Annotated in this window: 49 protein-coding genes, 1 tRNA gene, 1 rRNA gene, 1 pseudogene and 1 riboswitch; of the genes and pseudogenes, 10 read left to right on the top strand and 42 right to left on the bottom strand. The window is 69.9% G+C overall.

Annotated features, from left to right (window positions below; genetic code table 11):
• Nucleotides 1-50: 50 nt before the first annotated feature.
• The 4 genes from ABZ948_RS32465 to ABZ948_RS32480 all read right to left on the bottom strand — a co-directional run bounded on the left by ABZ948_RS32465 (nt 51) and on the right by ABZ948_RS32480 (nt 3,905).
• Entirely contained in the window at nt 51-782 is a 732-nt protein-coding gene (locus ABZ948_RS32465) for a nucleotidyltransferase family protein (protein WP_359765597.1), read from the bottom strand.
• A gap of 109 nt (nt 783-891) precedes the next feature.
• A complete protein-coding gene (locus ABZ948_RS32470; protein WP_359765599.1) occupies nt 892-1,341 on the bottom strand; it encodes a hypothetical protein in 450 nt (149 codons plus the stop codon).
• Between the two features lie 218 nt (nt 1,342-1,559).
• On the bottom strand, nt 1,560-2,651 hold the full coding sequence (locus tag ABZ948_RS32475) for an ABC transporter ATP-binding protein (protein WP_359765601.1): 1,092 nt from the start codon (nt 2,649-2,651) through the stop codon (nt 1,560-1,562).
• A gap of 285 nt (nt 2,652-2,936) precedes the next feature.
• Nucleotides 2,937-3,905 carry a helix-turn-helix transcriptional regulator gene (locus tag ABZ948_RS32480; protein ID WP_359765603.1) on the bottom strand — a complete coding sequence of 323 codons (969 nt, stop codon included), beginning with the start codon at nt 3,903-3,905 and terminating at the stop codon, nt 2,937-2,939.
• A 117-nt stretch (nt 3,906-4,022) separates the two neighbouring features.
• Here ABZ948_RS32480 and ABZ948_RS32485 point away from each other — a divergent pair, with 117 nt between their 5' ends.
• Together ABZ948_RS32485 and ABZ948_RS32490 are read left to right on the top strand one after the other, a co-directional pair.
• Entirely contained in the window at nt 4,023-4,457 is a 435-nt protein-coding gene (locus tag ABZ948_RS32485) for a DUF3224 domain-containing protein (RefSeq protein WP_359765604.1), read from the top strand.
• An 86-nt stretch (nt 4,458-4,543) separates the two neighbouring features.
• Nucleotides 4,544-4,617, top strand: a tRNA-Thr gene (locus tag ABZ948_RS32490).
• Between the two features lie 45 nt (nt 4,618-4,662).
• Here the strand turns inward: ABZ948_RS32490 and ABZ948_RS32495 are convergent.
• The 13 genes and pseudogenes from ABZ948_RS32495 to ABZ948_RS32555 form a co-directional block, all read right to left on the bottom strand.
• Nucleotides 4,663-6,069: a tyrosine-type recombinase/integrase gene (locus ABZ948_RS32495; RefSeq protein WP_359765606.1), complete on the bottom strand. Its 1,407-nt coding sequence runs from the start codon at nt 6,067-6,069 to the stop codon at nt 4,663-4,665.
• A gap of 63 nt (nt 6,070-6,132) precedes the next feature.
• Nucleotides 6,133-6,336 carry a helix-turn-helix domain-containing protein gene (locus ABZ948_RS32500; RefSeq protein WP_355860130.1) on the bottom strand — a complete coding sequence of 68 codons (204 nt, stop codon included), beginning with the start codon at nt 6,334-6,336 and terminating at the stop codon, nt 6,133-6,135.
• A gap of 177 nt (nt 6,337-6,513) precedes the next feature.
• Complete coding sequence (locus ABZ948_RS32505) at nt 6,514-7,659, bottom strand: DUF3631 domain-containing protein (RefSeq protein WP_359765608.1); 1,146 nt, start codon at nt 7,657-7,659, stop codon at nt 6,514-6,516.
• Nucleotides 7,660-8,002: 343 nt separating this feature from the next.
• Nucleotides 8,003-8,902: a bifunctional DNA primase/polymerase gene (locus ABZ948_RS32510; RefSeq protein ID WP_359765610.1), complete on the bottom strand. Its 900-nt coding sequence runs from the start codon at nt 8,900-8,902 to the stop codon at nt 8,003-8,005.
• Nucleotides 8,899-9,246, bottom strand: a pseudogene (locus ABZ948_RS32515) (DNA methylase); the annotation flags it as partial. The pseudogene ABZ948_RS32515 and the gene ABZ948_RS32510, both read right to left, overlap by 4 nt.
• 659 nt (nt 9,247-9,905) lie before the next feature.
• Nucleotides 9,906-10,355: a hypothetical protein gene (locus ABZ948_RS32520; RefSeq protein ID WP_359765615.1), complete on the bottom strand. Its 450-nt coding sequence runs from the start codon at nt 10,353-10,355 to the stop codon at nt 9,906-9,908.
• Nucleotides 10,356-10,533: 178 nt separating this feature from the next.
• Complete coding sequence (gene traB, locus ABZ948_RS32525) at nt 10,534-12,552, bottom strand: plasmid transfer protein TraB (RefSeq protein ID WP_359765680.1); 2,019 nt, start codon at nt 12,550-12,552, stop codon at nt 10,534-10,536.
• A 72-nt stretch (nt 12,553-12,624) separates the two neighbouring features.
• Nucleotides 12,625-13,218, bottom strand: coding sequence for a plasmid transfer protein TraA (gene traA, locus ABZ948_RS32530; RefSeq protein ID WP_359765617.1), 594 nt, complete (start codon nt 13,216-13,218; stop codon nt 12,625-12,627).
• 17 nt (nt 13,219-13,235) lie between these two features.
• On the bottom strand, nt 13,236-13,736 hold the full coding sequence (locus ABZ948_RS32535) for a hypothetical protein (protein ID WP_359765620.1): 501 nt from the start codon (nt 13,734-13,736) through the stop codon (nt 13,236-13,238).
• A 25-nt stretch (nt 13,737-13,761) separates the two neighbouring features.
• On the bottom strand, nt 13,762-14,100 hold the full coding sequence (locus tag ABZ948_RS32540; protein ID WP_359765622.1) for an RRQRL motif-containing zinc-binding protein: 339 nt from the start codon (nt 14,098-14,100) through the stop codon (nt 13,762-13,764).
• On the bottom strand, nt 14,100-15,110 hold the full coding sequence (locus tag ABZ948_RS32545; RefSeq protein ID WP_359765624.1) for a DUF2637 domain-containing protein: 1,011 nt from the start codon (nt 15,108-15,110) through the stop codon (nt 14,100-14,102). Before ABZ948_RS32545 ends, ABZ948_RS32540 begins: the two co-directional genes overlap by 1 nt.
• Entirely contained in the window at nt 15,107-15,640 is a 534-nt protein-coding gene (locus tag ABZ948_RS32550; protein WP_359765626.1) for a hypothetical protein, read from the bottom strand. Before ABZ948_RS32550 ends, ABZ948_RS32545 begins: the two co-directional genes overlap by 4 nt.
• Nucleotides 15,637-15,900 (bottom strand): DUF6284 family protein, encoded by a 264-nt coding sequence (locus tag ABZ948_RS32555; protein WP_359765628.1) that lies wholly within the window; start codon nt 15,898-15,900, stop codon nt 15,637-15,639. The genes ABZ948_RS32550 and ABZ948_RS32555 overlap by 4 nt, the downstream gene beginning before the upstream one ends.
• 702 nt (nt 15,901-16,602) lie before the next feature.
• Between ABZ948_RS32555 and ABZ948_RS32560 the strand changes: the two genes are divergently transcribed.
• Both ABZ948_RS32560 and ABZ948_RS32565 read left to right on the top strand, forming a co-directional pair.
• The gene (locus ABZ948_RS32560) at nt 16,603-17,361 is read left to right on the top strand and encodes an XRE family transcriptional regulator (RefSeq protein ID WP_359765630.1); all 759 of its coding nucleotides are present in this window, start codon (nt 16,603-16,605) and stop codon (nt 17,359-17,361) included.
• A gap of 2 nt (nt 17,362-17,363) precedes the next feature.
• Entirely contained in the window at nt 17,364-17,837 is a 474-nt protein-coding gene (locus ABZ948_RS32565) for an NUDIX domain-containing protein (RefSeq protein ID WP_359765632.1), read from the top strand.
• Here ABZ948_RS32565 and ABZ948_RS32570 read toward each other — a convergent pair.
• The 8 genes from ABZ948_RS32570 to ABZ948_RS32605 form a co-directional block, all read right to left on the bottom strand.
• Nucleotides 17,825-18,391 carry an HD domain-containing protein gene (locus ABZ948_RS32570; protein WP_359765634.1) on the bottom strand — a complete coding sequence of 189 codons (567 nt, stop codon included), beginning with the start codon at nt 18,389-18,391 and terminating at the stop codon, nt 17,825-17,827. The two genes, ABZ948_RS32565 and ABZ948_RS32570, sit on opposite strands and share 13 nt — an antisense overlap.
• 1 nt (nt 18,392) lies before the next feature.
• Entirely contained in the window at nt 18,393-18,773 is a 381-nt protein-coding gene (locus tag ABZ948_RS32575) for a GntR family transcriptional regulator (RefSeq protein ID WP_359765682.1), read from the bottom strand.
• Between the two features lie 195 nt (nt 18,774-18,968).
• Nucleotides 18,969-21,461: a tetratricopeptide repeat protein gene (locus tag ABZ948_RS32580; RefSeq protein WP_359765637.1), complete on the bottom strand. Its 2,493-nt coding sequence runs from the start codon at nt 21,459-21,461 to the stop codon at nt 18,969-18,971.
• Between the two features lie 13 nt (nt 21,462-21,474).
• The gene (locus ABZ948_RS32585) at nt 21,475-21,897 is read right to left on the bottom strand and encodes a hypothetical protein (protein WP_359765639.1); all 423 of its coding nucleotides are present in this window, start codon (nt 21,895-21,897) and stop codon (nt 21,475-21,477) included.
• A 452-nt stretch (nt 21,898-22,349) separates the two neighbouring features.
• Complete coding sequence (locus ABZ948_RS32590) at nt 22,350-22,586, bottom strand: hypothetical protein (protein ID WP_359765641.1); 237 nt, start codon at nt 22,584-22,586, stop codon at nt 22,350-22,352.
• Between the two features lie 5 nt (nt 22,587-22,591).
• Nucleotides 22,592-22,770, bottom strand: a riboswitch (cyclic di-AMP (ydaO/yuaA leader).
• A gap of 433 nt (nt 22,771-23,203) precedes the next feature.
• On the bottom strand, nt 23,204-24,136 hold the full coding sequence (locus ABZ948_RS32595) for an aminoglycoside phosphotransferase family protein (RefSeq protein ID WP_435857686.1): 933 nt from the start codon (nt 24,134-24,136) through the stop codon (nt 23,204-23,206).
• Nucleotides 24,137-24,170: 34 nt separating this feature from the next.
• The gene (locus ABZ948_RS32600) at nt 24,171-25,151 is read right to left on the bottom strand and encodes a zinc-binding dehydrogenase (RefSeq protein ID WP_359765645.1); all 981 of its coding nucleotides are present in this window, start codon (nt 25,149-25,151) and stop codon (nt 24,171-24,173) included.
• 46 nt (nt 25,152-25,197) lie between these two features.
• Nucleotides 25,198-26,358 (bottom strand): FAD-dependent oxidoreductase, encoded by a 1,161-nt coding sequence (locus ABZ948_RS32605; RefSeq protein WP_359765647.1) that lies wholly within the window; start codon nt 26,356-26,358, stop codon nt 25,198-25,200.
• A 131-nt stretch (nt 26,359-26,489) separates the two neighbouring features.
• Here ABZ948_RS32605 and ABZ948_RS32610 point away from each other — a divergent pair, with 131 nt between their 5' ends.
• Complete coding sequence (locus ABZ948_RS32610; protein ID WP_359765649.1) at nt 26,490-27,167, top strand: pentapeptide repeat-containing protein; 678 nt, start codon at nt 26,490-26,492, stop codon at nt 27,165-27,167.
• A gap of 12 nt (nt 27,168-27,179) precedes the next feature.
• On the opposite strand, the gene ABZ948_RS32615 is transcribed toward ABZ948_RS32610, so the two are convergent.
• Nucleotides 27,180-27,680: a hypothetical protein gene (locus ABZ948_RS32615; RefSeq protein WP_031113712.1), complete on the bottom strand. Its 501-nt coding sequence runs from the start codon at nt 27,678-27,680 to the stop codon at nt 27,180-27,182.
• Between ABZ948_RS32615 and ABZ948_RS32620 the strand changes: the two genes are divergently transcribed.
• Nucleotides 27,670-29,157 carry a M1 family metallopeptidase gene (locus ABZ948_RS32620; RefSeq protein WP_435857687.1) on the top strand — a complete coding sequence of 496 codons (1,488 nt, stop codon included), beginning with the start codon at nt 27,670-27,672 and terminating at the stop codon, nt 29,155-29,157. The two genes, ABZ948_RS32615 and ABZ948_RS32620, sit on opposite strands and share 11 nt — an antisense overlap.
• Before the next feature lie 4 nt (nt 29,158-29,161).
• Here the strand turns inward: ABZ948_RS32620 and ABZ948_RS32625 are convergent, their stop codons facing one another.
• Both ABZ948_RS32625 and ABZ948_RS32630 read right to left on the bottom strand, forming a co-directional pair.
• Nucleotides 29,162-29,674, bottom strand: a complete 513-nt coding sequence (locus ABZ948_RS32625; RefSeq protein ID WP_359765652.1) for a GNAT family N-acetyltransferase — start codon at nt 29,672-29,674, stop codon at nt 29,162-29,164.
• 194 nt (nt 29,675-29,868) lie between these two features.
• A complete protein-coding gene (locus tag ABZ948_RS32630) occupies nt 29,869-30,444 on the bottom strand; it encodes a TerD family protein (protein WP_234846570.1) in 576 nt (191 codons plus the stop codon).
• A 159-nt stretch (nt 30,445-30,603) separates the two neighbouring features.
• Between ABZ948_RS32630 and arfB the strand changes: the two genes are divergently transcribed.
• The gene (arfB, locus tag ABZ948_RS32635) at nt 30,604-31,041 is read left to right on the top strand and encodes an alternative ribosome rescue aminoacyl-tRNA hydrolase ArfB (RefSeq protein WP_359765654.1); all 438 of its coding nucleotides are present in this window, start codon (nt 30,604-30,606) and stop codon (nt 31,039-31,041) included.
• A 242-nt stretch (nt 31,042-31,283) separates the two neighbouring features.
• Here the strand turns inward: arfB and ABZ948_RS32640 are convergent, their stop codons facing one another.
• The 5 genes from ABZ948_RS32640 to ABZ948_RS32660 form a co-directional block, all read right to left on the bottom strand.
• Complete coding sequence (locus ABZ948_RS32640) at nt 31,284-32,990, bottom strand: bifunctional uroporphyrinogen-III C-methyltransferase/uroporphyrinogen-III synthase (RefSeq protein WP_359765655.1); 1,707 nt, start codon at nt 32,988-32,990, stop codon at nt 31,284-31,286.
• Nucleotides 32,987-33,946 carry a hydroxymethylbilane synthase gene (hemC, locus tag ABZ948_RS32645; protein ID WP_359765657.1) on the bottom strand — a complete coding sequence of 320 codons (960 nt, stop codon included), beginning with the start codon at nt 33,944-33,946 and terminating at the stop codon, nt 32,987-32,989. The genes ABZ948_RS32640 and hemC overlap by 4 nt, the downstream gene beginning before the upstream one ends.
• Nucleotides 33,943-35,703: a glutamyl-tRNA reductase gene (locus ABZ948_RS32650; RefSeq protein ID WP_359765659.1), complete on the bottom strand. Its 1,761-nt coding sequence runs from the start codon at nt 35,701-35,703 to the stop codon at nt 33,943-33,945. Before ABZ948_RS32650 ends, hemC begins: the two co-directional genes overlap by 4 nt.
• Complete coding sequence (locus tag ABZ948_RS32655; protein WP_359765661.1) at nt 35,700-36,464, bottom strand: redox-sensing transcriptional repressor Rex; 765 nt, start codon at nt 36,462-36,464, stop codon at nt 35,700-35,702. The genes ABZ948_RS32650 and ABZ948_RS32655 overlap by 4 nt, the downstream gene beginning before the upstream one ends.
• A gap of 315 nt (nt 36,465-36,779) precedes the next feature.
• On the bottom strand, nt 36,780-37,058 hold the full coding sequence (locus ABZ948_RS32660; RefSeq protein ID WP_359765663.1) for a glutaredoxin family protein: 279 nt from the start codon (nt 37,056-37,058) through the stop codon (nt 36,780-36,782).
• Nucleotides 37,059-37,218: 160 nt separating this feature from the next.
• Here ABZ948_RS32660 and ABZ948_RS32665 point away from each other — a divergent pair, with 160 nt between their 5' ends.
• The 3 genes from ABZ948_RS32665 to ABZ948_RS32675 all read left to right on the top strand — a co-directional run bounded on the left by ABZ948_RS32665 (nt 37,219) and on the right by ABZ948_RS32675 (nt 40,740).
• A complete protein-coding gene (locus ABZ948_RS32665) occupies nt 37,219-38,136 on the top strand; it encodes an HAD family hydrolase (protein ID WP_078650873.1) in 918 nt (305 codons plus the stop codon).
• A 349-nt stretch (nt 38,137-38,485) separates the two neighbouring features.
• Complete coding sequence (locus ABZ948_RS32670) at nt 38,486-39,256, top strand: ECF subfamily RNA polymerase sigma factor, BldN family (protein WP_031117141.1); 771 nt, start codon at nt 38,486-38,488, stop codon at nt 39,254-39,256.
• A 236-nt stretch (nt 39,257-39,492) separates the two neighbouring features.
• Entirely contained in the window at nt 39,493-40,740 is a 1,248-nt protein-coding gene (locus tag ABZ948_RS32675; protein WP_359765666.1) for a DUF5667 domain-containing protein, read from the top strand.
• 89 nt (nt 40,741-40,829) lie between these two features.
• On the opposite strand, the gene ABZ948_RS32680 is transcribed toward ABZ948_RS32675, so the two are convergent.
• The 9 genes from ABZ948_RS32680 to rrf form a co-directional block, all read right to left on the bottom strand.
• Nucleotides 40,830-41,885 (bottom strand): lysophospholipid acyltransferase family protein, encoded by a 1,056-nt coding sequence (locus tag ABZ948_RS32680; protein ID WP_359765668.1) that lies wholly within the window; start codon nt 41,883-41,885, stop codon nt 40,830-40,832.
• A gap of 14 nt (nt 41,886-41,899) precedes the next feature.
• The gene (locus ABZ948_RS32685) at nt 41,900-42,961 is read right to left on the bottom strand and encodes an NAD-dependent epimerase/dehydratase family protein (RefSeq protein ID WP_359765670.1); all 1,062 of its coding nucleotides are present in this window, start codon (nt 42,959-42,961) and stop codon (nt 41,900-41,902) included.
• 202 nt (nt 42,962-43,163) lie between these two features.
• Nucleotides 43,164-43,262 (bottom strand): 30S ribosomal protein bS22, encoded by a 99-nt coding sequence (locus ABZ948_RS32690; RefSeq protein ID WP_003948845.1) that lies wholly within the window; start codon nt 43,260-43,262, stop codon nt 43,164-43,166.
• A 156-nt stretch (nt 43,263-43,418) separates the two neighbouring features.
• Nucleotides 43,419-43,631 carry a helix-turn-helix domain-containing protein gene (locus tag ABZ948_RS32695; protein WP_004984898.1) on the bottom strand — a complete coding sequence of 71 codons (213 nt, stop codon included), beginning with the start codon at nt 43,629-43,631 and terminating at the stop codon, nt 43,419-43,421.
• A gap of 129 nt (nt 43,632-43,760) precedes the next feature.
• Nucleotides 43,761-44,576: a phosphatase gene (locus ABZ948_RS32700; protein WP_359765672.1), complete on the bottom strand. Its 816-nt coding sequence runs from the start codon at nt 44,574-44,576 to the stop codon at nt 43,761-43,763.
• A 285-nt stretch (nt 44,577-44,861) separates the two neighbouring features.
• The gene (locus ABZ948_RS32705; RefSeq protein WP_359765674.1) at nt 44,862-46,034 is read right to left on the bottom strand and encodes an acetoin utilization protein AcuC; all 1,173 of its coding nucleotides are present in this window, start codon (nt 46,032-46,034) and stop codon (nt 44,862-44,864) included.
• On the bottom strand, nt 45,985-47,205 hold the full coding sequence (locus tag ABZ948_RS32710; RefSeq protein WP_359765676.1) for an MFS transporter: 1,221 nt from the start codon (nt 47,203-47,205) through the stop codon (nt 45,985-45,987). Before ABZ948_RS32710 ends, ABZ948_RS32705 begins: the two co-directional genes overlap by 50 nt.
• Nucleotides 47,206-47,293: 88 nt before the next feature.
• Entirely contained in the window at nt 47,294-47,938 is a 645-nt protein-coding gene (locus ABZ948_RS32715; RefSeq protein ID WP_359765678.1) for an HAD family hydrolase, read from the bottom strand.
• Between the two features lie 62 nt (nt 47,939-48,000).
• Nucleotides 48,001-48,092, bottom strand: a 5S ribosomal RNA gene (gene rrf, locus ABZ948_RS32720); the annotation flags it as partial.

Below are 48,092 nucleotides of genomic sequence, written 5' to 3' on the forward strand. Positions count from 1 at the left end.
GGCCCCGCACCACACGGTGCGGGGCCCCTCTCACGTGCCGGTCCGAGTGCTCAGCGGCCCAGTGCCGCCAGCTCCTTCGCGGCCTCCGTCAGGTCCTTCGCCGTGTCGATGGCCCGCCAGTAGGACCCCTGGGGGATCGTGAACCCGGCGAGCCGCCGCTCCCGGGCCAGATGCGGGAACGTCGTCCGCTCGTGGTCCCCGCGGTGCGGCAGCAGCCCCGCGAACTCGGGCGAGAAGACGTAGACACCCGCGTTGATCTCGAACGTCGACGGCGGTGCCTCGATGAAGTCGGTGATCCGCCCGAAGCCGTCCGTCCGCACGGCGCCCCACGGCAGCCGGGGCCGGGCCAGCGCCAGCGTCGCGACCGCGTCCCGCTCCGTGTGGAAGTCCGCCATGTCACGCAGCGAGAACCGCGTCCAGATGTCCCCGTTCGTGGCGTACCAGGGCTGGTCCGGGTGGGGGAGATGCGCCGCGGCGTACTTGAGGCCGCCGCCGCGGCCGAGCGGCTCCGACTCCACGACGGTGGTGACGGAGACCGGCAGATCGGCCGTCTCCAGCCACTTCTGCAGGACCTCGGCGAGGTGGCCGCAGGAGACCACCACGTCCGTCACGCCCTCTTCGGCGAGCCAGGACAGCTGATGGCCGATGATCGGAGTCCCCGTCCCGGGGATCTCGACCATCGGCTTGGGCCGGTCGTCGGTGTACGGACGCAGCCGGGAACCCTGGCCACCGGCCAGAACGACGGCTTGAACGGGGCGGGACGCGGCGTTCGGATCGCTCATGAGACCGAACTGTACGTGGCGTCCCGCCCGGGACGACGGCGGACGACTGTCGCAGTCGTCGGCCGTTACCGACTTCCCACCCTTCTCATAGGGCGCCAGGGCGCTGCGCTCAGCCGTGCGCGGCGGCGACGCCGGTGGCGAAGGACGTGTCGCACACCGGACGTGCGTAGGACTGGGCGCGTGTCGGGCCGTAGACCCGGACGGCGGCCTGGCCGAGGGCGCGGGCGATGGACTTGCAGTGCCGGGCCAGCGACGGGCGGCCGTTGACGGCCTGCTGGAGGTGGGTGAGGGCGACGCCCGGGTTCTCCTCCTGCAGCTCGGTCAGCAGCTTGTCCCGCAGGACGTCCTGTGGGGCGCGCTTGGCGGCCCGTGGCGTGCCGACGGAGGTGTCCGCGGCCGTGAGCACCGGGTCGGTGGAGTTGCCCGACCAGTTGACTCGGGTGACCGCGAGGGTCCCGGAGAGCACCAGGACGACGGGCAGGACGAAAGCGAGGGTGCGGCCGATCCGGCGGGCGGGGCCCCGGCCGCGTCGCGTCTGTTGGGTGTTGGAGTGCTTCACGCGTGTGAGGGTAGCGCGGGGTAATGGTTTGTAGACATTTAGTCACCGGTTCGGGGGATGAGAGAGAGCCCTTTTTTGGGTAGAGCGTTGACGCACACGGCTCGAAACGTCCGGTCTGCCGGGGTATTTGTCGACAACGAGAAGGGCCCCGCAGCGCTCTGCGGGGCCCTCTTCGTCAACCTGGGTGAATCACCCGGGGTTGTGCGTTTGGTGACGCGTCAGTCGGACAGGCGCTCACCGGTGGACGTGGAGAACACGTGGGTCTCGCCGGAGCGCGGCACGACGCGCAGCTGGCTGCCCTTCTCCGGGACGTCGCGGCCGTTGACGCGGACGACGAGGTCCTTGGAGTCGTCGCCGCCGACCTTGGCGGTGCCGTAGACGTAGGCGTCGGCGCCGAGCTCCTCGACGACGTTGACGGTGACCGCGAGGCCCTGGTCGGACTCGGGGCCGGCCACGTCGAAGTGCTCGGGGCGGACGCCGACCGTGACGGTCTTGTCGCTGGTGGCGGCGAGGGCGTCACGCTGCACCGGCACGACCGAGTTGCCGAACTTCACGCCGCCGTCGGTGACCGGCACCTCGACCAGGTTCATGGCCGGGGAGCCGATGAAGCCGGCCACGAAGAGGTTGGCGGGCTTGTCGTACATGTTGCGCGGGGTGTCGATCTGCTGGAGCAGACCGTCCTTGAGGACCGCCACGCGGTCGCCCATCGTCATGGCCTCGACCTGGTCGTGGGTGACGTAGACGGTGGTGATGCCCAGGCGGCGCTGGAGCGAGGCGATCTGCGTACGCGTGGAGACACGGAGCTTGGCGTCCAGGTTGGACAGCGGCTCGTCCATGAGGAACACCTGCGGCTCACGCACGATGGCGCGGCCCATCGCGACACGCTGGCGCTGACCGCCGGAGAGCGCCTTCGGCTTGCGGTCGAGGTACTCGGTGAGGTCGAGGATCTTCGCGGCCTCCTCGACCTTCTGCCGGATCTCCGCCTTGTTGACGCCGGCGATCTTGAGCGCGAAGCCCATGTTGTCGGCGACGGTCATGTGCGGGTACAGCGCGTAGTTCTGGAACACCATGGCGATGTCCCGGTCCTTCGGCGGCAGGTGCGTGACGTCGCGGTCACCGATGCGGATGGCGCCGGCGTTGACGTCCTCGAGCCCCGCGAGCATGCGGAGCGAGGTGGACTTGCCGCAGCCGGACGGGCCGACGAGGACGAGGAACTCGCCGTCCTCGATGTCGATGTCGAGCGCGTCGACGGCGGGCTTGGTCGAGCCCGGGTAGACCCGGGTCGCCTTGTCGAACGAGACAGTGGCCATGGTGAGTGAACCCCTTCTACCGGCAGGAACGTGCCGGACGATCCGAGTAGGAAGGCGGTGCCACGACGGTTTTCCGTTGTGGTGTAGTCCACGCGTGTGAACTGGCTCAGGACGGTACCCGGCGTTCACACGGATGTCAGTAGTTCCGGGCCTGTGAACTTCGCGGAAATTTTCGAAGCGGTTCTTTTCGCGGCGGTTCCTTGGAGGCGGTTCTTCGGAGGCGGGTTCTTCGAAGGCGGTCCTTCGAAGGCGGGTCCTTCGAAGGCGGTCCTGCGAAGGCGGTTCTCACTCCTGTCCGTACCGGCCCGCCAGCACCGCCACCGCCCGGGCGACCGCCTGCCGCAGCGCGGGCGGCCCGAGCACCTCCGCCTCCGCCCCCAGCCGCAGCAGATCCCCGACCGCCACGGCCTCCGCCTCCACGGTCAGCTCCACCTCGACCCAGCCGTCCCCGTCCGGCACGCCGGCGCTCTCCAGGGCCCGTACGCCCGCCGCCCCGAACTGCATCGGCAGCAGCCGCCGCGCCCGGGGGGAGATACGCAGCCGGGCGACGTCCTGCCGCAGGGCGGCCTCCAGACGCCGGGACGACTGCTCCCAGTAGGCGGCCAGATCGAACCCGGCCGGACGCTCGAAGCTCTCCCCGGTGTCCTCGACGGCCAGCACGCGCGACACCCGGTACGTCCGCACGGCCTCCTCCGCCAGGGCGACCAGGTACCAGATGCCGCCCTTCAGGACGAGCCCCAGCGGACGCACCTCCCGGTGCACCTCGCCGCGCCACCGCCGGTAGTGCATCCGCAGCACCCGCTGCTCCCACACGGCCGCCGCCACCGCCTCCAGGCCCGGCACCGGATCGGCCTCCCGGAACCAGGCCGGCGCGTCCAGGTGGAACCGCTCCTGGACCCGCCGCGCCTGCCCGGCCGGCTCCGCGGGCAGGGCGGCCTGCACCTTCAGCTGGGCGCTGGCCAGCACCGCGCCCAGCCCGAGGTCCCGCGCAGGGCCGGGCATCCCGGCGAGGAACAGGGACCCGGCCTCGGCGTCGGTCAGGCCGGTCAGCCGCGTCCGGTACCCGTCGACCAGCCGGTAGCCGCCCTCGGGCCCCCGGTCGGCACACACCGGCACACCGGCCGCGCCCAGCGCCTCGACGTCCCGGTAGACCGTCCGTACCGACACCTCCAGCTCGGCGGCGAGCTCGGGCGCGGTCATGCGGCCGCGGTTCTGGAGCAGCAGGAGAAGGGAGAGGAGCCGGTCGGCGCGCATGGAGGCCATTGTGCGGCCTCCGGAGTCGTACCTGACAGAAGATGTCAGGTACGCCGATCAGGGTGGTCTCGGACGTCTTCGGGGCCCGTCCGGGCCCCTCGGCTGAAAGGACCACCCATGCCCGACACCCGCACCGAAACCCGCACCATCACCACCACGGGTCACTTCACCTTCGCCGACTGGCAGGAACGCGTGATCGGCCCGAGCGAGGACGCCAGCCCCCGGCTCGCCCACGCCTCCGTCCGCAACACCTTCAGCGGCGGCATCGAGGCGGCCGGGACGATCTGCGAGTACAGCATCGTCTACACCACCTCCAAGACCGGCTCCTTCGCCGGCATGGAGCTGCTCACCGGCCGCCTCGACGGCCGCGAGGGCGGCTTCGCCGTCGAGGAACGGGGGTGGTTCGACGAGGACGGCACCGTGCACTGCGCCTTCGAGGTGGTGGAGGGCTCGGGGAGCGGGGAGCTGACCGGACTGAAGGGGAAGGGCGGCTTCACCGCGCGGCACGGGGAGACGGCCGTGGCGTACCGGTTCGAGTACGAGCTGGGGTGATCCCGGGCGGACCGGAACTTCGTGGCTCGGGGTAACGGGCTCTGTGTACAGTGGTGCCGCCTCGCGTACGGCGTCGTAGTGCGCGCGCCTCCTTAGCTCAGCTGGCCAGAGCAACGCACTTGTAATGCGTAGGTCGTCGGTTCGAATCCGACAGGGGGCTCTGCTGGGACCCCAGGTCAGATTGCTCTGACCTGGGGTTTCGTCGTCAGCGGATGCGACGGCGTCGTCGTGCGCGGGCCGCGCGGCTGTCAGGGGTCTCATTTCTGGTCTCAGTGGGGCCCATATTCGGGGCCGACGGAGGCGCCGGCGGCGGCACGAAGAACTCGCCCATCCGCCGCATGGCGTCCTTCGAGAGATGCGACCGACCCTTGACGTACCGCCGCGTCTGGCTGATCTGCGTGTGACGCAGGATCTCCATGATCGTGGGCATGTCGACTCCCAGCTCGTTCAGGATCGTGCCGGCGGTGTGGCGGCTCCCGTCGTACAGGCGGCGGTCATCGATCCCGGCTTCCTTGAGCAGCTCCTTGAACTCCTCGTAGTCGGCACGCGGGTCCAGCGGCCGGCCGTCCGGCCTCGCGAACACGACGTCGTGCTCCTGCCACAGCTCCCCGGCGGCTTGCCGTGCCGCTTCCTGCTGAGCCTTGTGGTCCTGCAGGAAGGGGATGAAGACGGGTGGGATCGGCACGGCGTTCCGGCTCTTCTTGGTCTTGGGCCGGGTGAATGTGAGTCCGCCCCCTTTCCGCTGCGGGCAGGTGCTCGCGTGCTTGGCGCACGTCTTGGTGCACGGCTTCGGGCAGCCGCGCTTGTAGCTCTTGTGCGCGGTGCAGTCCGTCGGGCACGGCTCGAAGCGGTGCAGGCGTCCCCCGCAGGCGTGCGGGTCGTCGCAGCCGTGCCGCCACGTGAGCCGCTGCAACTGCCACTCGGGGCGGAACAGCTCCGCCTCCAGGTCGACGTATGTCCAGCGCAGCCCGAGCGTCTCGCCCTGCCGGAACCCCATGCCGACGCCGACGATCCACCGCATGAAGCTGGGGCGCTTTGCCGCGGCTTCTAAGAAGGCTCGGGCCTCCTCCTTGGTGAAGGGGTTGGCCTCGATTTCGTCGATGCTCGGAGGGTCGACGAGCGTGGCGACGTTCTCAGCGACGATGCGACGACGGTGGGCGATCTTGAGGGCGCGCGACAGGATGCGGTGCACCTTGAGGACGTGCGAGGGGGCGTGGCCGGCGTCGAGCATGGCCCGATACATCCGTTCCAGGTGCTCGGGCTGCAGCTTGTCGATGCGGTGCTTGCCGACGCCGGGGATGATGTCGTTCCGGGTCTTCGACCAGTAGTCGTCGAGCGAGCGCGGCTTGAGCTTCAGGCTGGCGATGTCGGTGAGGTAGGTCTCCATCCAGGCCGCGACGGTCGGCTTGCGGCCCGCTGCGGGGGCGCGGCCCTGGTCCCGCTGGCGCTCCAGCTCTCTCACCTTGCGCCTGACCTCGGCTTCGGTCCGGGCCCGGCGGTGGCGCCGGTCGGGGCTGCCGTCGCTCTTGACGCCCATCGTCACGCGGCCGTGCCACCAGCCATCGGCGCCGAAGTAGATGGACGATTCCATGTTGGCCTTGCGGGGGCTCATGTGCTCCTCCATGCGGGAGGCGCCCCGAGCGGGATACTCGGGGCGCCTCAGGGCTTGCGTGACTCAGTTGGGCAAGGGAGCGAGGTTCGCTACGTACGCTTCGAGGTCCACGCGCCGTATCCGGCGCGTGCGGCCCAACTTGATGTACTTCAGGGAGCCGTCGGCCATCAGCTCGTAGACGGTGGATCGTCCGATGGCGAGCGCTTCGGCGGCTTCCTCGGGCTTGTACAGGAGGCGGTCGACGGGGGCGGCTATCGCGGTGCTCATCCGGGATGTCTCCTCGGCAGGCGTCCAGGGACCTTCTGAGAGCCGCTACTTCCGCTACCGCCGCTACCGCGCAGGTCAGAGGCCCGTTGGAGGTAGCGGGAAGGGGTAGCGGTAGCGGATGGGTAGCGGCGCGGTAGCGGCAACCGGGGTCGCTTGCCGCTACCGCATTAGTGCTGGTCAGGCAGCGTTTTCGATGCCCGGTAGCGGAGGTAGCGGACTTTCCGGGGGTGGGGGGCAGTAGCGGGCCCACGCGTCGGTGAGATCGGCGGCGTAGTAGCCCTTCAGCACGCTCCCGCCCGTCTTGATGTTGCGGGACGTGATCGGCTCGTTGTCGACCGTCATGTACTCCGCGAGCATCTTGGACAGACGCCGGTTGTCCAGCGGCTTGCCGTGCAGGTCGGCCCATGGGGCGTCGTCCAGGGCGTTCAGCCGGTCCAGGATCGCGACGGTGGGCAGGCGGTCGATGCCGACCATGACGTGGTCGCGCAGGTCGGTCAGCAGCCGCACCCCGAGACTGCCCTTGTCGTTGGCTTTCGACGCCGTGACCAGTTCCACGCAGGCAGCGCGAGCCCGTTCGGGCCACTCGCCCCCAGCGGCGTCGGCGACCGCGATGAGCGGTTCCCACACGTCGGCCGGCCGGTCGGTCACCCCGTCCGGCATGGTCGGCCACGCCCCCATCACGGCCTCGCGGACCTGTTCCGCCCAGGTGGCGAGCCGGTCACGGAGCTTGTGCCCCTCGGCCTCGTGGACGCGGGCCCGGAAGGGTTCGACCTTCTCGTTCCTGGCCCGGCGCCGCATGCGGATGATGACCGAACGGGACAGGATCGTGTCGGGCAGGGAGCCGAGACCGGCGACCGCGACCGCGCAGTACGAGGGGAACGCCTGCACGCTCTGCTGCCCACCGTCGCCGATGCACCGATAGGTCACGCCGGTCCGGCGGTGTCCGGCGTTGAGGAATCCGCGCAGTTCCTCGTTGTCCCCTGCCTTGGGACCGAAGACCGTATCGATCTCATCGAACAGGATGGTCGGCTTCGTGGTGCCGGCGGACACGGACCGGAACAGGGCGGCTGCGGAGGCGTTGACGGCCGTCATGGGCTGCGGGACGAGGGTCTCTACGATCTCCAGCGCGCGGGTCTTGCCCGAGCCCGGTTCGGGAGACAGGAACGCCAGCCGTGGGGTGGAGTCGAAACAGTCGAGCAGGTGAGCGTGCGCATCCCACAGGGCGACTGCCACGAACGCGGCGTCGGTGGGGAAGACGTTGAAACGGCGGTGGAAGTCTTCCACCTCGTCGAGCAGCGCGGCGCCGTCGATGTGGTCGGTCACGCGGCCCTTCCTTCCTGGGGGTGACGCAGGGGGCAGGCGGTGCGGTGGGTGGTGTGGTCGTCGATCAGGGCGAGCACCCGTGCCGTGCCGATGGCTGAGAGGTCGCGTCCGCATGCGCACCGTGAGGTGGCGGTGGGTGTGGCGCCGCGTGGTGCGACGATGTGCAGCCATGCGATGGGGCGGCGTCCGTCGTCGCCGTGCGGGTCAGGGCTGCAAGCAGTTCGGACGCCCTGACGGGCGGCGACCTTCGGTTCGCCCACGCTTGTCCCCACTGCGGCCGGTCGGGCGGCGTCCGGGCCGGTCGGGGCCCGGGTGATGCTCTTCAAAGGGCGGGCGGGAGTGCTCATGCCGCCTCCCGCGTGCTGGTCTGGTTGTGGGTGATAGACCAGTCCAGGGCGCTGCGCAGGGTGGCGCGGCACTCGGGAGCGGACAGTCCGGCCGACTCGCCCGCCCCTTGAAGAGCGTCTTCCACCTCGGTACGGGTCAGGTCGCCAGATGCGACGAACCGGCCCAGCGCCCGCCCCGCGCGCAGGAGCGTCGTGTTCCGCTGCCCCTGGCGCGCTGTGGTGACAGCGGCGGTTTCCCTGGCCAGGGCGGCATCGACGTACGGGCGGCGGCGCCCGCCGCCCGGTGCGGCCACAGGTGGCCGGCTGACCGGGTGTGGTGGCACCAGCAGGGCCTTGAGCCAGTCGGGCAGGGGCCGCAGCAGGGCGGGCCCCTCCAGCTCGTACCGGGTGCCGCCGACCGTGCTGCCGGCGGCGACGACGTAGCCGCCCCATGCGCGGGTGTCGACCAATGGGGCGAGCGTCCCGGCGGTGTTGTGCAGTCGTACGGCGGCGGGGGCGGTGAAGTACAGGTGCTGTCCACCGCTCGCGGTCCGGACCGTGCGGGTGCGGGGAACGGCCTGCCCGGTGCGCTCGCAGAGCGCCCCAAAGGTCGTCGCGCCGCAAGGCGCGTCCGTACTGCTCTTGTCGTTCGGTACGTCCAGGTCGGCCACCAGCAGTCCCGAGGGGCCGGTGGCGATACCAACGTTGAACGGTGCCCGCGACCAGGCGGCCTGGATGCGGGCGGGGTCGGTGGTAGCCCGCTCCTCCCACTTGCGGTGCCCGCCGGCGCACGGGCCGGTGCGGGGGCAGGCCGGTTCGCCGTGCAGAGCGGGGCGCTTGGTGCCGGGGAGGAGCGGGAAGACGCGCCAGCCGCGTTCGGCGGCGGTCAGTGCGGCACGCATCAGAGCTTCGTTCATGCCGCCACCTCCAGCGCGGCCGCGGCGAGGAACACGGCGCCGATGTGCTCGGTGTAGGCGGGTGAGATGGCTTCGGTCAGTTCCTCGCGCACGTCGGTCCAGTCGATGCCCATCGCGGCTTGCAGCTCCGCGATGCTGGGCCTGCCGCCGCCGTTGCCGTCGTAGGAGCGGCCGTGCCGATAGCCGAGCACCAGGCCCCGGTGCGGCACGTGCACCGGCTGTTGGGCGGTCCAGCCGCCCAACTCGAACTTGCGGTGCCGGGTGACCCCGAGTCCGAACATCTCTCCGCGCAGGGTGAGGTCTTTGAGGACCTCCGCGCGGCCGTTGGGCTGCTCGATGACGTAGCCCATGGCGGCGCCGCCGGCGCAGGAGAACAGGTTCAGTAGTAACGGCTGCTCGACGTCTCGTCGGATGTCGGTGGGTTGCGTCATGCTGGGAGACCTCCAACTGGTCTGTTCAGGGCTGGTTGGGCAGGGGCGGCCCGGTCTTTTGGCGAGAGAGGGCCGCCCCCGCGTGGTTGCGGAACGAACGCTGGGGGCGGGCGGGTGGAATTAACTGCGCTGATCAGCACCGTCGTGGGAGGCGGTATCGCCACGCTTTCGGCGGGGGCTCTTGAGTTCTGGCGCTGGAAGCGGCAGAGAGTCGACCGCAGCACCGAAAACAGACGAGTTCTCTACGGCTCGTACCTGGCGGACCTGTCCACTACGCGGCACACGTGCAGCCTGCTAGCACGGGCGACGGACATGCCGCGGGCGGAGCGGGCAAAGGCTGTGTGGGAGGCCTACGAGCATTGCCTCAGACATCGCTATGACGTCGAGATCACGGCACCATCGGGAGTAGTGGCTGCAGCGGAAGACACCCATCAGGCTCTTCGCAATGTGTGTATTGCGGTTGCAGACGGCCTCACGTACGACAGCGACCAATACGCGCGCTTGCGCGAGACCTACAACGAGACTCATTCGTCTCTGCGGAGCACCATGAGGCTTGACCTCGGCGCTGAGCCCTAGCCGCGGAAATGGTTGCGCTTGATCACGGCCTTGCGGATGTTGACCGTGGTCCCGCTGCCGTGGCTGCTCGCGCTAAAGACCTGCACGGCGACCCAGCCGCCGAAGACGACGGCGGCCAGGGTGATGAGCTGGGTGACGAAGGCGGTAAGGGCCGCGATGAACGACGTGAGCAGCAGCAGCCCGCCGCAGATGGCGAGGAATCCCGCGCCCCCGAGTGCGACGTTCACCGCAGTGCGGGAGACCGGCGACTTCGTGGTGACCGGTTCGGGCTGGGCGGGGTGGATGGCGTAGCCAGTGACGACGCGGCCGTCGGGCAGGACGATGCTCGCCACGGTCGGGACGTGTCCCGGTTGCGGCAGCGTCGGCGCCGACGGGCCGGGGGTGTAGGGGGTGAACGGCGTGGGCTGGTGGACTTCGATCGGCGTGGGCTGTTCGGCGTGGGCCATCGGTGTCCCTTCGGGAAGGCGGCGGGCCCGCGCCGGTGGGTGGCGCGGGCCCGTTCGGGTGGGGTGTGAGGCAGAAGTCAGAGCGGTGTTACGGGCTGCTGTGAGGGCGCGTAACACCGTTTCTGCCTAGGGGTTTGGGTGTTAGGGGCCGTAACACCGTTACGGGTGTTAGGGGGTGTCAGGCGGCGGCGAGGATGGGGACGATGCGCCACCGGCCGGTGGTGTTCGTCGGCTCCAGCCGGCCGTCGATTGCGGCTTCCTTCAGGCGCAGGGAGACCCAGGAACGGGAGAGCTGGTTGCGGTCGCACCAGTCGGTGAAGTCGACCGGACCCACGATCATCTGCCCGTTCTGCTCGAACTCCTCAAGCGCCTGGGCGAACAGCTCCCGTGCCTCCTCGGGGGAGGGCTTGCGGCCGGTTTCCTGCCCGAAGATCGGCGCATCGTCGCCCTGCTCGGGCTCGGGGAGGTCGGCTTCGGGGTCGATGTCCGCGTCCTCGGGGTCCACGTGCCTGCCGTGGGGCATGTCGTCCTCCTGCTGCACGACGGTGAGCTGAGGCGTGCTGGCCGCTTCAGCGGCGCGGCCGGTGTAGGCGTTGCCGGCGATGCTCACCGCGGCGCCGGCGGTGACCGGGTCCGCGGTGGCACCGTTGGCCAGGGCCCACGCCGCCAGCTGCTCCATGAGCGCGGTGGCGCGGTGGGTGAAGGCCCGGGTGCGGCCCGGGGAGGCGTAGCGGTCCTCGTCGATGCCCGGGCTGACGAGGTAGCAGTAGCCGGGGCGCCGGTTGCCCCACGCCCCGGGGTGCGCGCCGGCGTCGATGACCGATTCGGGGAGGCTGAAGCCCTCGTCGCGGGGGTCGCAGCCCAGAGCGATCACGGACGGCAGCGAGGCGCGGGTGCTGGTGGACATCTGGTCGTACGAGGGACGCTGAAGCGAGACGATCAGGGAGATGCCCGCGGAGCGGGCTTCCTGAGCGATCCCGGTGAACGCGTCGTCCCCGAGTGCGCGCAGGGTGTTGGCGGCCTCCTCCATCCACGCGACCAGGAACGGCATTCCCTCGCAGCCACAGGCACGGCCGCCAGGCCGGCAGGAGTGAGCCGGGTCGTTCTGCGTCTGGGCGCAGGCGGGGACCCACTGCCGGTAGTGGTGGGAGCCCAGCCACCGGGTCCGGGCCGGAATCGCCGCCTGAAGGGCTTCCACCATCAGTTCGGTGGGGGCTCCGCCCTCGACGGCCCAGTCGATGCCGGGCAGCAGCGGACGGAAGTCCTGGAACGCCTTGGGGTCCGACAGCCACAGGATCACATCCGTGCGGGACAGGATCTCCGTCTGGAGGTTCAGGGCAGTGTCACCCTTACCGGATCCGGTACCACCGGCCACGAGGACGTGGGTGGAGTTGCGCTTGGCTTCCGGGTCGCCGGGCAGCCACAGCAGCATCGGAGCCCCGTCGTCGTAGCGGCCGATGACCAGCGGATCAGCGATCGAGCCGCCCAGGTTCGACGGCCCGTCCCACTCCACCACATCCGCCAGCATGTCCTCAGGGACGATGACCAGGTCGCCGCGGCGGGAGGAGTCGGGGTCGGGCCGGTAGCGCACGGCGGAAGTGGGCAGGTCCAGCGCGGAGGCGATCCGGCCCAGGGCCTTGGACACGTCGTCGTTGGTCTGCTCACCGGCCTCCACCGCGAGCGGGGCGGTGACCCGGTTGGGCTCCACCTTGGCGTTGCCAATCTGCGCCCGAGCCAGGCCGACCTTCTCCAGCAGGCCCTTGTCGCCGTTCTGGCCGGCGGGGTCGTCGTTGCGGCGCAGGATCATGCGGATGTTCCACGACAGCGCCACCACCGGGGCGCCCATCAGGTACAGGTCGGGCAGCGGGCCCGCGGTGGGTCCGGCCAGGCACGCGGCCGTGGTCCACGCCGATGCCGCGGCCACGGTGATGGCGGAGTGGAGGCGCCGCTGGGGGGTGGTGGACTTGCCCATCCACCACGTGGCGCCGGTGAGCCCGACGGAGGCGAGGGTCAGGCCGACGCCGGCCGCCGCGCTCTGGGCCCACTGGAGGCTCCCGAGCCCACCGGCCATGCCGACACCGGCGGCGGCCACCCACGGCGGCAGATGCGGCATGGCCCGTTGGACGAGGTAGGCGCCAATGCTGCCCCCGCCACCCTCACCGGGGAGCAGGCCGGAACCGGTGTACTGGGCGACCATCCCGTTGTCGAGGAAGTCGGTGTGCCGCACGCGGCGGCCAGAGCTGTTCCTTGCCATGGCAGGCGACCTTCCTTACTGCTGGTCCCAGTTCATGACCGGCTGCTGCGGGCGCCGGGCACGGTGACGGACGCGGTTGATCTCTTCCTCGAATTCCTGCTGGAAGGTCGCGTAGCAGGCGGCGGCGTTCTTCGCGGCGCTGCGCAGGTCATCGGCGGCCTTGTTCATCTTCCGGGCCACCTTCTGAGCGCGGATCCGGGAGCCGAACGCCCGCCCTTCCGGGTCTGGCACGGCCGCGAGTACGCCCTTGAGGATCTCGGTGCCCATAGCGACCTCGATCGAGAGCGTCACCGCCGCCGCCCGCAGGGTGTTGCAGTAGTTCCGTACGAGGGCCGGGGAGCTGAAGTCCGGTGCGGGAAGCAGGGCTTCGGCGTGCGAGCGGCGCCCGGCGGAGCCGCCGGCCTGCTTGTTGTTGTTCACGGTGACGTTGATCGGCGGGACGAAGGAACCGCCCATCGCGCCGACGAAGCCGCCCGCGGCGGCCCCAGCGTTGGCGAACTTGTTGCCCTTGCCGTGGTCGCCGTTCGCGCGAGGGCGGGTGAACGGCTGGGTGGCTTGCCGGTTCGCGAAGTTGCGGACGGCGTCGGCGCTGCTGCGTCGGTTAGCCATGTGGTGATCTCCTCAGGTCAGTGGGTGTGGCGGACGACGAGCCAGGCGGTCTGTGCGGTGAGCCAGATGAGCAGCCACAGCAGCGCGAGCGGCCCGGCGAGCGGGCCGAACCCGGCGGCCAGTGCCAGCCACACCGCGGCGAGCGTGGCGAGCGCGGCCAGGCCGATGCGCCAGGCGAGGGCGGCGGCGCGGGCGGGGCGGCGGCGCTGCATGACCAGCACCCACCCCAGCGGTGCGGCGGCCACGGGGGCGATGACGAGAGCGGACCACCAGGCGATCAGGTGCAGCAGCCCGGCCACGAGGAACGCGAGTACGGACAGGCTGGTGGGGGCGAGGGCGCGGCGGAACGTCCACAGGCTGCGGCCCACGAAGCCGAGTGCTTCGCGGGTCAGGGAGGGACGCTCGGGGACGACGATCACGAACGGGTCGGCGCCGCGGCGGCCGCGCTGGCGGGGGATGCGGACGGTGTGGATGCCCGCGGCCGTCTTCACGGTGCGAGTGCGGGTACGGCTGGACACAGCGAAACTCCTAGGTCGAAGGGGTTCAGGCGGCGCGCTGTTCTTCGGCGGCCAAGCACCGGCCGCACATGCCGTGCGAAGTGGGGATGCAGTAGCCGACGTCGAGCCGGCAGCGCGGACAGGTACGCCGGGCGGCGTTGGCTTTGGACAGAGCCGCCCAGCGGGCCGGGGTCATCGCACGTACCGGCTTCGCGGCGTCGATGCGGTAGAGGTAGGCGACCAGCGGGCCCCGTCGTCGGCGAGGCCGTTCGATCTGTGCCGCCACCTCCTGACCACCCGGGCGCAGCCCGAGGGCGCGGAGCTGGCGGCGGGTGGCCAGGCCGTCCGGGGCGAGCCGCCACCGGTAGACGGGGACGGCGCCCATCACTGGCCTGTGATGGCGAGTTCAGCGCGACCGCGGGCCGCGGGGTCGCGGTGTTCGGCGTAGCGGTGGGAGACCCAGCCGATCGACCAGCCACACAGCTCCGCCGCCTGCCGCACCGACAGACCCGACGCAAACGAGGCAGCCACGATCCGGCGCGCCTGATCCTCTTGCAGCTTCACCTCCGCGGGGCCGCGCTCCAGCAGCGCGGCGCGTTCACGCTCGGCCCGCTCCTCGCGTTCACGGCGTTCACGCTCCGCCTGCTCGGCACGCTCGCGGCGCTCGGCCTCGGCCCGCTCCCGGGCCTGCTGTTCACGGTGCAGCCGCTCCCGCTCACGCTGTTCACGCTCGCGTTCACGGCGTTCACGAGCCTCCCGCTCGGCAGCCTCAGCCCGCTCCCTGGCCTCGCGCTCCTCGCGTCGCCGCCGCTCCTCGCGCTCGGCCTGCTCGCGCGCCAAGCGGGCTTCGTGTTCACGCTGTTCACGCGCCAGCATGGCGGCGTGCTCGCGCTCCTCACGGGCCTCAGCACGAGCCTGCGCGGCCCGCTCCCGGGCCGCCTGCTCGCGCCGCTCCCGCTCGGCCTGCTGCTGGGATTCCCGGGCCGCCACCGCGGCGGCGATGGCCCGGCGGTAGGCCAGGCTGGTCTCCGCCGTGACGATCAGCAGCAGCGGCGCCACCGCATGGACAGCCACGCCGACCAGGTCCTTCTTCAACGCGGAGTCGGCCGTGTTGAGCGCCAGTGTCATCAGGCCGGTCATCCACCGCAGCGTGATGGGCCAGCGTCCGCCGTGCCCGCCCAGGCGGGCCAGCACGTCATCGAGCTTGACCACGATGACCACCGCCGCGTCGACCACGAGCGGCAGGATCGGGGCCGTCCAGTCCCACTCCTCGGCAGTGTGCTTGGCCATCAGCGGTGTGACCGTGAGGATCGAGTACAGCATCGCCCCGCACACGATCAGCCACGTGCCGCCCGACAGGGCGCGCTCTGCTGAACGGGTCTGAACACTGTTCACGCCGCCCCCTCAACCAGCTTCGGGGCGGGCATCTGGGCGCGGCGGAAGCCGTTGGAGGCGGGGTTGTAGATGAACGCCTCACACCGCCACTTGAACGCGGGGGCCGGGTGTTCACCGCAGGGCTTCCACACGTGGTCCGCCGGCATGCCGTGCGTGGCGGTGTCGGCGTGAGCCTCCTCGCGGGTCGCGTAGATGGTGTGCGGCTCGCCGTAGTGCAGCAGCACCGTCAGCGTCCGCCCCTCCAGCGACTCGCCCTCCCGCTCCTGCCGAAGCCGGCGGATCTCGATGTCTCGCAGCAGCAACTCCTGCTGCGCGGTGGACAGCTCCTCCATCGCACGCGCCAGGAGTGCACCCACCTCGGCCGTGGTAGCTTCCGCCCGCTCCGCGCGGTCGGTGACGGCGTGCAGCTCGCGGACGTGACGGCCGAACGCCTCGTTCGCCGCGGCGCTGGTCTGCCTGGCCTGCTCAACGGCGGCGCGAGCCTCGTTCTCCAGCCGGGTGATGTGCGCCCGGGTGACGATGCGGATCATGCGGCACCGCCCGTCTGCCCGGCCAGGCCGTTGACGAGGTCACGGTGCGCGGCGAGCACGCGCCGGCGGGCCCGGCGGATGCGCCGCTCGTCCAGCACGGTCGGGGTCCGGTCGATGACGACGATCTGCGCGTCCAGCAGCTCCATCTCCGCACGGATCACGGGCATCTCCGCCTCGATGGCGTCCAGCTCCGCATCCGTCGGTTCCATCCAGTCGGCGAACGCGGTAACAGCGTCCTGAACAGTGACGATGTGGTCCATGGGTCGTGGTCTCCCTTGCAGGTGAACGGCCCGAACGCGGCTCCCGGGTGGCACCCCGGGGGCCGCTCGCCGTTGAAGTCGGTAGATCCGGCTCCCCACGCCCCGCCCGTACGGCCTCCGCGACGTGCGCGGGCCCGGACGGACGAGGGAGGCAACCGGCCGCAGCGCTAGCCGCTGCGATGGCAGGAAGAGAGCGGACCGGATGGGCCGCGAGCGGGTGTTCCGCTCATGGGCCGGGACAGCGGCGCCCGCCGGCCGGTCCGTCGCGGGGGCGCCGAGAGTCTTCGTCGGTGCACTGGAATGCCTCTCAGGCGAGATCAACAGGGGTGAATCACTGCAAGGGGGACCCACGTCCCCACCCTCCGGCCGTTGCTCGCGGTCGCCGGGCCACCTCGCCAGTACGGGCCGAAACCCTGTTCTGCCTGGCCTTCAGCGGGATTGCAGCGTCCCCGCCTTCTGCGCATGCGGCATGAAGCCGCCTCCCGACCGAGGTGTCGCGTCGGTCGTTGCAGTACCTGTTTTACAGATACTGCATGAGGGTCCGTCAAGTACGTCGAAGGAACCTTCGGTTTTCGCGCCGGGACTTCTTGGCGCACATTCAGGATCGCTGCAGCTCAGGGGAGTTGGGCACCCCGCACCTAGACAGCTAGAGGCCTTCTGGCTACGGTCAAGAAGTCCCTAGAAGTCCCTACGGGGGTGCAGATGTCGAACGAGCGCTTACGGTCCGCCCTCCTCGCCCGCGGCATGACCGTGCAGACCCTCGCCGAAGAGATCGGGGTGATCCCGAAGACGGTCGAACGCTGGATCACGCAGGGCAAAGTCCCGTACCGGCGTCACCAGTACGCAACCGCGGCGGCGCTGAACGTCGACGTGACGACGCTGTGGGATGACAGCCGCGCTGTCGAGAGCGCAGCAGATCTGACCAAAGCCGAGATCGTGGCCGTCTACCCGCATCGGCACGTTGTGCCGTCAGTCCTTTGGCGTCAGATGTGCGAGCGCGCCACGGAGCGCATCGACATCCTCGTGTACGCCGGCATCTACCTGGCGGAAGACCCGCTCTTCTTCTCGACCTTGAAGGAGAAGGCCGAGAGCGGTGTTCGCATCCGAGTGCTCATGGGCGATCCGGAGTGTGAGGCCGTCATCCGACGCGGCATCGACGAAGGACACCGCATCATGGACGGCAAGATCCGCAATGCGCTGGTCAACTACCGCCCGCTGTTCACCAGCCATCCCGAGATCACCTTCCGCCTGCACGACACGGTGCTCTACAACTCGATCTACCGTGCCGATGACGAGATGCTGGCCAACACGCACGTGTACGGCATCGGCGCCTACATGGCGCCCGTGTTCCACCTGCGGCGACTCCCCGGAGCTGGTCTATTCGACACCTTCGCCAATAGCGTTCAGCAGACCTGGGAAGGTGCCAGGCCAGTAACCGAACGCGACTTCACGGGAGCTTGAGCATGGGACGCATCGACTACCTGCACGATCCGGACGCCCCGCCGGCGAACTCGGTTGTGCCGTCCGTCGTCGCGTTCGTGCAGAACGACGCGGGACAGGTGCTGATGATCCAGCGCTCCGACAACGGGCGCTGGGCGCTGCCCGGTGGTGGTCACGACGTGGGGGAGTCGATCAGCGACACAGTCGTCCGCGAGGTCTGGGAAGAGACCGGGATCAAGGCCGAAGTCGTCAACATGTCCGGGATCTACACGGACCCCGGGCACGTGATGGAGTACGACGACGGCGAGGTGCGCCAGCAGTTCAGCATCTGCTTTCGTGCGCGGCCGGTCGGCGGTGAACTCCGTACGAGCAACGAAACGACTCAGGTCCGCTGGGTCGACCCGGCGGACCTGACGACGTTGGACGTGCACCCCACGATGCGGCTCCGGATCGACCACGCCATGGATCAGGCGCGCGCGACTCCCTACATCGGCTGACGCTTTGCCGCGGCGACCCGTTCGAGCACGCGGGACGTGCAGGCGAGAATCTCCGGTTCGGCCCGGCGGATGAACTGCCCGATCAGGCTGTCCGGCCCATACCGCCCGGCGATCTCGTTGATCCGGTCGATCGGGTTCGTGGACGTGCCGTCCGGTGTGGTGTTCATGTCGCAGTAGCAGAGCGCGTCGTTCAGGTGTGCGCTCTCGCGGGGGAACTCGCCCTCCAACTCCTCGCGCATACCGCGCGCTTCCGCCTCCATCCAGGCGCAGGAGTGGTGGGCGACCAGGTTGATGACGCGGTTGTCGGCGCCGGCCACGTCCCGGAGGTAGCGGGCTCCGTCCAGCGAGTGGAAGCCGGTCTTGGCCAGGTCCGGCGCGTAGCCGATGTCGTGCAGGACCGCGGCGGCCTCCAGCAGATCGGCGTCTTGGTTGAGTACGAGCGCGATCGTGCGGGCCCTCTCGGCGACTCCGAGGCAGTGCTTCCACCGCCGCGGCAGTGGTTCGGCGAGCAGGGACTCAGCCAGGGGATAGGCCCACTCCGTCAACTTCGGCAAGCTACGAACGCTCCTCTCGCGTCGGCACAGCGCGGACCGTCCGCACTCTGCCCTGTCCGCCGCCCGCCAGCACGCCGACGGCCTCCAGCCTGTCCAGAGCCTTGCTAATGGTGGGTCGCGAGACTCCGAACCGCGTAGCTAGAGCAGATGCGCTGGGGAACGTTGCGCCTACTTCAAGTCCTTCATCCGTAATAATGCCCGCGATCCGGTCTTCCAGCGGGCGCCTGTCGACTCGCTCACCTGCTCGTACGACTCGCCACCGCCCCCCTGGCACCGGTTCGGCGACGCCGTCCTTCTGGAGGACGCCGAACGCACGGAGGGCGACTCCGCGCGAGATCTTGTGCTCGCGCATGAGTTCCATAGCAGACGGTAGTTCCGTCATATCTGGGTTCGCCTCGATTTGGGCCTTCACTGCGTCCGCGACCTTGACGAAGGTCCCCCGAGGACTGACTTGCTGCGACACTCGTTCTCCCTCCCTGCTCGGGTCCCACCCTCCAAGCCTCCCATGCCCGCAAGGCTACGCAGCGAGTGATGATGGATGGGGTGAGGCTGGTCGCATTTGCTATTTGGCCCGCATTCAACGCTTTCGCTTGTTCTTGCGTGCCCTTTTTGGTTTTGTTCCGCTTGCCTTTTTCCGCCGCCCGTTACCGGCCGTCAGGCGCATCACTTGGGCCGCTGCGGCGCCCCTGCCTGTTCGGACCAGCCATGTACTCAAAATCACGCCAGCATGCTCGTGGCCCCCGGAAAGAGCGATATTCAGCAGTCTCTCCCCGTCCGCGACATACCCTGCACGGATGCATATTTGTCCAGCTAGGCAGCCAGCATGTGTGTGTTCCTTCAGAAGGGCAAGGTTGAGCCAGCTCATGGCCTGATTGTAAAATCGCCGATTGCTCAGTTCGCGACCAAAATCGCAAATGTCAGAGGGTGTAGCAATATGCAATGCACGCCGGAATTGTATCTCAGCCTCATCTGGATCTCCGTGCTTAGCAAGGAGATATGCGTAATGGAATGATGCAATCTCCGCACCGGCAGCGCTTGCCTTACGGTAGAGCTCCATTGCGCCCTCTGGATCGTCTAGGCCTTGGAGTCGGACCGCGAGATTGTAGGCGCATTTGGGGTCGTTCGCCTCATACCCCTTGCGCCAATACTCCTCTGCCCTTTCATTGTCGCCTGCGTCGAGGGAGATCATAGCGAGTTGATTGTAGGCCGATGCTTCGCCTAGCGTAACCGCCCGTTCAAGCATCTCTATCGCGCGGCCAGTGTCACCTTCCCTCGCAACCAGATTGGCCCAGTTGGCGAGCGATCGGGGGTTACCCTTGTTAGCTGCCTTTTTGAACCATTCCTGAGCCTCTCCTATAGCACCTTCCTCTCGAAGCGCGACGCCGAGGTTATTCATTGATAGAGCATTTCCTCGTTCCGCCCCTATTTTCCACCACTTCTTGCTGGACTCTGTATCGCCGAGGCGTGCGTACGTCTGCCCTAGGTTATGGGCGGCACCCCCACTTGAATCTGTCGCGTCAGAATCTGCGATTCGGTGCCACCAAGCGACTGCCTCTCTATCGTCGGGCAGCGCGTATGCAAGGTGATAAACCGCGTGAGAGTCGCTCTTTTCGGCACCGATTCGAAATAGGTCTACCGCCTGCCTGATACGTCCTTCCCGTTCATATTGAGTGCCCAAGTAGATTGATGCGTCGATGCTTCCGAGGTCGACAGCTTGGCGCCACACGGTCTTTGCTTGCTCGGTTTTATCCAACTTCAGGTAAACGCGTCCGAGGTTGATCCGTGCAGGGATGGGGTGTTTCTCTAGGTCGTCCGCCCATGCCCTTTCAGCAACGTCCCAAGCTTCGTGCTGGACGGCGGCCATTCCGACGTGGAACGAGAGGCTAGCGAGCTGGGCATAGTTTAGGGCGCTCTCCCAAGTTTCCGACGGAATCGCCGGTGCCTCATTCGACCGAGCTAGAGCGTCAGGCAAGTAGTCGAAGACACGGTAATGCGACCCCGCTTTTATGGGGAGCAGGAAACTCGTTACTCCGTAACGGCGCCGCGTTGCCCAGTCAAGAGCGGCATCAAAGCTTTCTGGCCGTAGGAGATCGCCGCCCAACCTGTTGAGATAAATCTCGTGCAATTCGAGCAGGACGGATAGTGGAATTTCTGCAGTGATTCCGCACCGGGCGAGATCGACCGCAGCTGCCACCAGTGAAGCTCCACGTGGGTTGCCGCCAGGGCCGTCAGCGAGAGACCACTGCTGATAAAGGCGGGGGCCAGCAGCCAAATATTCAGCAACTCCGAATAGTCGACTGTGGGCTACGGCACTGGTAACTCTGGAATCGTGAACTCGGCTTGCCCGCGCGAGTTCTGTTTCATTCCAGATTCTGGGTACCACCACGGTGTCCAGTTGGTCAAGCACGCGGGAACCCAGGGCATTGTGTCTGCCTAGGTCGTCGAGAGCCTGACCATCCCCATCGATTGGAGAAAGTCGCCGATACTGTTCTGCCCGCATAGTAGCGATACTGCGGATATTGAACTGCCTCAACACCGTCAAAACCGACGGTGTTAGCCCATCGGGGCCTATGTATCGTTCAAGGTCATCCAGCCAAACAAAGCAACCGTCTTGGGACTCAATTATGGCCTTCAGGTTGCGAATCAGATCCGGTCCATCAATGGGTGCCCAAATCTTACTGTGCGGGCAGGTTGCCAGTAGCCCTTCAAAGGCTGACCGTGTCTTTCCGGCAGTCGAGTCTCCTACTACCAGAATGAAACCACCATGCGCATGGATCTCGGAGATATGGCGCCTGAGTTCCGTATCTGAAGTTCTGGTTACGTACTCTGGTAGCTGGCCATCCTGATTTGCTTCTGAACGGTGTACGCCAAATTGGAGTGGATCAGCAGAGGTGACGGGCACTGGATCGTAGGAACTCAACCCCTCAAGAGTTGCCTTCTGAAGGATTTCCGAAATATTCAGGTTCTCGGTGTTGATCTGAATGCCGGATCCCATTTGGAACACGCGACCTTCTTGTTCGGCGTGCCCCCGAAAGTAGCCTTGGAGGGAAGGAACGTGCCCCTCTTCCACGCTGTCCTCCTAGTCAGCTGTTGTACTGCACCCCGGAGCCCTGTTGATAGATGCGCGAGTTATCATTTGCGGTAGCCGTTTGGTTGATTTGATTGCCGGCTTCAGGGGATTTATCCTCAGAGATTTGCTGCCACAAGGAGACAAGGTCTTCTAGTTCTGCTGCGGCTTCAGGGTGATCCGCCAATAGGCGACGAAATTTCCCCTTCCACATCTGCTGCATCTCCGTGGTTGTCTCATCCAAGTCTCCACGCTCGGTCGAAGTCCCCAACTCGGTGCGGGATTCCTCAAGTTCCTGCTCAAGCACTTCTGGAGGTTTCGCGAGACGTGTATAAATGTGCGCGACCCTGCCCTTGGCGCGTTCCCAGAGATCAGTGGTCATGAGGGAGACAAGCGCGTTGGCGCTTGTGCTTGCTACAGCGAGCAGCGCGGGATCCATAGCGGCTCCTTGTTGCGGATGCGTGATCTCCCAGGCTAGGGAGGAAAGCCGCGCCGTGTACTAGGAATTTCAGATTCCGTGATCTCCACACAGGAGGTTGACATCAGTTGGTAGGGGATGGTAATGGCCCACTTGTGGCAGGTGTGGCTGCGCCGCCGTGGACGGCAGCGCAACCCGTGGTCTCACCGCTGGTCTCAGTTGCGGGGAATTCCATCAGTGGTTGTGGGGGTCTGCTGACGTCCGGCGCAGTCCCTGACTGGCACCGGCCAGCCATCGCCGTACCTGCACAGACGCCCGCGGACCAAGATCGGACAACTTGTAATGCGTAGGTCGTCGGTTCGAATCCGACAGGGGGCTCTGCTGGGACCCCAGGTCAGAGAGGCTCTGACCTGGGGTTTTGTCGTTGGCGGATGCGGTGACTCGGAGATCTCCTGATGTGTCCGTGGTTGTGATCAGGACCAGATGTAGGTCATCACCACGAAGATCACGACGAGAAGTCCGAGGGTCACCCCTCCCGCGGTGGCCATGGCCTCGTAGTACGAGGCTTCCTCCATCACCCTGTGGGCGATGCCCGCAGCACCACCACCGATGATCGCAAGGAGGACTGCGACCCGGGCGTCGTGCAGCTTGTTCCTCGGGGGCTTGTCCCCGGATCCAGAGAGCTGCGGACCGTCGTGCGTTGCCGTCATGGCTCGCTGCCTTCGTCAGTCGCCTGTGAAGGATGACCTGTCGGATTCGGACTGGCGAAGTTGTCCGGCCGCTGATGCGGCTTCACCCCAAGGGCTGCTCGGTCGGCCATGGCGTGGTCGGGGCCGGCGACCCGTCGTGCTCGGGTCCTCCACTCCTGCCGCTCCATGGATGCGACTGTGACATCCGGACGCCGGCAGGACTCGGCTTACGCCCGGACCGCCCCGTCGTCTGTAACGGGGGCTTGTCGTCAAAGAGATCGTGGCCCACGCGACGCCGGATGTCCCAACTCAGATGAGCATTTGTGGGCTTGGTCACCAGTCATCCGTACCGGTGACCGTCGGTGGAATCACCGCTGATCAGGGGCTAGTTGGCGCATTTTTGGAGGCCTTGATCAGTCCCGTTTGACGAGGGCCCGGTACATCATCTGGAGGGCTCCGCTCGGCGTCGATCGACCTGCTGTCGATTGACGGAACATCAGATGAACGAGCGGCACACGTGCTTGATGTCCGCTCCGGGCTGGTGTTCACGACGACCTGAGGCGGCGCCGGGCGCATGTTTGAGCCCAAGGAATCGTGCTCCGGCGTGAGAGCCCCCCGGGCTCTTGCGTTGTCCAGGTTCAGATCAATCCTGACCTGGGTTTCCTCAGTCGGCGGGCGATCTCCAACTGGCCGTCGTCCAGAGGGCGGCCGTCCTCGATGTCCCACAGGGCGTTCTGGAGGAGGCGGCCGAGGGTCCAGGCGCGGGCGCGGGGGCGGTCCAGGGCGAGGATGTCGGTCATGGCGTCGAAGCGCCAGAGGATGTCGTCGGCGTCGTAGCGGTTGTCGAGGGCGGGCCACAGTTCGAAGCCGGGGTCGCCCGCGAGGGGCTTGGGGTCGATCGCGAGCCAGGCGGCGCGGTCGGAGGCGAGGACGTTCTCGTCGTGGAGGTCCCAGTGGAGGAGCCGGTCGCCCGGTTCGTCGACCACCTCGCGTACGGCGGCGGCGCAGTCCGCGACGACGCGGCGGGCCTCGGGGTCGGGGATGCGGTCCAGTGCCCAGGGCGTCTGGTCGAGCATGGCCCGGGCGATGTCGCCGAGGCGCCGCATGCCGGGCGGGGCGGGGAAGGAGGTGAGGTGGGCGAGGAGCTCGGCGATGGTGGTGACGGCCTGGTGGGGATCCGGGACGTGGGAGAGCATCCGGCTCTCGTCGAGGCGCTCCAGCAGCATGGTGCCGGTGGGCGCGTCGTGGTCGAGGAGGCGGACGGCTCCGTCGCCGTCCCAGAGGCGCAGGGCGACCGGTTCCCCTTCGCTCTCCTCGTCGAGGATCTGGAGTTTGAGGACCGCGGGGGTGCCGTCGCGGCGGAGCACCGGGAGGACCAGGGCGGAGACGCCGTGCATGGGCGGTCCGTCGGGTTCCAGCTCCCAGCGGTCGAGGAAGCCGGCCGTCAGGTCGGGCAGTGAGGCGATGAAGGCGCGGCCGGCCTCGCCGTTGAACTTCTCCTGTGATGCCGCCAGTTCACGGGGAATGTCGATCACTCTCGGCACGGTAGTGGGGGAGTGGTGGCTGAGCATTCGAATTTGTGGGTGGCGGGCGGAGCGGGGTGCGTCAGGGTTCCAGGACCACCTTCCCCGCCGTTCCCCGCGTCTCCAGCGCGCGGTGCGCGGCCGCGGCGTCGGAGAGGGGGAAGCGGTGGACGGCCGGGGTGAGGCGGCCCGCCGCGGCCTCCGTGAGGGCGCGTAGTTCGAGGGTGCGGACGGGGTCGGGGCCGCCGGCCTTTTGGAGCATGACGGGGCCGAGGACCTCTACGGAGACGCCGTCGACGAGGTAGGGCCCGCCGTCGTGGATGCCCTCGCCGGACCAGCCGAAGACGATGTGCCGGCCGCCGGGGCCGAGCAGGGCGACGGCCTCACGGGCCGCGTCGCCGCCCACGCCGTCGAAGACGACGGTGGCGGTCCGGCCGCCGAGGTGGGCGCGGACCTTCGCGGGCCAGGCGGGGTCGGTGTAGTCGACGGCGAAATCGGCGCCGTTGGCGTGGACGCGGGCGACCTTCTCCGGCCCGCCCGCGAGGCCGACGACGGTGGCTCCGGCGTTCTTGGCGTACTGCACGAGGAGGGTGCCGATGCCACCCGCGGCGGCCGGGACGACGGCGACCGAGTCGGGGCCGAGGTCGGCGAACTGCAGGATCCCCATCGTCGTACGGCCCGTGCCGATCATGGCGACGGCCTCGGCGAAGTCGAGGTTCTCCGGGATCTCGTGCAGGCGTTCGACGCCGGTGACGGCCAGTTCGGCATAGCCGCCGGGGGCGAAGCCGAGGTGGGCCACGACCCGCTTGCCGAGCCACAGGCCGGCGACGCCCTCGCCCAGGGCCTCGACGACCCCGGCGACCTCGCGGCCGGGGATCGTGGGCAGCGGTGTCGGTTCGGGTGCCGGTCCCCGGGCGCCCTCGCGCAGGGCCGTGTCCAGGAGGTGGACGCCCGCCGCCCGTACGGCGATCCGGACCTGGCCGGGGCCCGGGCGGGGGTCCTCGACGTGCTCGTAGGTGAGGTTCTCGGCCGGGCCGAAGGCGTGCAGGCGGATGGCGCGCATGCGGGGCTCCTCGTGTGGTCGTGGTCTGCGCCCCCAGCCTTCAACCTCAAGCATGCTTGAGGTCAAGCTCCCGCCTGCCGAGGGCCAGCGACACCGCCGTCAGGGCGCTGTTGAAGGAGACCTCCGACAGCACGCCGGGGGCCGCGACCTGGTCGCCCGCGAGGTAGACGCCGTCGCCCCGGTCCACGGCGGGCCGGTCGCGCCAGCTGGTGCCGGGCAGGTCGACCGCGCCCGTACGGCCGTTCGCCACCGCCTCGCGCCGCCAGGTGACGCGCTCGCGCCAGCCCGGGAAGCCCAGGTCGAGCAGCTCCTCGGCGCGGGCGGTGCCGTCGGCCTTGGACTCGTGCGGGGCGACGGGGATCTGTCCCTGGATCAGCTGCTCGCCCGCGGGAGCGAGGCTGCGGTCCTGGGCGGTGAACCGTTCCAGCCAGCCGGGCGCGTCGAGGTCGGAGACCACGAAGGCGTCCCCGCGCCGGGTGCGCACGGCGAGGTCGACGAGGACGGTACGGCCGCTCGGCCAGGTCAGCGAGTCGTCGCCGAGCAGCCGCCGGGCGGCGTCGAGGGAGGTGGCGACGACGACCGGCGTGTCCGTGGGGAGCGTGTCGACGCGGGACAGGGTCTCGATCCGCACGCCCAGGTTCCAGGCGCGGGCGGCCATGCGGTCGATGAGGCTCGCCCAGCCGCCGCGCGGGTAGTGCGCCTCGGGCGGCAGCTTGGTGGCGCGGCGCAGGCGCTCCTGCACGAACGCGGCCGACAGGGAACCGGGGTCGTGGTGGAAGAGGGCGACGGCGGAGTAGTGGGCGGCGGCCCGGGCTCCCTCCTCGCCCGCGATGCCGGTCGCCCAGGTGAGGAAGTCGACGTCCACCGGTGCCTGCCGGCCGGTCCGGCGCAGCAGCTTCAGCATCGGGAAGGGCGGGGTGCGGCGCAGCGCGCCCTGGTGGCGCAGCCGCAGCCGGGCCGCCTCCAGGGGCGGGATCGGGGCGAGCGGACCGATGAGGTCGCGCTGCCGGAGCCAGGCCCAGTGCGGGCCGCCGTTGTAGAGGGCGTGCGGGCCCTCGTTCGTGCGGTAGGGGCCCTCGGCGGTGCGGGCCCGGCCGCCGAGCGTGTGGTGGGCCTCGTGGATGGTGACCTTGGCGCCCGCCTCGGCAGCGGTGATGGCCGCGGTCAGTCCGGCGAAGCCGCCGCCGATCACGGTGATGCGGTGCATGGCTGGGGTCTCCCTGCGGTCGTCGTGGTGGCCTGTCGGGAGTACGACGGTCCGAGCGCGCCGGAATGTGACATCGAGGGCGTTCACCCAGGTCAGGGCGTGTTGTCAGTGGTGGCGTGCAGCATGGGGGCATGGCGAGGAGAGCGGCGGGCGGTACGGGTGTGAAGGGCGCGCGGCGACCGGAGCTGCGGCTGCCGGTGCTGGAGCCGTACGAGGGCGGGGGGCTGGAGCCGGACGGGGACTACGACGGGCTGGAGTTCAAGGACGCCGACCTCGGCGGGCAGGACGGCTCGGGCGCGCGCTTCATGGACTGCGCGCTGACGGGGTGCGCGCTGGACGAGACCCGGCTGCGGCATGCCCGGGTCCTGGATTCGGCCCTGAGCGGCGTGCGGGGTGTGGGCACGGACCTGGCCGAGGCGACCCTGCGGGACGTGGAGCTGACCGACGCCCGCCTCGGCGGACCGCAGCTGCACGGGGCGGTGCTGGAGCGGGTGCGGATCCGCGGCGGCAAGATCGACTATCTGAACCTGCGCACGGCCCGGCTCAGAGACGTCGTCTTCGAGGCCTGCGTCCTCGTCGAGCCGGACTTCGGCGGGGCCCGTCTTGAGCGGGTGGAGTTCGTCGACTGCGCGCTGAAGGGCGCCGACCTCCACGCGGCGACCCTCGTCGACGTCGACCTGCGCGGTGCCGCGTCGCTGGAGATCAGCCGAGGGCTGGACCGGCTGTCGGGGGCGGTGATCAGCACGGCGCAGCTGCTGGACCTGGCGCCGGTGCTGGCGGCGCAGTGGGGGATCCGGGTGGAGGGGTGAGCGTCCGGCCCGTCAGGGGATCCGGGGGAAGCGGGCCTGGAGGGTCCAGATCGCCGGGTTCTCCGCGAGGTCGTCGTGCAGGTCGGTCAGGTCGGCGATCAGGTCGTGCAGGAAGTCCCGGGCCTCGCGGCGCAGTTCGGCGTGGGAGACGGTGAGCGGGGGCTCCTCCGCGCGCATCCAGTCGGCCTCGATGTCCACCCAGCCGAAGCGCCGCTCGAAGAGCATCCGGTCGGTCGACTCGGTGAAGTCCAGCTCCGCCCGCTGCGGCCGGGACGCCCGGGAGCCCGCCGGGTCCCGGTCGATGCGCTCCACGATGTCGCACAGCGCCCACGCGAAGTCGAGCACCGGCACCCATCCCCAGGCTGTGGACACCTCGTGGTCCGTCTTGGTGTCCGCCAGATAGACGTCACCGCAGAACAGGTCGTGCCGCAGGGCGCGGACGTCCGCGCGGCGGTAGTCGGTCTGCGGAGGGTCCGGGAAGCGGTTGGAGAGGGCGTAGCCGATGTCGAGCACGGATGTGATGGTGTCACGCGACCGTAGGATCGCGACCGTGGCCCGATCTGTACGTCTTGTCCCCGCCCTGCTCGCCTCCGCCCTCACCCTCTCCGGGTGCGACGGCGGAGTGCACGGCACACCGGGCGGCTCCGGCGTACGCGACCCGTACTTCCCGAAGGCGGGCAACGGCGGCTACGACGTCACCCACTACGCCCTGCGCCTGACCTACGACCCGGACGCGCACCACCTCACCGGCACGGCCACCGTCACCGCCCGCGCCACCCAGGACCTCTCCGCCTTCAACCTCGACCTCGACGGCCTGGAGGTCGACCGGGTCACCGTCGGCGGTGAGACGGCCCGCTGGAACCGCGCCGGGCAGGAGCTCACCGTCCGGCCGCACACCGACGTCGACCGGGACGACACGTTCCGCGTGACCGTCCGCTACTCCGGTGCGCCCGGGACCGTCACCGACCCGGACGGCTCCCGCGAGGGCTGGCTGCGCACCTCGGACGGGGTACTCGCGCTCGGCGAGCCGACGGGGTCGATGACGTGGTTCCCCGGCAACCACCACCCCTCCGACAAGGCGGCGTACGACCTCACGGTGAGCGTCCCGCAGGGCCTGCGGGCCGTCTCCAACGGGGAGTTGCGCGGCGAGCGGACCGCGCGGGGCCGGACGACGTACGTGTGGCACACCGGCGAGCCGATGGCGAGCTACCTCGCCACACTCGCGATCGGCCGCTTCGACATCAGCCGTTCCAGGACCCCGGACGGTCTGCCCGTGTACACCGCCGTCGACCCGGCCGAGGCGGGGGCGAGCCGGCCGGTGCTCCGGCGGATCCCCGAGGTGCTGCGCTGGGCGGAGCGGCGGTTCGGGCCGTACCCCTTCTCCTCCACCGGCGCGATCGTCGACCGGGCGGCCGACCTCGGCTACGCCCTGGAGACCCAGAACCGCCCGGTCTTCCCCGGCGCCCCCGACGTCACGCTCCTCGTCCACGAACTCGCCCACCAGTGGTACGGCGACTCCGTCTCGCCGAAGAGCTGGCGGGACATGTGGCTCAACGAGGGCTTCGCCACGTACGCGGAGTGGCTGTGGGAGGAGGACCACGGCGGGAAGACCGCGCAGGAGACCTTCGACGCGCTGTACTCCGACGACTCCTCGGACACCGATGACCCCTCGGACACCGACGACTCCTCGGACACCGAGGAGGCCGGGGAGTCCGTCTGGGCGTTCCCCCCGGCCGATCCGCCGAGCGCCGCGCGGATCTCCGACGCGCCGGTGTACTGGCGGGGCGCGATGGTGCTGCAGAAGGTCCGTCAGACCGTCGGCGACGAGCGGTTCTGGCGCATCCTCAAGGGCTGGGCGGCCGAGTACCGGCACGGGAACGCCGACACGGCCGACTTCACGGCCTACGTGGAGAAGCAGGCGCCCGGGGAGGACTTCGAGGCGATCTGGGAGGACTGGCTGTACGGGGAGGGGAAGCCGGAGCGGCCCTGAGCCCCTACGGCGTCTCCAGTCGCTTGCGCAGCACCGCGCACGGGCGGTCCAGCCGGCGGTCCCGGCGGTCGTCGATGATCTCGTAGCCGAGGGCGGTCCAGAAGGCGAGGGCCTTCGGGTTGTTCGCCAGGACGGCGAGGCGCACGGCCGTCCGGCCGGCCTGGCGGAAGCGGTCCTCCACGAGGGTGGCCAGACCGCGGCCGTGGCCCTGGCCCCGCAGGCTCGCGTCCACCATCAGCAGGCCGATCCAGGGGTCCGGGTCGGCGGGGTCGGGGTGGTGGGCGAGGGTGACGGCGATGCCGATCAGACGGCCGAAGCTGCGGGCGAGCAGGATCTCCGTGCCGGGCTGTTCCCACTCCTCGGCCAGGGCGGCCGCGACCTGCTCGGGGCGGATGTCCTTCGGGTCGGGGAAGTCGCCGGTGAGGGTGTGGAACTCGTGGTTGGAGGCGTAGAGGGCGGTCAGCTCCGCGAGGAGGGAGTCACCCAGGGGGGCCATGGGCAGGGGGTCGAGGATCACGTGGGGAACGTATCCCGAGCGGGGGCGGTGCGCCGTAGGGGATGCGGTGCCTTGTCCGGTGCGGATCGTCTGTGGCTTGTCGCGCCCACGCGGCGAAGCCGCATGTCGATACAGCCCCGCGCCCCTGAGGGGGCGAAGCCCCCAGGGCCGGTTGTCCGGCCCTGGGGGCTTCCCGCGAAACGCTTCGGTGTCCGTCAGACGTTCACGCCGAAGTCCTGGGCGATGCCGACCAGGCCCGAGGCGTAGCCCTGGCCGACCGCGCGGAACTTCCACTCGGCGCCGTTGCGGTACAGCTCGCCGAAGACCATGGCCGTCTCCGTGGCCGCGTCCTCCGACAGGTCGTAGCGGGCGATCTCCGCGCCGCCGGCCTGGTTGACGATGCGGATGTAGGCGTTGCGGACCTGGCCGAAGTTCTGGCTGCGGGTCTCGGCGTCGTAGATCGAGACCGGGAAGACGATCTTGTCGATGTCGGCCGGGAGGGCCGCGAGGTTGACGTTGATCGCCTCGTCGTCGCCGGCGCCCTCACCCGTGCGGTTGTCACCGGTGTGGACGATGGAGTTGTCCGGGGTCTGCTTGTTGTTGAAGAAGACGAAGTGGGCGTCCGAGTAGACCTTGCCCTGCGTGTTGACCGCGATCGCGGAGGCGTCGAGGTCGAAGTCCGTGCCGGTGGTGGTGCGGACGTCCCAGCCGAGGCCCACGGTGACGGCGGTCAGGCCCGGAGCCTCCTTGGTGAGCGAGACGTTGCCACCCTTGGACAGGCTTACAGCCATTGTTGGGAGTCCCTTCCCTCGTTTGCATGCGGCAAAGAAGCTGCGGAAATGAAGCTACAGCTACCCCCATGAACGTGGAGAGGGGTACGCGAGGTTCCAGGTCCTTTACTTTCTTTACCCGCGATATTCGGGTGACGTGGACCGGACAGGAGCGGGAACATGGACGGCATGTCCGGTCCCCATGTCATCCGCGGCTCCGTCTCCCTGCCCGAGGCCGAGCTCATGTGGCGTTTCTCGCGGTCGTCCGGGCCGGGCGGGCAGCACGTCAACACCAGTGACTCGAAGGTCGAGCTGAGCTTCGACCTGGCGCGCACCGAGGCGCTGCCCGAGGTGTGGAAGCGGCGGGCGCTGGAGCGGCTGGCCGGGCGCCTGGTCGACGGTGTCGTCACCGTACGGTCCTCCGAGCACCGCTCCCAGTGGCGCAACCGCGAGGCCGCCGCCGTACGGCTCGCCGCGCTCCTGGCCGAGGCCACCGCACCCCCGCCCAAGCCCCGCAGGCCGACCCGCATCCCGCGCGGCATCAACGAACGGCGGCTGCGGGAGAAGAAGCAGCGCTCGGAGACCAAGCGGGGGCGCTCCGCGCGGGACTGGAGCTAGGGGGTGTCCGCACAGTCGCGTCGTTCGCCCGGAGGGCGGGCCCTGCGGCGTCATGGGGGTCCCCCCTGCTCGAGCGAAGCCGAGAGCTTGGGGGAGCGTGCTCTCGGCGTGCCGGGCGGACGCCCGCGTACTGGTTGTACTCGGGTGTTCGCCCGGTGCGGCGAGTGGGGGTACCCCCTGCTCGAAGAGCTTGGGGGAGCGTGCCGGGCGTCGCGGGGCAGGCGGGACTTTGCGGACACCCCCTAGGTCGTCGACCGCCGCCGCCGCGCCCCCGGCCGCCGCTCGCTGGGCCGCGTCACCGGATCCCCGGCCTCCACGGCGGCGGCTCTCCGCTTCGCGCCGAAGTCGGCCAGGGCCTCCGCCAGCTTGAGCACGGACGGCTCCGGAGCCATGACGTCCACCCGCAGCCCGTGCTCCTCGGCGGTCTTCGCCGTGGCCGGGCCGATACAGGCGATCACGGTCACGTTGTGCGGCTTGCCGGCGATGCCGACCAGGTTCCGCACGGTGGAGGACGACGTGAACAGCACGGCGTCGAAGCCACCGCCCTTGATCGCCTCGCGGGTCTCCGCCGGCGGCGGCGAGGCCCGCACGGTCCGGTAGGCCGTGACGTCGTCGACCTCCCAGCCCAGCTCGATCAGCCCGGCGACCAGCGTCTCCGTGGCGATGTCGGCCCGAGGCAGGAAGACCCGGTCGATCGGGTCGAACACCGGGTCGTACGGCGGCCAGTCCTCCAGCAGCCCGGCGGCCGACTGCTCACCGCTCGGCACCAGGTCCGGCTTCACGCCGAACGCGATCAGCGCCTTGGCGGTCTGCTCGCCCACGGCCGCGACCTTGATGCCCGCGAAGGCACGCGCGTCGAGCCCGTACTCCTCGAACTTCTCCCGCACGGCCTTGACCGCGTTCACCGAGGTGAAGGCGATCCACTCGTAGCGGCCCGTCACCAGGCCCTTGACCGCGCGCTCCATCTGCTGGGGCGTGCGCGGCGGCTCGACGGCGATCGTCGGCACCTCGTGCGGCACGGCCCCGTACGACCGCAGCTGGTCGGAGAGCGACACCGCCTGCTCCTTGGTCCGCGGCACGAGCACCTTCCAGCCGAACAGCGGCTTGGACTCGAACCACGCGAGCTGGTCGCGCTGGGCGGCGGCGGAACGCTCACCGACCACGGCTATCACCGGCCGGCCGCCGTCGGGCGAGGGCAGCACCTTGGCCTGCTTCAGCGTCTGCGCGATCGTGCCGAGCGTGGCGGTCCAGGTGCGCTGCCGGGTGGTCGTACCGGCGACGGTGACCGTCAGCGGGGTGTCCGGCTTGCGCCCGGCGGAGACGAGCTCGCCGGCCGCCGCGGCGACGGAGTCCAGCGTCGTGGACACGACGACCGTGCCGTCCGACGCCCCGACCTCCGTCCAGCACCGGTCCGAGGCCGTCCGCGCGTCGACGAACCGCACGTCCGCGCCCTGCGCGTCCCGCAGCGGCACACCGGCGTACGCGGGCACACCGACCGCGCTCGCGATACCGGGGACGACCTCGAAGGGCACCCCGGCGGCGGCGCACGCCAGCATCTCCTCGGCGGCGTACGTGTCGAGGCCCGGGTCACCGGACACCGCACGCACGACCCGCCTGCCGCCCCGCGCGGCCTCCATGACAAGATGTGCGGCATCCCGCACCGCGGGGACGGGCGCGGTGGTTGACGTGCCGTCAACTACCGTCAGCTGGGGCGTTCCTGTGCCCGGAGTGGGATCCTGGGAAGGATCCGCGTCCGTGTGCACCTCGGAGACGCCCTGCCTGGCGTGCTGACGTACGACGTCGAGCACTTCGTGCTCGGCGACGAGGACGTCCGCGTTCGCCAGTGCCTCGACGGCGCGCAGAGTGAGCAGTCCCGGATCTCCGGGTCCGGCACCCAGGAAGGTGACGTGCCCGTGTTCAGGACCGGCGGAAAGGGTGGTGGGGCTCAATGTGCTCGCTCCCCCATCAGACCGGCCGCGCCCTGGGCGAGCATCTCGGCCGCGAGTTCGCGACCGAGCGCCATTGCCCCGTCGTGCGTCTCGGGCACGGGACCGGTGGTGGACAGCTGCACCATGCGCGTGCCGTCGGTGGTGCCGACGACGCCGCGCAGGCGCATTTCCTTGACAATCTGCCCGTCGGCCAGAAGGTCGGCCAGCGCGCCCACAGGGGCGCTGCAACCGGCCTCCAGGGCGGCGAGCAGTGATCGCTCGGCCGTCACGGCGACCCGCGTGAACGGGTCGTCGAGTTCGGCGAGCGCGGCGACGAGGTCCGCGTTGGCCGCGGTGCACTCGATCGCCAGGGCCCCCTGGCCGGGGGCGGGCAAAACCGTGTCGACCGACAGGAAGTCGGTCACCTCGTCACCCCGGCCGATCCGGTTCAGCCCGGCGGCGGCCAGCACGACGGCGTCGAGCTCCCCCTTGCGCACGAACCCGATGCGGGTGTCGACGTTGCCGCGGATCGGAACCGTCGCTATGTCCAGGCCGTGGCTGCGCGCGTACGCGTTGAGCTGGGCCATGCGGCGCGGCGAGCCGGTGCCGATGCGGGCCCCGCGGGGCAGGTCGGTGAACTTCAGGGCGTCCCGCGCGACGATCACGTCCCGCGGGTCCTCCCGCACGGGCACGGCGGCCACGACCAGCTCGTCGGGCTGCGTGGTCGGCAGGTCCTTCAGCGAGTGCACCGCGAAGTCGACCTCGCCCCTCAGCAGCGCGTCGCGCAGGGCGGTCACGAACACGCCGGTGCCGCCGATCTGGGCGAGCGCCTCGCGCGAGACGTCGCCGTACGTGGTGATCTCGACGAGCTCCACGGGCCGCCCGGTCACCCGGCTCACGGCCTCGGCCACCTGCCCGGACTGGGCCATGGCGAGCCTGCTCCGCCGGGTACCGAGCCTCAGCGCCTTGTCAGTCATGCCGGGCCTCGGTCTCTCTGGGTGGTGCTGTCCTCGGCCCGGGAGACGGCGGCGACCGTCTCGGGGTCGAGGTCGAACAGGGTCCGCAGCGCGTCCGCGTACCCGGCGCCGCCGGGCTCGGCCGCGAGCTGCTTGACCCGCACGGTCGGCGCGTGCAGCAGCTTGTCGACCACGCGCCGCACGGTCTGGGTGATCTCCGCGCGGTGCTTGTCGTCGAGGCCGGGCAGTCGCCCGTCCAGCCGGGCGATCTCGCTGGCCACGACGTCGGCGGCCATGGTGCGCAGGGCGACCACGGTCGGCGTGATGTGCGCGGCCCGCAGTGCTGCCCCGAAGGCCGCGACCTCGTCGGAGACGATACGCCTGACCTGGTCCACATCGGCAGCCATCGGAGCGCCCGCGGAGGCCTCCGCCAGCGACTCGATGTCCACCAGCCGCACCCCGGCCAGCCGGTGCGCGGCCGCGTCTATGTCGCGCGGCATCGCCAGGTCGAGCAGGAAGAGCACGGGCTCGGGCCGCTGCGGCTCCTCGACCGGCTCGGGCCGGCGCCGCTCGGGGATCCGCCCGACGGTGGCGACGGTCGCGGCGAGCGCGGCGATGGCGTCGGTGTCCGCGGCGGGGTCGAGCGTGCCCGGGCGGGCCGGGCTCGCGGTCCGCTGGCCGCCGCCGGCCGTGCCGTTGTCCACCCACGCCGCGTGCTGCTCCAGGTCGGCGGCGGCCATGCCGGCCACGGCGGCCTCGCCGAGCACGGAGAATCCGGCGGTGCCCTGCACCGCGGAGAGGTCCAGCGGGCAGCCGTCCTCGCTGCCGAGGCTGGTGCCGGTCAGGCCGCCCTGCCGCGCGTCCGGCCCGGTCGTACGGCCGGAGCCGCCCGGCGCCGCCGGTCCGTCGCCGCCGGTCCCGGCGTCCGGCTCGGGCGTCCGGCCCCCGACCGCATCCGCGACCGACTCGGCCGTCAGGACCAGGCCCGTCGCGCCGGTGCAGGAGACGGCGACGTCGGCACGTGTCAGCTCGGCCGGCACCGATTCCATCGGTACCGCGCGGGCCAGCACGTCCGTGTCGTCGCCCTCGGACAGGATCTGCGCGAGGCGCTCGGCGCGGTCGAAGGTGCGGTTGGCGACGACGACCTCGGCGACCCCGGCCCGCGCGAGCGTGGCCGCGGCCAGGGAGGACATCGACCCGGCGCCGATGACCAGGGCCTTCTTGCCCCGGGCCCATTCCTGTACGTCGCCGCCCCGGGCCAGCTGCTCCAGGCCGAAGGTGACCAGGGACTGCCCGGCACGGTCGATGCCGGTCTCGGAGTGGGCGCGCTTGCCGACGCGCAGGGCCTGCTGGAACAGGTCGTTCAGCAGCCGTCCCGCGGAGTGCAGCTCCTGCGCCCGGGCCAGGGAGTCCTTGATCTGGCCGAGGATCTGCCCCTCGCCGACGACCATCGAGTCCAGACCGCAGGCCACCGAGAACAGGTGGTGGACGGCACGGTCCTCGTAGTGCACGTAGAGATAGGGAGTGAGCTCCTCCAGGCCGACCCCGCTGTGCTGGGCGAGCAGCGTGGACAGCTCGGCGACACCGGCGTGGAACTTGTCCACGTCGGCGTAGAGCTCGATGCGGTTGCAGGTGGCGAGCACCGCGGCCTCGCTGGCCGGTTCGGCGGCGACCGTGTCCTGCAGCAGCTTGACCTGCGCGTCCGCGTTCAGCGAGGCCCGCTCCAGCACGCTGACCGGGGCGCTGCGGTGGCTGAGTCCGACGACGAGGAGGCTCATGCCGGCATCACGGCGGGCATGTCCCCGTCGGGCCCCTGGTCGGCGGAGTCGCTGCGGGCGGCGGCGGCCGGGAGCGCGCCGTCGGCGCTCGCGGCCTCCTCGCCGGCCTTGCGCTGCTCGTGGAAGGCGAGGATCTGCAGCTCGATGGAGAGGTCCACCTTGCGCACGTCGACGCCCTCGGGCACGGACAGCACGGTCGGCGCGAAGTTCAGGATGGAGGTGACACCGGCGGCCACGAGCCGGTCGCAGACCTGCTGGGCGGCACCGGCGGGGGTGGCGATGACACCGATCGACACGCCGTTGTCCTGGATGATCTTCTCCAGGTCGTCGGAGTGCTGCACGGGAATGCCGGCGACGGGCTTGCCCGCCATGGCCGGATCGGCGTCGATCAGCGCGGCGACGCGGAAGCCGCGCGAGGCGAACCCGCCGTAGTTGGCGAGGGCGGCGCCGAGGTTGCCGATACCGACGATCACGACCGGCCAGTCCTGGGTGAGCCCCAGTTCGCGCGAGATCTGGTAGACGAGATACTCGACGTCGTAGCCGACACCCCGCGTCCCGTACGAGCCGAGGTACGAGAAGTCCTTGCGCAGCTTCGCGGAGTTGACCCCCGCGGCGGCCGCGAGCTCCTCCGAGGAGACCGTGGGAACCGAGCGCTCCGACAGTGCGGTCAGAGCGCGGAGGTACAGCGGAAGCCGGGCGACGGTGGCCTCGGGAATCCCTCGGCTGCGGGTCGCCGGTCGGTGAGTTCGGCCAGTTGCCACGGTGCTCCTGCGGGTAGAGCGGGGCTGTAGGCGGTCATACGTCCCTACATGACCGCCCCGTCGAAAGCAGGCTATGTCTTTGTGAACGCGTGCACAAAGATGGTGTCCGTTTTGCCCGCCCAACGTGACCGGGCTCACGCGCCCCCGGCGCACGGGTGGGGAACCGGCACACAGGCACCACCGTTCCTTGTCTTCTGGGGGCAAAACAACACACTCTCCTCAGTGAATCCCGCCCCCGAGACCAAGTCGCCATCGATCCTAAGCGACCACGGGGGCCGCTTTGGACTGCTCGGTCAGTCGTCCCACCGGTCGGGATCAGTCGTTCAGCGCCTTGCGCAGGCGGTCCTCGTTCACGCGCCAGAACGTGTGCTGCCTGCCGTCCACCAGCACGACCGGGATCTGCTCCCAGTACTGGTCGTGCAGTTCCCGATCCTCGGTGATGTCCTTCTGCTCCCAGGGGACTCCCAGATCACCGCACACCTTCTCCACAACGACCTGTGCGTCATCACACAGATGACAGCCGGGCTTGCGGATCAGCGTGACGAGCCGGTCCCGAGGGGGCTTGCGACGGAAGAGAGGGCTCATGTCGGCCATTGTCGCGCGCCCATGGAGGAGGGGAACCCCGTAAGCGGCCAGGGGACGCGCCGATCGGGCCCGTACCGAGCGGCATCTTTAACGACACGCTTGCCGAGAGTTCACAGGCTTCAAACCTCGCGACTCCGGAACCCCCGAACAAACTGGCTATGCTCACGCCATGGCCGCTCTCGGATGGCTCACTCCCCGTAGGCGCTCCGCCACGGCGCGGAGCGTTTTGGCAGGCGAGGCCTCGGCGGAGGCAGCACGCAAGTCCTCACAGGAGGCTGCCGGCACGACCGAGGAACCGCAGTTCCCGGTCCACGGCGACGACCGGGCCGCCGCCTTCTTCGACCTGGACAACACCGTCATGCAGGGCGCGGCCCTCTTCCACTTCGGGCGGGGCCTGTACAAACGGAAGTTCTTCGAGACCCGCGACCTCGCCCGCTTCGCCTGGCAGCAGGCGTGGTTCCGGCTGGCCGGCGTCGAGGACCCCGAGCACATGCAGGAGGCCCGCGACTCGGCCCTGTCGATCGTCAAGGGCCACCGCGTCGCCGAGCTCCAGTCGATCGGCGAGGAGATCTACGACGAGTACATGGCCGAGCGCATCTGGCCCGGCACCCGCGCCCTCGCCCAGGCCCACCTGGACGCGGGCCAGAAGGTCTGGCTCGTCACGGCCGCCCCCGTCGAGATCGCCCAGGTCATCGCCCGCCGCCTCGGCCTGACCGGCGCCCTGGGCACGGTCGCCGAGTCCGTCGACGGCGTCTACACGGGCAAGCTCGTCGGCGAACCGCTGCACGGCCCCGCCAAGGCCGAGGCCGTCCGCGCCCTGGCCGCCGCCGAGGGCCTGGACCTCGGCCGCTGCGCCGCCTACAGCGACTCGCACAACGACATCCCGATGCTGTCCCTGGTCGGCCACCCCTACGCCATCAACCCGGACTCCAAGCTGCGCAAGCACGCCCGCGAGCTGGACTGGCGCCTGCGCGACTACCGCACCGGCCGCAAGGCCGCCAAGGTCGGCATCCCCGCCGCCGCGGGCGTCGGCGCGGTGGCCGGCGGCACGGCGGCCGCCATCGCCCTGCACCGCCGGCGCCGCTGACCGGTCGATCAAACCGGAACACCTTCGTTTACGGGATGACAAACCCCGTAAATCCAACTGGCGTACCCCCACAACCTCATGTCCAGTCCTCTTGGCTGCACACGGCCACAACACGCCCTGGACTCAGCCGCAATCCGAATCTTTCCGATCAACAACCGCTCACGCTGCGGCACTTGATCGGGCGTCAATCGGTTACGGAAGCGACGTAATCGATGATTTGAGCAACTCGGTGTAGCAGCGCCTGCACGAAGCGTTATTCTCCTCAGACGCAAACCGGTACCCCTCCGTCGCTACGACGGGTGAAAGGTCCCGCACTGCACGTGATGGAAGCTCTGCCTCTGGGAGTCCCGTGTACCCACACGTCGGGGTTGACGCCTCGGGCCTGGCTACGCTGCGCGCAACGGTCCTCGACCTGTTGCGCGGCTTCGTCCCCACCGCGTACGCCGTCCCCGCATTCGCCACCGCCGCGCCCGTCGGCCCGTGCTACGCACTGGCCGACGGCAGCGCCGCGGTCGGCAGACGAGGCCGCCCGTCCGGGGCGGCCACCGCCCGCCGCCCGGCGGCGGACAGCGACAGCGCCCGGATGATGGACCTCGTCGAGCGTGCCCAGGCCGGCGAGGCCGACGCCTTCGGCCGCCTCTACGACCAGTACAGCGACACCGTCTACCGGTACATCTACTACCGGGTCGGAGGAAAGGCCACCGCCGAGGACCTCACCAGCGAGACCTTTCTGCGTGCCCTGCGCCGCATCGGCACGTTCACCTGGCAGGGCCGGGACTTCGGCGCCTGGCTCGTCACGATCGCCCGCAACCTCGTCGCGGACCACTTCAAGTCCAGCCGCTTCCGCCTCGAGGTCACCACCGGCGAGATGCTCGACGCCAACGAGGTCGAGCGCTCCCCCGAGGACTCCGTCCTGGAGTCACTCTCCAACGCCGCCCTGCTCGACGCGGTGCGGCGGCTCAACCCCCAGCAGCAGGAGTGCGTGACGCTCCGCTTCCTCCAGGGCCTCTCCGTCGCCGAGACCGCCCGGGTGATGGGCAAGAACGAGGGCGCCATCAAGACCCTCCAGTACCGGGCCGTCCGCACCCTCGCCCGGCTCCTGCCGGAAGACGCCCGCTGACCGGACGACACACTCGGCGACAGTCAACTCACTTTCCGTGAAAGTCCGTTGACTTCCCCATCCGATCGTTCTCCGTCCGTAACCCAAGTGCCAAGCCGCTCGTTGTGCGGGATGCAGGCTCCCTGTGGTCACCCCCTGGCCGACTCCGATCACTCGATCGTGTGGTCGTGGTCAGGGTGTGCAACCCTCAGGACCCCCTGGGGAGTCGACCGTCATGACGAGAGGAGGTGCCGCCAGTGATCGCGAACGTATCGGCGCACCGGCGGGCGAACGCCTTCGCCCAGGCCTTGGAGGAGCAGTCCGAGCAGGGCACGGCGGCCGAGCAGTCCGAAGGATCGCCACCGGCCCCGGAAGCCGCGGAACCGACCGAAGGGGCGCGCCTGCTGGCGCTCGCCTCCGGTCTCGGCGCGCTGCCCAAGCCGGAGCTCGACCCGGAGGTCAAGGTCGTCCAGCGGGCCCAGCTGGTGGCCGCGTTCGAGGCCATGCTCCAGGAGGGCACCGCGGGAGGCGGGGCGACGGACCGTGCGGTCCCCGAGCAGCGCTCCAGCCGGGCCCGTGGCGCCCACCGCGCGGGCTCGCTGAAGAAGTTCCGGCCGCGTTCCCGCCTCGCCAAGGGCCTCACTGCGGGCGGGCTCAGCGTGGGTGTGGCCGCGAGCGCCTTCGGCGGCGTCGCCGCCGCCAGCTCCGACGCCCTGCCCGGTGACTCGCTCTACGGCCTCAAGCGCGGCATCGAGGACGTCAAACTCGGGCTGGCGGACAGTGTGGACGAGCGCGGCCGGGTCTACCTCGACCACGCCTCCACACGGCTCAGCGAGGCCCGCCGCCTGATGGAGCGCGGCCGCAGCGGCCCCCTGGACCACGAATCCCTGGGCGAAATCCGCCGCGCCCTGTCCGGCATGCGGCACGACGCTTCGGAGGGCCACCGGCTCCTCAGCGAGGCGTACGAGCGTGACCCGGACTCGCTCGGCCCCATCCAGGCCCTGTCCGCGTTCTCCCGCTCCCACCGCGAGGCCTGGGGCGAACTGCGCGAGCGGCTCCCCGTCCAGCTCGGGGACGTCGGCGACCAGGTGTCGTCGGTGTTCGACGCCATAGAGGAGGACGTCGCCCCGCTGCGGTCCCTGCTGCCCGAGCCCCCGGCCACGGGCGGCGGCGACGGCAGGCGGCAGGGCACCTCCGAGTCGGCCTCCACCGGCTCCTCCGCCACCGACCGCTCGGCCCGGCCCAGCGACAGCGGCGGCGGGCGCACCGACAAGGGCCGTACCGACAGCGGCAGCCCCAGCCGCTCGGCCGGCTCCGGCAGCGACAGCGACGGCCTGCTCGGCGGCAACACCGGCGGCCTGCTCGACCCGCCGCAGGACGGCGAGGCCAGCACCTCCCCGTCGGCGGACGGCGCCACTCCCGTCCCCGAGCCGGATGTGACGCTCCCGCCGCTCCTGCCCGACCTGCTGCCCGGCCTGGGCATCGACAGCGAGGACGCCGACTAGCCGGCGGCGGTACGACAGCGGGGGCGCCCCTTCGGCAAGGGGCGCCCCCATCGTCGTACCCGCGCGAGCTCGGCGAGTCGTACGCCGGGCTAGAAGAAGACCGAGCGGCGCTGCACCAGCAGCTTGTACAGCGTGTGCTGGATCTGCTCCCGGACCTGGTCGGTCAGGTTGAACATCAGCATGGGGTCCTCGGCCGCCTCCGGCGGATAGCCGTCCGTGGGGATCGGCTCGCCGAACTGGATCGTCCACTTGGTCGGCAGCGGAACCGCCCCGAGCGGCCCGAGCCACGGGAACGTGGGCGTGATCGGGAAGTACGGGAAGCCCAGCAGCCGGGCGACCGTCTTGGCGTTGCCGATCATCGGGTAGATCTCCTCGGCGCCGACGATCGAGCAGGGCACGATCGGCGTCCCGGCGCGCAGGGCCGTCGAGACGAAACCGCCGCGGCCGAAGCGCTGGAGCTTGTAGCGGTCCGCGAAGGGCTTGCCGAGGCCCTTGAAGCCCTCCGGCATCACCCCGACCAACTCGCCCTGCTCCAGCAGCCGGGACGCGTCCTCGGCGCAGGCCAGGGTGTGGCCCAGCTTGCGGGCCAGTTCGTTGACCACCGGCAGCATGAACACCAGGTCCGCCGCGAGCAGCCGCAGATGCCGGCCCGCCGGGTGGTTGTCGTGCACGGCGACCTGCATCATCAGGCCGTCCATCGGCAGCGTCCCGGAGTGGTTGGCGACGATCAGGGCGCCGCCCTCGGACGGGATGTTCTCGATGCCCTTCACCTCGACCCGGAAGTACTTCTCGTACAGCGGGCGCAGCAGGGACATCAGGACCTGGTCGGTCAGTTCCTCGTCGTAACCGAAGTCGTCGACCTCGTAGTCACCGGTGAGGCGGCGGCGCAGGAAGGACAGGCCGCCCGCGATCCGCCGCTCCAGACCGCCGTCACCGTCCCCGGACCGCTCCGGCGGCTGTTTCTCGGATGTCACCGGAACATCATCCTGCGGAACAGCCCTGGTGGGCAGGGGCTGCACCTCACGGACCGGCACGGACTCCGCGCCCGGGCGCCGGCTCGCCCCGCTCCGGCGCCGCTGGGGGCGCTGCGCGACGCTCCCCCGGGACCGGTCGTCGTCGAACGGAATGACCTTGGCATCCGCCATCGTTGATGCGCTCCTCAGTCGGCGCTCTGCGTCGGGGTCTGGCCGCCGCCCGCGAGGGGCAGCGCCGCGATCCGGTCGACGGCCCCCGCAAGGGCCTCCGGCGGAAGAAGTCCGGGGCCTTGGCTGCGTGCGAAGTCCGCGAACGTCTCCGCGGTCGTGTACTTGGGCTGGAATCCCAGCGTCTCGCGCATCTGGCCCGTGGCCACGACCCGGCCGTGGGTGAGCAGCCTGATCTGCTCGGGCGAGAAGTCCGTCATGCCCAGCGTACGCACCAGCGAGCCCGCCCAGGTGACGGCCGGGAGCAGCAGGGGCACCGTGGGGCGCCCGAGGCGCCGGGAGCACTGGGAGAGCAGCAGCACGCCGTCGCCGGCGATGTTGAAGGTGCCGCTGTTGAGGGTGCCCCGCCGGGGCTCGTGCGAGGCGATGCGCAGCACCTCGATCACGTCGTCCTCGTGCACGAACTGCAGCCGCGGGTCGTAGCCGAACACGGTCGGCAGCACCGGCAGCGAGAAGTACGAGGCGAGCGGGGTGTCCGCGGTCGGGCCGAGGATGTTGGCGAACCGCAGCACGCACACCGCGACGTCCGGCCGGCGCCGGGCGAAGCCCCGCACATAGCCCTCGACCTCGACGGTGTCCTTGGCGAAGCCGCCGCTGGGCAGGGACTTGGGCGGGGTCGTCTCGGTGAAGACGGCCGGGTCGCGGGGCGCGGAGCCGTAGACGTTCGTGCTGGACTTCACGACCAGGCGCTGCACGGCCGGGGACTTCTGGCAGGCACCGAGCAGCTGCATGGTGCCGATGACGTTGGTCTCCTTCAGGGAGGCCCGGTTGCCGCTGCCCAGCGGCGTGCCCGTCACGTCGAGGTGGACGATCGTGTCGGCGCCCGTCTCGGCGAGCACCCGCGCGATGGTGGGCTGCCGGATGTCGGCCTGGACGAAGTCGGCCCCGCCCAGATGGTGCTCGGGGGGCACCGCGTCCACGGCGACGACCCGGTCCACCTCGGGGTCCCGCTGGATCCGCCGCACGAACCGGCCCCCCAGCTGGCGGGCCACACCGGTCACGAGCACGACCTTGCCCAAGATCCGCGCCTTCCTTCCAGAAAACCTCTTGCCCGCCGCGTTCCCCCGTGGGGCCAACTTAGCGGGTTGTTGTTGCGCTGTGATGACCGCCCGATGCGGCAGGTGACGGAAGCAGCCGGACGTACGAGCCGATACACGTGTGGCCCCCCACCTGTGGGTGGGGGGCCACACGCAACGCTTTCGCGGCGTCCGCGTCGCGAACTTACTTCTTGTTGCGACGCTGAACGCGCGTGCGCTTGAGCAGCTTGCGGTGCTTCTTCTTCGCCATCCGCTTGCGCCGCTTCTTGATAACAGAGCCCACGACTACCCTCGCTCACTTCTCATCACTCGGTTGTTTGGGCGCCATGGGCCCACACGACCTACGAGGGGCTAGCCTACCCGCCCGAGCGCTGAGGTCGTAATCGAGGGGGCCAGGGTGATCCCGAGTGCCCTGTGAGGGACCACCCCGCCCCAGCCGTCAGGCGGTTTCCACCCCCACGTAACTCTCGCGGAGGTACTCGTGAACCGCTTGCTCCGGGACGCGGAAGGACCGCCCCACACGGATCGCGGGCAGATGACCGCTGTGCACCAACCGGTACACGGTCATCTTCGACACTCGCATCACCGAGGCGACTTCCGCCACGGTAAGGAACTGAACCTCGTTCAGAGGCCTCTCGCCAGCTGCAGCCATGACACACCTGAACCTTCCGCACTCGACGGCCACCGGCTTCCCCTTCCGGTGACTCTTCGTCGCTGCGTGCTCACTCCCCAATGTAGGGGCGGGTGATGCGAGTGGGGAAGAGGTGCACCCATCGGCGGCCTACTGTGACAGACACGCCCGATTGAGTACGTAGCGGGTAAGCGGCAGGTAGTAATCAGACCGCACGCCGTCATCAAGTGGAACGACGACGGCCACGGACCCCTCGGCCTCCCCGACGAACGGGGCCGGATCGTCCGCATCGGCCGGCCCGATGGCCTCGAACCCCAGCTGACCTGCTCCGCAGACCCACCCGTGGTCCCCGATCACCAGCTCCGGAAGGGGCCCGCCGGCCTCCGCGACAGCGGCCAGTACGGTACGAACCGGGAGAGGTGAGTGCGTATGTGCGCCGGGTGCACAACCGGGGCGTTTCGCGCCGGAGGTCCGCACCAGCGCGACTCCTCGTACGTAGTCGAGGTTGTACGTACGTAGGCCGAACCGGGTCGTTATGTCGACACAGCGACCCTGCGCGGGGGTGAGGACGGCACACCCCGCCGCCGACAGCGCGTCTGCCAGAGCGGCGTAGAAACCGAGCAGCCGGTGGGGGTGCCCGGTACCGAGGAGCACGGGCGCGCCCCTCCGGGCGGCCTCGGCGAGACGTTCCGCGAAGGCGTCCAGCGCGGCCAGGGTCCGCTCCGGTGCGATCACGTCCTGGCCGGAAGTCCGCCGGAAATCGGCTGGAACTCCACATCTGTCCGCCATCAGCTCGATCAATTCCCGCTGATTCCAAGCGCCTTCGGGATCAAGACCGAGCAGCACCCGGGGATCCCGGGCGGCGAAGAGCCGGTACCTGCGCAGGCTCTCCTCCCGCGAGGTCGCCACGGTCCCGGCGAGCCGTGCGCCGACCAGGTGCGCACGAAGGGCTTCGGGGGTCAGCACCTTGTGATCGTGCGCGACCGGCGCCGCGCATGTCCCGGGAACGGGCGAACACCGCACGGTCGGCGTACGCACCGGGCCCGCCGGGCCCGAACCCCGCAGCACGCTCTCAAGCCGACAGACCCCCCACCGGGCAGCTCAGGCCGGCAGGCCCCGCGCCGGACCGCTCAGGCCAGCAGACCCCCGCACACCGGCCCTCTCAAGCCATCCGGCCAGGCGGCGGGCCTCTCAGACCAGCAGGCCCCGTACACCGGGCCTCTCAGACCAGAGCTCCCCTCCCCGCGCCTCTCAGGCCAGCAGTCCCCGCAGCGGGAACACCGCCCGCCGGGACGCCAGCACCGCCTGGTCGAGACGGTCGGCGGGGTCGTAGCCCTCCTCCCAGGAGGACCAGGTGACCGGCCAGCGTCCGTCCGTCATCCGCGCCGGGGCCAACTGCCGCGTCTTCGCGAACACTTCCTGCCGCCACCCCTCGGGGATCATCGCCCCGGGCTCCACGGCCCGGCCGGCCGCGATCGCGACCAGGTGCGTCCACGACCGCGGAACCACGTCCACCACCGCGTAGCCGCCCCCGCCCAGGGCCACCCACCGCCCGTCGGCGTACTCGTGCGCCAAGTCGTGACACGCCACCTGCACCGCCCGCTGCGCGTCCAGCGACACCGCCAGATGCGCCAGCGGGTCCTCGAAGTGCGTGTCGGCCCCGTGCTGCGTCACCAGCACCTGCGGCCGGAAGTCCGTGATCAGCTCCGGCACGACCGCGTGGAACGCCCGCAGCCACCCGGCGTCCCCGGTCCCGGCCGGCAGCGCCACGTTCACCGCCGAGCCCTCCGCGGAGTCCGCCCCGGTCTCCTCCGGCCACCCGGTCTGCGGGAACAGCGTCCGGGGATGCTCGTGCAGTGAGATCGTCAGCACCCGCGGGTCGTCCCAGAACGCCGCCTGCACCCCGTCCCCGTGATGCACGTCGACGTCGACGTACGCGACCCGCTCGGCCCCGAGCTCCAGCAGCCGGGCGATGGCCAGCGAGGCGTCGTTGTAGATGCAGAACCCGGACGCGCCGCCCGGCATCGCGTGGTGCAGCCCGCCCGCGAAGTTCACCGCGTGCAGCGCCTCGCCCCGCCACACGGCCTCCGCCGCCCCCACCGACTGCCCGGCGATCAGCGACGACACCTCGTGCATCCCCGCGAACGCCGGATCGTCCATCGTCCCCAGCCCGTACGACTGGTCCGCCGCCCCCGGATCCACGGAGGCCGCCTTCACCGCCGCGATGTAGTCCTCCCGGTGGACAAGCCGCAGCGTCGACTCCCCGGCCGCCTTCGCGGCGACCACGTCCACCTCCCGGTCCAGCCCGAAGGCGTCGATCAACCTCCGGGTCAGGGCGAGCCGGACCGGGTCCATCGGATGCCCCGGACCGAAGTCATAGCCCGTTACTGCCTCGTCCCACATCAGCTGTGCGCGGCCGCTCATGCCCGCCACCGTATCGGTCCGGTTGAGCGGCGAACGACCGGGCGTACACGAGCGTCACCAGCACCAACACCATCGGCACGAGCATCGCCCCGCGGTAGCTCCACGCGTCCCCGAGAGCACCGACCAACGGCGAACCGATCAAAAACCCCACATAGTTGAAGACGTTCAGCCGTGCGACGGCCGCATCCGAAGCCCCCGGGAACAGCCTGCCGGCCGCCGCGAACGTCTGCGGCACCAGCACACACAGTCCCAGCCCCAGCAGCGTGAACCCCAGCATCCCGACCCACGCCCCCGGAGCGGCGGCCACCACCGCGAACCCGCCCGCCGCCAACAGCGCCCCGCCCCGCACCACCGCGACCGCCCCGAACCGCCGCACCCCGAGGTCCCCGATCGCCCGCCCCAGCAGCGTGGTGACCATGTACACGTTGTACGGCACCGTCGCCATCTGCTCCGAACTGCCGAGCACGTCCTGGAGGTACTTCGCGCTCCAGTTGGAGACGGTCGAGTCCCCGATGTAGGCGAAGGTCATCACCAGGCACAAGGGCAGCAGCCACTTGAACACCACGACCTGACCCTCGCCGTCCGCCCGCTCCTGGGCCACAGGCGTCGCGTCCCGGTCGTCGACGTACCACCGGCTCCCCACCAGCACCGCCGGCAGCAGCACCGCCACGACCGGCAGATACGACACCCACAACGCCAGATCCCAGTGCGCCCCCACCCACGCCAGCGAGGCCCCGGCGATCCCGCCCAGGCTGTACGCCGCGTGGAAACTGAGCATGATGCTGCGCCCGTACGACCGCTGCAGGCTCACCCCGAGCATGTTCATCGACGCGTCCAGCACCCCGACGGCCAGCCCGAACGCGGCGAGGGCCACGCCCAGTTCCACCATCCGCTCCCCGGCCCCGACCCCGAGCAGCGCCAGCAGCACCACGGGCTGGGACCAGCGCAGCAGCCGGCTCGGGGCCACCCGCTTCACCAGCCGCTCGGTGCTCACGCTCCCGATGCCGGCCAGGATCGGCACGGCCGCCAGAAAGGCGGGCAGCAGCGCGTCGGACACCCCGTACCGGTCCTGGATGGCCGGGATCCGCGTCACGAGCAGAGCGAAGGCGACCCCCTGCACCAAGAAGCTGAACGCCAACGAGGCCCTGCCGCGCCGCAGCACATCAGTCATGGCGGCGAGCGTAGAGCCCAGACCTACCCATGGGTAGATCCAGCCAAAGATGAATCCGACTCAGCTTCGACGGGCCTGCGGGCACGGCTCACACGAGCAGGTCGGCCAGCTCCCCCATGTCGGAGAAGAGCCGGGTAGCCCCGGCCAGCTTGTCCGCCGGTGTCATGGCGGTGAACCCGTACACGTCCATGCCGGCCGCGACACCCGCCTGTACTCCCAGCGGACTGTCCTCGACGACGACACACCGCTCCGGCGCGACCCCCAACCGCTCGGCCGCGTACAGGAAGAGATCAGGGGCCGGCTTGCCCCGCCCTACGTCCTGCGAACTGAAGATCCGCTTCTCGTCGAACCACCGGTCGAGCCCGGTCGTCCGGTGCCCCACCCGGATCCGCTCATGGCTCCCAGAGGAGGCCACGCAGTACGCCACCCCGTCCGCGGCCAGCTTCTCCAGGACTCCGGACGCTCCGGCCACGGCCACCAGATCCTGCTCGAACGCCGCGAACACCCGCGCGTGGAAGACGTCGTCGAAGTCTTCCGGCAGCCGCTGCCCCGTCCGCTCCAGCACCAGCTCATGAATCCGGTGCATCGCCGATCCCATGTAGTCCCGGATGGACTCCTCGTAGGAGGTGGGGTGCCCCAGTTGGGTGAGGTACGCCGCGAGCAACCGGTTGGAGATGGGCTCGCTGTCGACGAGCACACCGTCATTGTCGAAGATCACCAGGTCATAGCGCATGGCATCGACCCTAAACGCAGAAAACCCCCGTATCCGAAGATACGGGGGTTTTCCCAAAAATTGTTCGGCGGCGTCCTACTCTCCCACAGGGTCCCCCCTGCAGTACCATCGGCGCTGTAAGGCTTAGCTTCCGGGTTCGGAATGTAACCGGGCG

Source organism: Streptomyces olindensis (assembly GCF_040645895.1).
Classification (GTDB): domain Bacteria; phylum Actinomycetota; class Actinomycetes; order Streptomycetales; family Streptomycetaceae; genus Streptomyces; species Streptomyces olindensis.

Coding starts and splice junctions, on each gene's coding strand:
- ABZ948_RS32465 (WP_359765597.1), bottom strand. CDS start 782: ATGAGCGATCCGAACGCCGCGTCCCGCCCCGTTCAAGCCGTCGTTCTG.
- ABZ948_RS32475 (WP_359765601.1), bottom strand. CDS start 2,651: ATGGCCACTGTCTCGTTCGACAAGGCGACCCGGGTCTACCCGGGCTCG.
- ABZ948_RS32480 (WP_359765603.1), bottom strand. CDS start 3,905: ATGCGCGCCGACCGGCTCCTCTCCCTTCTCCTGCTGCTCCAGAACCGC.
- ABZ948_RS32485 (WP_359765604.1), top strand. CDS start 4,023: ATGCCCGACACCCGCACCGAAACCCGCACCATCACCACCACGGGTCAC.
- ABZ948_RS32495 (WP_359765606.1), bottom strand. CDS start 6,069: ATGAGCCCCCGCAAGGCCAACATGGAATCGTCCATCTACTTCGGCGCC.
- ABZ948_RS32500 (WP_355860130.1), bottom strand. CDS start 6,336: ATGAGCACCGCGATAGCCGCCCCCGTCGACCGCCTCCTGTACAAGCCC.
- ABZ948_RS32510 (WP_359765610.1), bottom strand. CDS start 8,902: ATGAACGAAGCTCTGATGCGTGCCGCACTGACCGCCGCCGAACGCGGC.
- ABZ948_RS32520 (WP_359765615.1), bottom strand. CDS start 10,355: ATGGCCCACGCCGAACAGCCCACGCCGATCGAAGTCCACCAGCCCACG.
- traB (WP_359765680.1), bottom strand. CDS start 12,552: ATGGTCGCCCAGTACACCGGTTCCGGCCTGCTCCCCGGTGAGGGTGGC.
- traA (WP_359765617.1), bottom strand. CDS start 13,218: ATGGCTAACCGACGCAGCAGCGCCGACGCCGTCCGCAACTTCGCGAAC.
- ABZ948_RS32540 (WP_359765622.1), bottom strand. CDS start 14,100: ATGGGCGCCGTCCCCGTCTACCGGTGGCGGCTCGCCCCGGACGGCCTG.
- ABZ948_RS32550 (WP_359765626.1), bottom strand. CDS start 15,640: ATGATCCGCATCGTCACCCGGGCGCACATCACCCGGCTGGAGAACGAG.
- ABZ948_RS32555 (WP_359765628.1), bottom strand. CDS start 15,900: ATGGACCACATCGTCACTGTTCAGGACGCTGTTACCGCGTTCGCCGAC.
- ABZ948_RS32560 (WP_359765630.1), top strand. CDS start 16,603: ATGTCGAACGAGCGCTTACGGTCCGCCCTCCTCGCCCGCGGCATGACC.
- ABZ948_RS32565 (WP_359765632.1), top strand. CDS start 17,364: ATGGGACGCATCGACTACCTGCACGATCCGGACGCCCCGCCGGCGAAC.
- ABZ948_RS32575 (WP_359765682.1), bottom strand. CDS start 18,773: ATGACGGAACTACCGTCTGCTATGGAACTCATGCGCGAGCACAAGATC.
- ABZ948_RS32585 (WP_359765639.1), bottom strand. CDS start 21,897: ATGGATCCCGCGCTGCTCGCTGTAGCAAGCACAAGCGCCAACGCGCTT.
- ABZ948_RS32590 (WP_359765641.1), bottom strand. CDS start 22,586: ATGACGGCAACGCACGACGGTCCGCAGCTCTCTGGATCCGGGGACAAG.
- ABZ948_RS32595 (WP_435857686.1), bottom strand. CDS start 24,136: ATGCTCAGCCACCACTCCCCCACTACCGTGCCGAGAGTGATCGACATT.
- ABZ948_RS32600 (WP_359765645.1), bottom strand. CDS start 25,151: ATGCGCGCCATCCGCCTGCACGCCTTCGGCCCGGCCGAGAACCTCACC.
- ABZ948_RS32605 (WP_359765647.1), bottom strand. CDS start 26,358: ATGCACCGCATCACCGTGATCGGCGGCGGCTTCGCCGGACTGACCGCG.
- ABZ948_RS32610 (WP_359765649.1), top strand. CDS start 26,490: ATGGCGAGGAGAGCGGCGGGCGGTACGGGTGTGAAGGGCGCGCGGCGA.
- ABZ948_RS32620 (WP_435857687.1), top strand. CDS start 27,670: ATGTCGAGCACGGATGTGATGGTGTCACGCGACCGTAGGATCGCGACC.
- ABZ948_RS32630 (WP_234846570.1), bottom strand. CDS start 30,444: ATGGCTGTAAGCCTGTCCAAGGGTGGCAACGTCTCGCTCACCAAGGAG.
- arfB (WP_359765654.1), top strand. CDS start 30,604: ATGGACGGCATGTCCGGTCCCCATGTCATCCGCGGCTCCGTCTCCCTG.
- hemC (WP_359765657.1), bottom strand. CDS start 33,946: ATGACTGACAAGGCGCTGAGGCTCGGTACCCGGCGGAGCAGGCTCGCC.
- ABZ948_RS32650 (WP_359765659.1), bottom strand. CDS start 35,703: ATGAGCCTCCTCGTCGTCGGACTCAGCCACCGCAGCGCCCCGGTCAGC.
- ABZ948_RS32660 (WP_359765663.1), bottom strand. CDS start 37,058: ATGGCCGACATGAGCCCTCTCTTCCGTCGCAAGCCCCCTCGGGACCGG.
- ABZ948_RS32665 (WP_078650873.1), top strand. CDS start 37,219: ATGGCCGCTCTCGGATGGCTCACTCCCCGTAGGCGCTCCGCCACGGCG.
- ABZ948_RS32680 (WP_359765668.1), bottom strand. CDS start 41,885: ATGGCGGATGCCAAGGTCATTCCGTTCGACGACGACCGGTCCCGGGGG.
- ABZ948_RS32695 (WP_004984898.1), bottom strand. CDS start 43,631: ATGGCTGCAGCTGGCGAGAGGCCTCTGAACGAGGTTCAGTTCCTTACC.
- ABZ948_RS32705 (WP_359765674.1), bottom strand. CDS start 46,034: ATGAGCGGCCGCGCACAGCTGATGTGGGACGAGGCAGTAACGGGCTAT.
- ABZ948_RS32710 (WP_359765676.1), bottom strand. CDS start 47,205: ATGACTGATGTGCTGCGGCGCGGCAGGGCCTCGTTGGCGTTCAGCTTC.
- ABZ948_RS32715 (WP_359765678.1), bottom strand. CDS start 47,938: ATGCGCTATGACCTGGTGATCTTCGACAATGACGGTGTGCTCGTCGAC.